Consider the following 56429-nt stretch of genomic DNA (forward strand, 5'->3'; position numbering starts at 1 on the left):
GTACTGCAGGGGGGACCCTGTGGGAGAGTAGGACGCCGCCGAACGATTATTGTGGGGGAGCCCCGTACCGTATGGTACGGGGCTTTCCTGCGTTCGGGCGCAAAAGTGTCGCCCCCCTGTGCGTCCATCACCGGAGGCTGCGGGTAGGGTCAGGGGGCATCAATCGGCACGTTCTTCACAGGAGGCCCCCGGGTGGAGGTCCAGGAGACTCGGGTTCAGACGGACCGGGTCCTCACCATCCCCAACATCCTCAGCATGGCTCGCCTGGTCGGGGTGCCGCTCTTCCTGTGGCTCATTCTCCGCCCCGTGTTCGGCGGGCCCAACAGTGATGGCTGGGCACTGCTGGTGCTGATGCTCAGCGGTATCAGCGACTACCTCGACGGGAAGCTCGCCCGGCGGTGGAACCAGATCAGCAATCTCGGCCGGCTCCTGGACCCGGCGGCCGATCGGCTCTACATCCTCTCCACCCTCGTCGGGCTCACCTGGCGGGAGATCCTGCCGCTCTGGCTCACCGCGGCCCTTCTCGCCCGGGAGCTGATGCTTCTCGTGATGGTGGCCATCCTGCGCCGCCACGGCTATCCGCCGCCCCAGGTCAACTTCCTCGGCAAAGCTGCAACTTTCAACCTGATGTACGCCTTCCCCTTGTTGCTGCTCAGCGACGGGAGTGGTTGGCTGGCCACAGTAGCCGCCGTTTTCGGATGGGCGTTCGCGGGATGGGGTACAACCCTGTATTGGTGGGCAGGAATCCTGTATGTGATCCAGGTCCGCCAGCTCGTCAAGGCGGATGCAGTAGCCGATTGAGCTCGTTGACGCGGTGCCGTGCAGTGTGGCCGGTCCGCGGCAGATGTCTTGGATGATGCCCCGACGGGCGAACTCGGCTGATCGTCGTCTCGTCTAGGAGGACGTTTCCGACATGAAGGCCGTCGTGATGGCTGGTGGCGAAGGCACACGTCTTCGTCCCATGACCTCAAGCATGCCCAAGCCGCTTCTGCCCGTGGCCAACCGGCCGATCATGGAGCATGTATTGCGGCTGCTCAAGCGGCATGGGCTCAGCGAAACAGTGGTGACCGTCCAGTTCCTCGCCTCCCTGGTCAAGAACTACTTCGGGGACGGCGAAGAACTCGGCATGGAGCTCACCTATGCCAACGAGGAGAAGCCACTCGGCACCGCGGGCAGTGTCAAGAACGCCGAAGAGGCGTTGAAGGACGACACCTTCCTGGTCATTTCCGGTGACGCTCTCACCGACTTCGACCTCACCGACCTCATCGCTTTCCACAAGGAAAAAGGCGGACTCGTCACGGTCTGTCTGACCAGGGTTCCCAATCCGCTGGAATTCGGCATCACCATTGTGGACGAGGAAGGGCAGGTCGAGCGGTTCCTGGAGAAGCCGACCTGGGGGCAGGTCTTCTCGGACACCGTGAACACCGGCATTTACGTCATGGAGCCCGAAGTCTTCGACTACGTCGAGGCCGACACCTCCGTCGACTGGTCCGGTGACGTCTTCCCGCAGCTGATGAAGGAAGGCAAGCCCATCTACGGTTACATCGCCGAGGGCTACTGGGAGGACGTCGGGACGCACGAAAGCTATGTGAAGGCGCAGGCCGACGTCCTGGAGCGCAAGGTCGACGTCGAGCTCGACGGCTTCGAGATCTCACCCGGGGTATGGGTGGCCGAAGGTGCGGAAGTGCACCCCGACGCCGTACTGCGCGGACCGCTGTACATCGGCGACTACGCCAAGGTCGAGGCGGACGTCGAGATTCGGGAACACACGGTGGTCGGATCGAACGTCGTCGTCAAGACCGGGGCCTTCCTCCACAAGGCCGTCGTGCACGACAACGTCTACATCGGCCAGCACAGCAATCTCCGCGGCTGCGTGGTCGGGAAGAACACCGACATCATGCGGGCGGCCCGGATCGAGGACGGCGCGGTCATCGGTGACGAATGCCTGGTCGGTGAAGAGTCGATCATCCAGGGCAACGTACGGGTCTATCCGTTCAAGACCATCGAGGCCGGTGCGTTCGTCAACACCTCGGTCATCTGGGAGTCCCGCGGACAGGCGCATCTCTTCGGTGCCCGCGGGGTGTCCGGCATTCTGAACGTCGAGATCACACCGGAGCTGGCGGTGCGGCTGGCGGGCGCTTATGCGACGACCCTCAAGAAGGGGTCGACGGTCACGACCGCCCGTGACCACTCCCGTGGTGCGCGTGCGCTCAAGCGAGCGGTCATCTCGGCCCTCCAGGCCAGCGCCATCGACGTGCGCGACCTGGAGAACGTGCCCCTGCCCGTGGCTCGTCAGCAGACGGCGCGCGGCAGCGCGGGCGGCATCATGATCCGTACGTCGCCCGGTGTGCCCGACTCCGTCGACATCATGTTCATCGACGAGCGGGGCGCCGACCTCTCCCAGGCGCAGCAGCGCAAGCTCGACCGGGTCTACGCACGGCAGGAGTACCGCAGGGCGTTCCCGGGGGAGATCGGGGATCTGCACTTCCCGTCCAGCGTCTTCGACTCGTACACCGGTTCCCTGCTGCGCAACGTCGACATCACCGGTATCGCCGACTCCGGGCTCAAGGTCGTAGTCGACGCCTCGAACGGCAGCGCCGGTCTTGTTCTGCCCAGCCTCCTCGGGCGGCTCGGGGTGGACGCGCTGACCATCAACCCCGGGCTCGACGAGGCACGCCCCACCGAGAGCGCCGACACCCGGAGGGAGGGGCTGGTACGGCTCGGGGAGATCGTCTCCTCGGCCCGGGCGGCCTTCGGCGTGCGGTTCGACCCGGTGGGGGAGCGGCTGTCCCTCGTGGACGAGCTGGGGCGGATCATCGAGGACGACCGGGCGCTGCTGGTCCTCCTCGACCTCGTCGCCGCCGAGCGGCGCAGCGGCCGGGTCGCCCTGCCCGTCACGACCACACGCGTCGCCGAGCAGGTCGCGGCCTACCACGGCACGCAGGTGGAATGGACGACCACCTCGCCCGACGATCTGACCCGGGTCGGCCGTGAAGAGTCGACCATCTTCGGCGGGGACGGGCGAGGCGGGTTCATCGTTCCCGAATTCAGCAGCGTCTTCGACGGGACCGCGGCCTTCGTCCGGCTCATCGGGCTGGTCGCGCGTACCCAGCTCACCCTGAGCCAGATCGACGCCCGCATCCCCCGGGCCCACGTGCTGCGCCGCGATCTGGCGACGCCCTGGGCCGTCAAGGGGCTCGTCATGCGCCGGGTCGTCGAAGCGGCCGGAGACCGCAGCGTGGACACCACGGACGGGGTGCGTGTGGTGGAGGCGGACGGGCGGTGGATCATGGTCCTCCCGGACCGGGCGGAAGCCGTCACCCATCTGTGGGCGGAGGGCCCCGACGACGCCTCCGCGCAGGCGCTGCTCGACGAGTGGTCCGCGGTCGTGGACAGCGCGGGCGACTAGACACAGGGGAGCGGTGTGCCGGAACGCCCTGCCACGGCGTTCCGGCACACCGGTGGGGCCATTCGGCGGCAGCCGTGGTGACGTGCGACGATGTGCGGCATGTCGCAGCCGTCCCCCGATCGGAGCACCGCCCCGTCGTCCGCACGCCCCGACGCCTCCATGTCGCTGCTCAACAACGTGATGGACCACAGCCTCGACGACGGATACGCGGAGGCCGCGGCACGTCGCAGGGCGGACGGGAGCGAGGGGCTGCCCCGGACGCTCAGGTCGAAGCTCTGGCTGGCGGCGGGCCTGGTGGTGGCCGCGCTCGTGGTCACGCTCGGCGCGGCCGAGGCCCGGGTCTCGGCCCCGGTCGTCGCGAAGGAACGCGAGGAGCTGATCGACCGCATCGACGCGGAGACCGAGGCGGCGGACACGCTGGAGGCGGACGTCGACAAGCTCCGTACCGATGTGAGCGAGCGTCAGCGCAAGGCGTTGGAGCGGCACGGCGGGGCCCAGGGGCAGCTCGTGGCCCTGCTGTCCGGGGCGACCCCGGTCGAGGGCTCCGGTGTGAAGCTGGTCGTGGACGACGCGAAGAACACCGACGAGGGCGGCGGGGGACCACGGGAGTCCAGCAGTTTCTCCGACACCGGGCGGGTGCGCGACCGGGACATGCAGCGGGTGGTCAACGGGCTGTGGGAGTCGGGCGCCGAGGCCATCGCCATCAATGGGCAAAGGCTGACCGCGCTGTCGGCCATCCGGGCCGCGGGCGACGCCATACTGGTCGACAACAGGCCGCTCGTACCGCCGTACACGGTTCTCGCGGTGGGGGACGGGAAGAAGCTCGCGACCGCGTTCCGGGACAGCTCCGACGGTCAATATCTGAACGCGCTGAAGGAGAGCTTCGACATCCGCACCAGCATGTCCGAACAGGCGAAGGTGCGGCTTCCGGCCGCGGCCAGCCTGATCGTCCGTACAGCAGAGCCGAAGGCCGCCGGCAGGAGTGCGGCAGACACAGGGAAGGGCACATCGTGATCGCCGTACTGGGCCTCGTCGTGGGAGTCGTGGTCGGACTGTTGGTCCGGCCCGAGGTGCCGGCGGTGGTCGAGCCCTACCTGCCGATCGCGGTGGTCGCCGCGCTCGACGCCGTCTTCGGCGGTCTGCGGGCCATGCTCGACGGCATCTTCGTCGACAAGGTCTTCGTGGTCTCCTTCCTCTCGAACGTCGTGGTGGCCGCTCTGATCGTCTTCCTCGGCGACAAACTGGGAGTCGGCGCCCAGCTCTCCACCGGTGTCGTGGTCGTGCTCGGCATCCGGATCTTCTCCAACGCCGCGGCGATCCGCCGGCACGTCTTCCGGGCCTGAGGCCGATGAACAACGACGACAAGCCCCGCGGCCATCGCGCCCAGGACGGCGCGTCCGTCCCCCCGGTGCCCCAGGCTCCCGTTCCGCCGCCCGCGGCCGAGGAGGTGTCCGGTCGGCAGAGGCTGCTGGCGGGGCTGTGGCCGCCCCGGCTCAGCCGGGCCCAACTCATCGTCGCCGTGCTGCTGTTCGGGCTCGGTCTGGGGCTCGCCATCCAGGTCCGGTCCACCAGCGACGACAGCGCGCTGCGCGGCGCCCGGCAGGAGGACCTGGTCCGCATCCTCGACGAGGTCGACGACCGGACCCAGCGCCTGGAGGACGAGAAGCAGCGCCTGGACGACCAGCGGACGGAGCTGGAGAACAGCTCGGACCAGGCCGAGGAGGCCCGGAAACAGACGCTGGAGAAGGAGCGCCAGCTCGGCATCCTCGCGGGCACCGTGGCCGCTCACGGCCCCGGGATCACGCTGACGATCACCGACCCGGCGCGGGCCGTCGCCCCCGACATGCTGCTCGACGCCTTGCAGGAGCTGCGGGCGGCGGGCGCCGAGGCCATCCAGGTCAACGGCGTCCGGGTGGTGGCCAACACCTACTTCTCGGGGGAGGGCGGGAACGTCCAGGCGGACGGGAAGAGGATCGACGCGCCGTACGAGTTCACGGTGATCGGGAAGCCGCAGGATCTGGAGCCCGCCCTGAACATTCCCGGCGGTGTGGTCCAGACGCTGGAGAAGGAGCAGGCCACGGTGGTCGTGGAGCGGTCCGACGACATCTCCGTCGACGCCTTGCGACCGGCGCAGCGGCCTGACTACGCTCGGTCGTCATCCCCGTGAGTCCGGAGGGGGCGAAAGCCGGTGGACCGGGTCGGGAGCTTGCGGGGGGTCGCCGCACCGGATTGGCGGTGCGTGATGGAAACTGTCGGGTGGATACGGACGTTGTGAAGATGTCCGGGTCGGCAGGTGTGTTCATTCAGGGTTCGTCCTGCCCCACGGGCGGGTCTATGTCGGTCAAGGGGAATCGCCCGTGAAGTTGTTTGCGAAGTTGTTCGGGAAGAGCGCACGCCAGGACAGCAACAGTGCTGCCCGCCACCGCGCTCCGCGCCACGGCCAGTCCGAGGAGCAGGAGACGGAGCGCCCGCTCTTCCGCGACGAGGTGTCCGGAGCCCCCGGGGGGACCGGCGCGCCGTCTGTTGACCCCGCCGGTGCCGGGACCATAGGTTTCGGCGCACCATCAGCCGCCAGTACGGGTGGAGGCTTCACCCCGGAGGGTTCCTCGATGCCGGTCTGTCCGAGGTGCGGCCACCGTAACGCGGAGGCCAGCCGGTTCTGCTCCAACTGCGGTACGCCGCTGCGGGGCGGCGCTCCCGAGCGTCCTTCGGAGACGACGTCGACGATCTCCATCTCGGGTCTGGAGGCGTACGAGGCGGAGGCGACGGGCCAGACCGCGCTGCCCTCGCTCTCCCCGGAGGCCCAGGCGGCCGTGGACGCGCTGCCCGGCGGTTCGGCGCTGCTCGTCGTGCGGCGCGGGCCGAACTCCGGCAGCCGTTTCCTGCTCGACAGCGACCTGACGACGGCGGGCCGTCACCCGCAGAGCGACATCTTCCTCGATGACGTGACCGTGTCGCGGCGTCATGTGGAGTTCCACAGGGGTCCGGACGGTAGCTTCACCGTGGGCGATGTCGGCAGCCTCAACGGCACCTACGTCAACCGTGAGCGCATCGATTCGGTCCAGCTGTCCAACGGCGACGAAGTCCAGATCGGGAAGTACCGCCTGGTCTTCTATGCGAGCCCGCGGGGCGTGTGACCCGTCCCCGGACAGGCCGTCCGGGGGGATCCCCAGGAAGGCCCATGCTGCGAACACCGACAGGCGGTGCCGGTCACGACACCGCCGCCGCGGAAGAGCGCTCGATGAGCATCGGTACGGTGCTCGTCGAGCTGCGCGACGAGTTTCCCGAAGTGACCATCTCCAAGATCCGGTTCCTGGAGGCCGAGGGGCTCATCGAGCCGCAGCGCACTCCTTCCGGATACCGGAAATTCGCCCCGCGCGATGTGGAGCGCCTGGCTCAGGTGCTCCGTATGCAGCGGGACCACTATCTGCCGCTCAAGGTCATCCGGGAACACCTGGACGCCCTGGAACGGGGTGAGCGGCCCGTCCTGCCCGCTCCCGGCCCTCAGCGGGATCTGGCCGACGGCGTCTGGGAGCCGGGTCCGGCAGGACCCACCGCCGCGCGGATCGGGCGGGCGGAGCTGCTCGCGGCGGCTGAGATCGACGAGGAGCGGCTGGAGGAGTGGGAGTCCTACGGACTCATCGTCCCGGCTCCCGGCGGCGGCTACGACACCGAGATGGTCACCGTGGCCAGGCTGGTCGCGGACCTGGGGCGATTCGGACTCGAACCGCGTCATCTTCGGGCCATGCGTGCCTCGGCCGACCGGGAGGCGGGGCTGGTGGAGCAGGTGGTGGCGCCGCTGCGCAGGCACCGCAATCCGCAGACCAGGGCCCATGCGCAGGCCACGGCGAACGAGCTGGCGGAGCTGTCCGTACGGCTGCACGCGGCACTCGTCCAGAGCGCTCTGCGGGGCCGTCCGCACTGACCTCGGCGGATCCCGACTACCCAAACATGCCGAGCACGTCCTAGGGTTGCTGTGTGAACGAGCTCGACGTTGTCGGTGTCCGGGTGGAAATGCCCTCCAACCAACCGATCGTTCTCCTGCGTGAGGTGGGAGGCGACCGGTACCTCCCTATTTGGATCGGTCCCGGTGAGGCGACCGCGATCGCCTTCGCCCAGCAGGGCATGGCCCCGGCCCGGCCGCTGACCCACGACCTGTTCAAGGACGTGCTGGAGGCGGTGGGCCAGGAGCTCACCGAGGTGCGCATCACGGACCTCCGCGAAGGGGTCTTCTACGCGGAGCTCGTCTTCGCGAGCGGGGTCGAGGTGAGCGCCCGGCCCTCCGATGCCATAGCGCTCGCCCTGCGGACCGGCACGCCGATCTACGGCAGTGACGGTGTGCTGGACGACGCGGGCATCGCGATCCCCGACGAGCAGGAGGACGAGGTGGAGAAGTTCCGCGAATTCCTCGACCAGATCTCTCCGGAGGACTTCGGCACGAACAGCCAGTGACCGTCCCTCTCCGGAGGTGCCGTCAGCGCATCCGGCAAGCCTTTCCCCGAAACAGGACACGGCAAACCACCCTCCGGGTGATTATCACTCGGCGTGCCGAGTGTGGCGATCGTTGACGCACCCCGGGTGACTGCCTACCTTCGAGTGGGCAGGTCAAGGACGGAGGTCGGCGTGAGAAGCAGCGGCGACGGTACGGCGTCGGGTGGGCCGTACTCGCACCACGGTGGGGCCGACCACGCCATCAGGCAGCCGGTGCAGCCGGCCGCCGTGGCGAACGGCGTGGCAGCGGCGAGCGATATCGGTTATCGCGGACCGACGGCATGCGCGGCGGCGGGCATCACCTACCGCCAATTGGACTACTGGGCGCGGACGGGACTGGTCGAGCCCAGTGTGCGCCCGGCCTACGGGTCGGGGACCCAGCGGCTCTACAGCTTTCGGGACGTGGTCCTCCTCAAGATCGTCAAGCGGTTCCTGGACACCGGGGTCGCTCTCCAGAACATCCGCACCACGGTCCAGCACCTGCGGGACGGCGGTTTCCAGGATCTGGAGCGCATGACGCTGATGAGCGACGGGGCCACGGTCTACGAGTGCTCCTCGCCCGACGAGGTCGTCAGTCTGCTCCAGGGCGGACAGGGCGTCTTCGGGATCGCCGTGGGTGTCGTCTGGCGGGACGTGGACGCGGCCCTCTCCCAGTTGCACGGGGAGCGGGTCGACACCGGTGAGACGCTCATCGGCCACAACCCGGCGGACGAGCTGGCCAGACGGCGTAACCGCGCCGGATGAGCGGGCTCCGGCCCGCCGGAGCGAACGCGGGACACGGGACGGTGCGGCACCCCGCGGGGCGCCGCACCGTCCCGTTGTCAGTGCGGTAGGGCAGCATCGACGGTGTGAGACCCGCGCCGACCATCCTCCACCTGGACATGGATGCCTTCTACGCCTCGGCGGAGCAGGCATCCAAGCCGAGCCTGCGCGGCAAGGCGGTCGTGGTGGGCGGCCTCGGCCCCCGGGGAGTGGTGGCCACCGCCTCCTACGAGGCCCGGCGCTTCGGGGTCCACTCGGCGATGCCCACCGCTCAGGCCCGGCGGCTCGCGCCGAACGCCGCCTACCTGGTGCCCCGCTTCTCGCTGTACCGCGCGGTCAGCGACCAGGTGATGGGCCTCCTGGGGCAGCTGTCGCCGCTGGTCGAGCCGCTGAGCCTGGACGAGGCCTTCGTCGACCTGGAGGCGGGCGGGGCGGCGGACGACCCGGCCTCGGCGCGGGCGACGGGGCAGCGGCTGCGGGAGGCCATCCGGGCCGTCACCGGACTCAGCGGGTCCGTCGGTCTGGCCGGGTCCAAGATGCTCGCCAAGATCGCCTCCGAGCAGGCCAAGCCCGACGGGCTGGTGCTCATCGAGCCGGGCACCGAGCGCGAACTGCTCGCCCCCCTGTCCGTCCGTATCCTGCCGGGCGTCGGCCCGGCCACCGGCGACCACCTGCGACGCGCGGGGATGACCACCGTCCACGACCTGGCCGAGGCGGGCGAGGCCGAGCTCGTACGGCTGGTCGGCAAGGCCCACGGCCACGGGCTCTACCGGATGGCCCTGGGGCTGGACGACCGGCCGGTGGTCGCCGAGCGGGACGCCAAGTCCGTATCCGTGGAGGACACCTTCGATGTCGACCTGCACGACCGGGTGCGGGTGCGCGCCGAGGTGGAGCGGCTGGCCGTGCGGTGCGTGGAGCGGCTGCGCGGGGCCGACCGGTCGGGGCGCACGGTGGTGCTGAAGGTGCGCCGGTACGACTTCTCCACGCTGACCCGCTCCGAGACGCTCCGCGGTCCGACGGACGATCCGACGGTGGTGCGCGAGGCCGCGGGACGGCTGCTGGAGTCCGTCGACACGACCGGGGGCGTACGGCTGCTGGGGGTCGGGGTGACAGGGCTGGCCGACTTCACCCAGGAGGACCTGTTCGCGCAGGCCGCCGACGCCCGCGAGCTGGAACGGCGCTCCGAGGAGGCGCGGGAGCCGGCCGTGACGGGCAACGGAGAGGAGAGCGCCCCGGCGGAGCCCGAGATCGAAAGCGCCGAGGCGCGGGCCGCCCGGCGCTGGCCCGCCGGACACGACGTGCACCACGAGGAGCACGGGCACGGCTGGGTGCAGGGCAGCGGCATCGGCCGGGTCACCGTCCGGTTCGAGGAGCCGTGGAGCGCGCCCGGCCGGGTGCTGACCTTCCGCGTCGACGATCCGCGGCTGCGGCCCGCCGACCCGCTGCCGCTCGTCCGGGAGCCGCCGGACTACTCCTCCTGGCCCGCCAGCCTGCCGAAGTCCCGGTCGCCGGGGGGCTCCGCCGGGAGCGAGGCGTCCAGCCCGTAGTGCCGGTACAGCTGCAGTTCCTGCTCGGGCGAGAGATGCCTGCCCACACCGAAGTCCGGCGCGTTCTTGATCAGGCCCCGGTCGAAGGGGACGTGCAGCGCGTCCTCGGTGAACTCGCTGGGCTCCAGGGGGACGAAGGCGTCCCGGCTGAACAGGCCGGTGCGTACGGCCGCCCACTCGGGAACCCCCGTCGCGTCGTCGAGATAGACCTCATCCACCGTTCCGATCTTGGCGCCCTTGCGATCGAAGGCCTTGCGGCCGATCAGGCGGCGCGGATCGATATCCGTCTGCACGGTGCCTCCCACTGGTCCCGGACTGCTCAGGGCGGCCCCTGCGGCCCACCAGCACCACACAAGTGCAGATTCGTGGCATCGGCCACTCGAAAGCCCCGGCGCGGAGGCCGCTGGTAGGCTGGCACTGGCTGCTGACCCCGTGCGGGAGAGTCCTTCGGTGCGGAATCCGGAGGCGCCGAAGGAGCAACTCCTCCCCGGAATCTCTCAGGCCCCCGTACCGCACGGACGAGGTCACTCTGGAAAGCAGGGCGGTTCCGTGCGGGCGCAGACCGGACGGGTTCGACCCTCACCGACGGTGAAAGCCTGCACGCCCCCGGGTGCGCCGGTGAAGCTCTCAGGTTGAGATGACAGAGGGGGAGGCCGTCCGGGCACCCGCGCCGCGGTGCCCCTCGCAGGTCGTGTCGGACCAGGAGGCCTCCACCATGACACCCCGTCGCACTCCGCTCTCCCAGCTGGAGCAGGGCATTCCGTTCGAGCAGCGCCACATAGGGCCCGATGCCGGGGCGCAGGCGAAGATGCTCGCCCAGGTCGGCTACGGCTCCCTCGACGAACTGACCGCCGCCGCGGTGCCCGACGTGATCAAGAGCGCGGAGGCTCTGAACCTGCCCTCGGCGCGCACCGAGGCGGAGGTCCTGGCGGAGCTGAGGTCGCTGGCCGACCGCAACCAGGTGCTGGCCCCGATGATCGGCCTCGGCTACTACGGCACCTTCACGCCGCCGGTGATCCTGCGCAACGTCATGGAGAACCCCGCGTGGTACACGGCCTACACGCCGTACCAGCCGGAGATCTCCCAGGGCCGCCTGGAGGCCCTGCTGAACTTCCAGACGATGGTCGCCGAGCTGACCGGGCTGCCCACCTCCGGCGCCTCCCTGCTGGACGAGGGCACCGCGGCCGCCGAGGCGATGGCGCTCGCCCGGCGGGTCGGCAAGGTCAAGAACGGCGTCTTCCTGGTCGACGCCGACACCCTGCCGCAGACCGTCGCGGTCATCGAGACCCGCGCCGAGCCCACCGGCGTCGAGGTCGTCGTCGCCGACCTGAGCGAGGGCATTCCCGCGCGGATCGCCGAGCGCGGCGTCTTCGGCGTGCTGCTCCAGTACCCGGGCGCCTCCGGCGCGGTGCGGGCCATCGAGCCGGTGATCGAGCAGGCCCACGAGCTGGGCGCGATCGTCACCGTCGCCGCCGACCTGCTGGCCCTGACGCTGCTCACCTCGCCCGGAGCGCTCGGCGCCGACATCGCGGTGGGCACCACCCAGCGCTTCGGCGTGCCGATGGGCTTCGGCGGCCCGCACGCCGGGTTCATGGCGGTCCGCGAGAAGTTCGCCCGCTCGCTGCCCGGCCGCCTCGTCGGGGTCTCCGTCGACGCCGACGGCGACAAGGCCTACCGCCTGGCCCTCCAGACCCGCGAGCAGCACATCCGCCGCGAGAAGGCCACCAGCAACATCTGCACCGCGCAGGTGCTCCTCGCCGTGATGGCCGGCATGTACGCCGTGTACCACGGGCCCGACGGCCTGCGGACGATCGCCCGGCGCACCCACCGCTACGCCGCGATCCTCGCCGAGGGGCTGCGTACCGCCGGGGCCGAGGTCGTGCACGGCGCGTTCTTCGACACGATCACCGTGCGGGCCGTCGGCAAGGCCGCGGGAATCGTCGCGGACGCCCGGGAGCGCGGGGTCAACCTGCGCCTCGTCGACGCCGACCACGTCTCCGTCGCCTGCGACGAGACCACCACCCGGTCCCAGGTCGCCGCTGTCTGGGCCGCCTTCGGTGCCGAGGGCGACATCGAGGCCCTGGACGGTACGGTCGCCGACGCACTGCCCGGGAACCTGCTGCGTAACGACGACATCCTCACCCACCCGGTCTTCCACCAGCACCGCTCCGAGACCGCGATGCTGCGCTACCTGCGCAAGCTGGCCGACCGGGACTACGCGCTGGACCGCGGCATGATCCCGCTCGGCTCCTGCACGATGAAGCTGAACGCCACCGCCGAGATGGAGTCCGTCACCTGGCCCGAGTTCGGCGCGCTGCACCCCTTCGCCCCGGCCGATCAGGCGCACGGCTTCCTCACCCTCATCCGTGAGCTGGAGGAGCGCCTGGCGGAGGTCACCGGCTACGACGCGGTCTCCCTCCAGCCCAACGCGGGCTCCCAGGGCGAGTTCGCCGGTCTCCTCGCCGTGCGGGCGTACCACCGGGCCAACGGGGACGACCAGCGCACCGTCTGCCTCATCCCGTCCTCCGCGCACGGCACCAACGCCGCCAGCGCCGTCATGGCCGGCATGAGGGTCGTCGTGGTGAAGACCGCCGACGACGGCGAGGTCGACGTCGCGGACCTGCGGGCCAAGATCGAGCAGCACCGGGACGAGCTGGCCGTCCTCATGATCACCTACCCGTCCACGCACGGGGTGTTCGAGGAGCACGTCGCCGACATCTGCGGCGAGGTGCACGACGCGGGCGGTCAGGTCTACGTCGACGGCGCCAACCTCAACGCACTGGTCGGGCTCGCCAAGCCCGGCAAGTTCGGCGGCGACGTCTCCCACCTCAACCTGCACAAGACTTTCTGCATCCCGCACGGCGGCGGCGGTCCCGGCGTCGGCCCGGTCGGCGTCCGCGCGCACCTCGCCCCGTACCTCCCCAACCACCCGCTCCAGCCCGCCGCGGGCCCGGAGACCGGTGTGGGCCCGATCTCGGCCGCCCCATGGGGCTCCGCGGGCATTCTGCCGATCTCGTGGGCGTACGTCCGTCTCATGGGCGGGGAGGGCCTCAAGCGGGCCACGCAGGTCGCCGTGCTGGCCGCCAACTACATCGCCAAGCGCCTGGAGCCGCACTTCCCGATCCTGTACAACGGTCCGGCCGGGCTGGTCGCGCACGAGTGCATCGTCGACCTGCGGCCCATCTCCAAGGCGACCGGCGTCTCCATCGACGACGTGGCCAAGCGCCTGATCGACTACGGATTCCACTCGCCGACCATGTCGTTCCCGGTCGCCGGCACGCTGATGATCGAGCCGACCGAGAGCGAGGACCTGGCGGAGCTCGACCGGTTCTGCGACACCATGATCGCTATCCGCGCCGAGATCGAGAAGGTCGCCACGGGCGAGTGGCCCAAGGACGACAACCCGCTGGCCAACGCCCCGCACACCGCGGCCGCGCTCGGCGGGGACTGGGAGCACGGCTACAGCCGTGCGGAGGCCGTCTTCCCGGCCGGTGTGTCCGCGGCCGACAAGTACTGGCCGCCGGTGCGCCGCATCGACGGGGCCTTCGGCGACCGGAACCTGGTCTGCTCCTGCCCGCCGCTGGACGAGTACGACAACTGAAACACCCTGTCCGCGGGGGCGTGAGCCGCAAGCGGCGTACGCCCGGACATGCGTCGGGGCCGGTGCGGAGACCTCTCCGGGCCGGCCCCTGTCCGTACAGCCTGAAGTCCTTGGGGCGGCCTCAGGCCGCCCTCACCACCTGGCCCGCCGCCAACGACCGGTGCGGGGCGATGACCTGCCCGTCCGGCAGCAGCTCGCCGGTGTCCTCGAAGAGCAGGACGCCGTTGCACAGAAGGCTCCACCCCTGCTCGGGGTGGTGGGCCGTCAGACGGGCCGCTTCCCGGTCGGGCGAGGCGGCGGTGGGGCAGGGTGGCTTGTGCTGGCACATGGATGGGTTCTTTCGCTGCGTCGAGTCGAATGTCCTGCGGCTGGATGAGGTGTTCATGGCCGCCCCCGTTTCAGTCGGTCCGGTCCCAGTGTTGCCCTACGGCGGTGATTCCGCAGGGATTTCGCCGCGGCTCCCGTACTCCTCCGATGACGCGTCACCCGCGCGGACGGTTCACCGCGACCGCACCGTCCCTTTGGGTGATGAAGGGGGGCCGGATGGGGCTAGCCCGAGTGGGCAGCGGAACGCCCCCGCGGCGCGCGGCCCAGCCGTACGGACGTACGGGACGGAGCCGGGCGCCCCAGGGGCGTGGGTGGGCCGGGGGCGGGGTCAGGCCGAGCTGAGGAGCGGTCCGGGTGCCACCCGCAGCGAGATGACGGGCAGCAGGTCGGCGACCCGGTGCGGTCTGTGGGCGGCGATCCCCGGCGGTGCCGGGGCCAGCGGCACCAGGACGTCCGAAGGCGCGGGCACGCCCACGGCGGGGTCGGCGTCGGTGTCGCCGTGCAGCCAGAGGGTGAGCATGTACAGCTCCGGGATCGACAGCAGCCGCGCCTGATAGGGGGTGGCCGACGCCTCCGCCTGCCGGACGGCGAGTTCGGTCGAAGCGAGGTAGGGCCCCTCGAAGAAGTGCGAGAACGCCCAGCCGTCGGGGGTGAGTACGGTGTCCGCCGCGGCGACCGCACGGCTCTCGCTCCGGATCAGGAAGCGCCAGGCGGCGAGCCTGGTGAGGGGAGCCGTCCGGGCGGGGGTGATCCGGTCCAGCACATGGACGGGAAGCGGCAGCTCAGGGCTCAGCGGTCCCTGGACGGACCGGAGAGCGGACGTTCGGGCCTCACGGACGGCGGTGGGAGAACCGAGGGCCGTGAGGACGCTGCGCAGGGCGGGCGCGGGAGCCGAGGGGACATGCAGCGGCATGGTGGGTCGCCTCTCACTTCGGAGACACGGTGACGCGTGGGCGGGTGCAGACAGCGCTGTCGGCGATCGGGCCGGAAAGCGGCCGATTGACGGGCGACACGTGGTAACTCTCCGCCTCGTCCAGCGGAGTTTATATGACGCGTGTTCACACAGTGTTTCCACTAGCAGCCGGGGATATTTCGCACAAGGCGTCATCCGGACTTCGAATCGCGGTTTTTCCGGCGATGTGCTCCACCGTTTCCGGGCCCGACCTGGGGTCGTTCCGGTGGCGCGGTAGGCCGAAACTCATCGGTGTTTCCACCACGGTCTCCAGCCCGTTCCTGCCGGGAGGAAATGCCCCTGGCTCCGTGCCGAGCGAATGTGCCCGGGGACTCCGTCCACCAGACTATCGGGTATCGGAGGCCCGTGGGGGCGTTACGGATCACTCCGACGGGGCATTATCGATCGTGATGCGAGCGGCCTGGGCCGCGGGCCGCCACTGGAGGAGGGACCCCTCGATGGGGGAGAAGGTCGCCGCGGGCGCGCTGGATCTGTCGGACCGACGGGCGTACCGCGCCAAGCTCGACCAGTGTCTGGAGGGGCTGGGCAGGCTCCTGGCGGAGCGGAGGTTCGACCGTCCGCGCAACCTGATGGGGCTGGAGATAGAGCTGAATCTCGCCGGGCCCGACGGGATGCCCCGGATGATGAATCAGGAAGTGCTCCAGCGCATCGCGAGCCGCGATTTCCAGACCGAACTGGGCATGTTCAATCTCGAAGTGAATGTCGTCCCGCACCGCCTCGGCGGCCGGGTATTCGACCAGCTCTCGGAGGAGTTGCGGACCGGTCTCGCCTATGCGCACCGCAAGGCGGGCGAGGTGGACGCGGGGATCGTGATGATCGGAATCCTGCCCACCCTGGGAGAGGACGACGTGGTCTCCGCGAACCTCTCCGACGTGGACCGCTACACCCTCCTCAACGACCAAATGGCCGCCGCCCGGGGCGAGGATTTCGCCTTGGACATCGAGGGCGTCGAGCGGCTGGTCTGCACCTCGCCGTCCATCGCCCCGGAATCGGCCTGCACCTCCGTCCAGCTGCACCTCCAGGTGACGCCCGACCGGTTCGCCGACGTGTGGAACGCCGCCCAGGCGATCACCGGCGTCCAGATCGCGCTGGGCGCCAACGCCCCCTTCCTGTTCGGCAAGGAGCTGTGGCGCGAGTCCCGGCCCCCGCTGTTCCAGCAGGCCACCGACGTACGCCCGCCGGAGCTGGCGAACCAGGGGGTGCGGCCGCGGACCTGGTTCGGGGAGCGCTGGATCAGCTCCCCCCAGGAGCTGTTCGAGGAGAACCTGCGCTACTTCCCGCCGCTGCTGCCGATCTGCGACGAGGAGGACCCCCTGGCCGTCCTCGACGAGGGCGGGGTCCCCGAGCTGGCCGAACTGGTCCTGCACAACGGCACCGTCTACCGCTGGAACCGCCCGGTGTACGGGATCGCCGACGGCGTCCCGCATCTGCGGGTGGAGAACCGCGTACTGCCCGCCGGGCCGACCGTCACCGACGTGATCGCCAATGCCGCGTTCTACTACGGGCTCGTCCGGGCGCTCGCCGAGGAGCCCCGGCCGGTCTGGAGCAGGCTGCCGTTCGAGGCCGCCGAGGAGAACTTCACCGAGGCCTGCCGGCATGGCATCGAGGCCGAGATGGTCTGGCCGAGCTCGGGCCGCTCCGGTGGGCTGACCAGGATTCCCGCCACCCGGCTGGTGCTGGAGGAGCTGCTTCCGCTGGCCGCCGCCGGACTGGACGCCTGGCACATCGAGCCCGCGGACCGGGACCGCTATCTCGGCGTGATCGAGGAGCGCTGCAAACGGCGCGTCAACGGAGCCTCCTGGCAGGTCGCCACGTACTACCGGGCCCAGCAGGCCGGGCTCGGGCGGGACGCGGCGCTCGCCGCCACCACCCGCCGCTACGCCGAGCTGATGCACGCCGGAGAGCCGGTCCACACCTGGCCGGTGGGGTTCCCGGCGCCCTGACGGCGGCCGGGGCGTCGCGCGGGCCCTCGGAGGTGGTGCGGCGCCTTCCGTGGAGCGCCGCCGCTCCTGGCCCGGAGCGACCGTTCCGGCCCGCTGCCACGGCGGCCTGAAGAGCCATCGCGCGGACCTCTACCGGGCCGCCGTAGGCCCTAAGAGCCGTCGGTCCCGAAGCCGATACCGGTGCGTCGGCCGGTCGCGGTGGCCTCGTCCCGGTCGGCGGCCGGGCCCCACCGCGACGGCGACGATGCCCTTACTCGAAGATGAGACAGGAACATGGGGCCGCTCCGTCAGCGATGGCGAGGGCCGGACGTAAGGCAGGTGGATCGGTGGAGGCGGGCCGCGTGGCTGAATCTTTTCCTCAGGAGACCGTGTCGCGACGGACCCTGCGGTCCGAAACGGTGCTGGTCCTGGCACTCTCGTTGGGCGCCAGTGCCGTCTCCGCCCTCATCAGTTTCATCGGATCACTGACGAAACCGGGTGGTCTGAAGGACCAGGCGGCGACGCTCAACGGTTCGTACGCCCCCGGACGTCCCTGGCTGGATCTGGCCTGGCAGACGTTCAGTATCGCCACGGCTCTGGTGCCCGTCGCCCTGGTGGCGCATCTGCTGATCCGGGAGGACGCGGGACTGCGGAGCATCGGCTTCGACCGGGCCAGGCCCTGGTTCGACCTCGGCCGCGGCACTCTGATCGCGGCCGGGATCGGCAGCGCCGGGCTCGCCTTCTACCTGGGCGCCCGCGCCGCCGGATTCAACCTGACCGTCGTCCCGGAGTCGCTGCCCGACGTCTGGTGGAAGTTCCCCGTACTGATCCTCTCGGCGATGGAGAACTCCATCGTGGAGGAGGTCATCGTCGTCGGGTATCTGCTGCGCAGACTCGACCAGTTGGGCTGGTCGCCGATGCGGTCGCTGGTCGCCAGCTCCCTGCTGCGCGGCTCGTACCACCTCTACCAGGGCATCGGCGGGTTCATCGGGAACGTGGTGATGGGCGTCGTCTTCGTGCTGCTGTACCGGCGTTGGGGGCGGGTGGGGCCGCTGGTCGTCGCGCACACGCTCCTGGACGTCGGGGCGTTCGTCGGATACGCGCTGCTCGCGGGCAAGGTGGGGTGGCTGCCGACGCCGTAGGGCATCGCGCGGAGCGGTGAAGGGGCGGCCCGGTCCCGGGCGCGGGCCGTCCCTTCCCGTTTCGTCAGAGGGAGGTCAGCAGTTCGCCGTCGATGACGGTGACCGCGCTGCCGGTCAGCAGGGTGCGCTCGCCGCGCAGAGAGGTGCGGACCGAACCCGAACGGGCGGAGGCCTGGTGGCCGGTGAGGTCGTCGCGGCCGAGGCGGGCCGACCAGAAGGGGGCCAGCGCGGTGTGGGCGCTGCCGGTGACGGGGTCCTCGTCGATGCCGACGCCCGGGAAGAAGCAGCGTGAGACGTAGTCGTATCCGCCGGCCGGGTCCTCGGCGGCGGCCGTGGCGATGATGCCGCGGCGGGAGTGGGTGACGAGGGCGGCGAGATCCGGGGCGAGCGCGCGGACGGCGGCCTCGTCGCGGAGTTCGACGAGCAGGTCGCCGATGTGCGGTCCGGTGTCGTGGACCGAGACGGCGTCGGCCCCCAGCGCGTCGGCGAGCCCGTGCGGAGCGGGTGTCTCGTGGAGCGGGGCGGTGGGGAAGTCGAGGGTGAGGGAGCCGTCCGGGTGGGCGGTGGCGGTGAGGAGACCGCAGCGCGCCGTGAAGCGTACGGTGCCGGTCGCCCGCCCGGTGGAGTGCAGGACATGGGCGGTGGCGAGCGTCGCGTGGCCGCACATGTCGACCTCGGTGACGGGGGTGAACCAGCGCAGCGCCCAGTCGGCGGCGCCGCCCGGCGGCAGCGGGTGGGCGAAGGCGGTCTCGGAGAGGTTGACCTCGGCGGCGACCTCCTGGAGGCGCGCCGCCTGCGGGAAGCTGTCGGTCTCCAGCAGCAGGACGCCCGCCGGATTGCCGGAGAAGGGGCGGTCGGTGAACGCGTCGACGATACGAATCCTCATGGGCCGACCGTAGGGCGCCCGCACGGCGACGGACCAAGGCCAATCGGCGGTGTCTGGCCTGGGCGCGCCGCGCCGGGCGGCGGCGCGACCACGGGAAGGCGTTCGTCTCTCACAGCTTTCGGGCCTCCTGTCGGTTCCTGGAACCGGTCCCCGGTCCCCTTCGGTGACCCGGCCTGGGACCATGTCAGCCGCCGACCGGCCAAGGCCACCGAGGGGGAACCTGCCGAGGCAGTCGCGGCACTGATGACCCGCGCCCACGCCGGTCCCGGCCGGCAGACCCCGAAGAAGGGCCGCAAGTCCAAGCAGGCCAAGGACGCCCGTCGTGTTGTTGCCCGCACCAAGGCCACGGCACCGCCGACGGAAGCGGCACCATCCCCTGTGGAGCCGAAGAACGAGCCGTCACCGGAGGTACCGGAGGAGGACGAGGAAGCGCTGGCCGAAGTGATTTCCGCTGGGGCTCTTCGACCCGCTTGAAGTTCCCTGCAGACGACCGTGAGCACGCCGCCGGGCGACGATCTCGGCCGCTGCCTGACGACCTCGCCCGGCTGGCGCGGGTTCGTCGCAATGGCGACCGGCGAGGCGATGGTCAGGCTGACGCAGGCCGAATAGGACGTCGACAAGACGGCCCGCCCAAACGAATAGTTGACGGGACGGTCAGCGGCCAGCGGTGCCGTCCCTTCTCGTCAACAATCCTGGGTGGGCTGCTCACCGACTGCCGTCGGAACCCGTGCCTAAGTGCTGTCACCGCACATGGACGAAACCAGTGTTCGGAGGTATTCGCGGCGCACGGCCGATCCGGCCTCGGAAGGTACCCCGGCCGCGGTGCGGCCGGGGCAGTCCTTAGCGGGCGACGGAAACCTGCTGGGTGGCGGTGACTCCGTTGACGGTCACCGTCAGGGCACCCGTGCCGGTTCGCAGAGCGGTCAAGATGCCCGTCTCCGGGTCGTAGGCGGCGATGTCCCGTCGGTCAGCCTGTCGCGCTGGGCCTACGTGGACCGTCTTCGAGCCGGACCAGTCGGCACTGACCGGATAGCCGACGGGCACCTTGATACCTCGTTGCGTCACTGCCGCCGCGACGTCGGTCCGGTCGCCGCGGCGCAGTTCGCCGATCGGGTCGAGGGCGAGCTCGTCGACGTGGGCGCGGAAGTCCACCTGCAGCCAGGGCTTGTCGGCCCGCCGCTCAGGGGCGGCCCGGTGTCGGACGTCCTCCGGGGCCCGGGGGGCGTCGCCGTCGATACCGACCAGCGACCAACCGGTGAACCCACCGTTGGACGTGTCCGTGGAGGGGTTCTTGCCACTGTTGCCATTGACGATGTACGGGACACCGTCCACGCTGGCTGCGGAGAACTGGCCGACGTGGGCACCGATGAAGGCGGCACCCTTGCCTGTCTTCAGGCGGAAGTCGGAAAGCCAGTCCTCGACCAGTTTCGCCTCCACACGGTTGGTCATCTGGCTGTTGGCCAGCGGTGAGGGGTCCCTGGTGGGGTGGTGCCACATCGCGACGACGCCGTTGATACCGCGATCGCGGGCGGCTCGGTCCAGCGCGCCGCGCAACATCTTCCACTGGTCGAAGCCGCCGCCGCTCAGGGTGCCCAGCGAGGAGTCCATCATGACGAACCGGGTGCCGTTGTGGTCGAAGGTGCGGTACGTCTCACCGAACTCGGCGCGGAAGTTCTTCTGGTCGCCGGGACCGTAGATCTCGTGGTTGCCCGGGTTGTAGTACCAGGGCACCTTGTCGCCGATCTCTTCCTCGAGGACGCGCCGGGCCAGCACCATGTCCTCCGGGTAACCGGTGTCCACCCAGTCGCCGTTGATCACGATGAACTCCGGCTTGGCAGCGAGCGCCTCACGCAGCGTGCGGCGGGCAGCCTCCACCAGCGGGCCGTCGGGGTTCTGCGCGGTGAACTGCGCGTCCGAGACGACGGCGAAGCGCCAGCGGTCCCGGTCCTGGGCGACGGAGCCGTCCTGGACGACGACCGGGTCCTCGACACCCGGAGCGGCGGGGACGTCGACCGGGGGTGCCACGCGGACCGTGATGTCGTCGACGAGCACCGAACCGGTGTACTGCCGGCTCGCCGCGGTCTCGATCACGGTGAACCTCGAGAAACTCACCGGGAACGCGACGGTCTGCGGGATCGCCACCTCGACGTAGCGCCAACCCGTGAAGTTCAGGTAGGGGCCGTAGACGGCCTGCGACTTGCCCTCCCCGTCGATGATGGTGAACGCGGTCCACTCGTTCTGGTTCGCCCCGTACACCCACGCGCCGAGCGCGAGCGGCTGGCCGGGAAGCTGAATCGGCGCAGGAGCGGTGCCGTAGGCGGTGCGTGTGGCCGTGGACTGGGTGAAGTCGTACGACAGCTTCATCGCCGTACCGCCGTCGCGGCCGGGAGCAGCCTCGACCTTGCCGGTGCTCCGGGCTCCGCCGAATGGCCACTGGGCGGCGTCGTCCATCTCGCCGACCACGACGTCGTCGAGACCCACGCTGACCGGAAGGTGGGTGACCTTGCCCTGCACGGTCATCTTCACGACCGTGCCGACATCGTTCGCCAACGGCTTCAGCGCGAAGGTGCCCGACTCGGTGCGGGTGATCTCCAGCAACGAGCGGTCGTAGTCGAGGTCGACGTCAGCCGGCTCGATCGGAGCCTCGAAGCCCGTCTTGTCGTAGCCGAGGACTCCGAAGGTGTCACGGTCCTTCGTGTCTTCCAGTGTGAGCTTGTCGGTGTCCGCTTCGACACGATCGAGCGTGTCGAGCACGCTCACCGTCAGAGTGCCCTCAGCCCGGTGCTTGCTGGCGACGACGGTCGTATCGCCCGCCCGCCGAGCCGTGAATGTGCCGTCGCGGTCGACCTTACCGATCGAGCCCTTCTTGGTGTACCACGAGGGCTTGCCGGCATTGACGTGGGCGTACGTCTCGTCGTGGCCGAGGGCGTCGAGTTCCCGGGTCAGTCCCGGGAAGACGCGCTTCAGCTTCTCGTTCTCCTCGTCGGCCTCCGGGACGACGCGCATGCCGGTCAGCCGGCCGCTGCCCTCCTCGGCGAAGAGGGCGAGGCCGTTGGGCACGGGACGCTCAGAGCCGTCGGACGGGTCGTTCTCCACGTCCACGCCCTCCTCGCCGGCCTCCCGGGCGACAAGCGTGGAGGACCCTCCGCCGTCCAGGTTCAGGGCGTCGTCGGCGCCCAGCTCCTTCATGAAGGCACCGAGTTCGGCGTAGGTCATGCCGCGGCTCTGGGCGCTGCGGCCGTCGATCGTGACCATGAACATGGTCTCGCCGTCGGCGGAGAAGCCGACCGAGGTGCGCGGGTGGACCGCCTGGTCCGACTGCTGCTGGACGACGCCGTCGCGGAGCAGCACGGTGTTGCCGCCGACGGCGACGGACATCTCACCGCCCTCGGACCGTGGGCCGTATTCCAGGGAGACCGCGTCACCCACCGAGAGCGGGGCGAGCTTCTCGGCACCCGCACCCTTGGCGAGCAGAACGAAGCCGTCCTTGGGCGCTCTTCCCGAGCCGGCCTCCGTGGAGGTCGCGGTGACTTCGCCGTCGACCACGGTGACCTCACGGACGGCACCGCTTCCCGCCGCCCCGGACCGGGGATAGTCGCCCCACAGGGCTGTGTAGGCCCCGACGCCATCGGCCGGCAGCTGATGCTGGTTCAGGCCGTCGAGGGTGGCGCTGCGACCACCGGGCATGGTGACGACGCCCTCGAGGAACATCCTCGTCATCCGGCCGAGGCCCTTGGTGTCCACGCCCACCGCGTGGTTCCAGCCCGAGACCGGGCCCTTGACCATGCCCTTGTCCTTGGACACGCCGACGCCGAGCGGCGCGTTGGAGTTGTTGATGTCGAAGAAGTCACCGTTGACGGCCGCGACAGCGCCGTCCGCCTCGGCTTGCTTCGACAGCGGCTGGCCCTTGGCCACGTCACCGGGGAACAGATAGTCGGCGGAAAGCCCTTCCCCTTCGAGGTCTGCCTTGAGCACGTCACCACGCATGAAGCCGGCCGCGTCGAGCCATCGGAAGGACCTGAGGTCCAGCCCGGGCGCGACCGGGCGCAGGGTGTCGTCCAGCATGATGCGTTCGTCGCCCGCGTCTCCGAGCACCAGGCTCGGCTCGGCAACGTCGGAGGACGCCGCGGGGGTCTGACCCCTCGCTGCATCACCGCGCCCGAGGACCGGTGCGGAGATGCTGTGTTGCGGCTGCAGTAGGAGTCTGCTGTCGTCGGAATCGGCCGCTGAGGCCGCTGACGGAGAGATGGCCCCGGTCACGAGAGCTGCCATGCAGGCGGCCGTTCCGAGGCGTAGAGTCGATGCTCGCACATACGAACAATCGGCTACGTCTTCTCCCTGAGGACGTCCGGAGCCTGACGAACTCCCCAACTAATCGACTCACTCGTTCTTTGTCTGTTCGTCAACCAGCCTCCGTCACCGCCGAAGCCGGCTCGCTCTCCGGACACGGGTACGCCGTCCTGCCGGGGAGTGTCTGCCGACGACTGCCGCTCTTGCTGGTAGACATCCCGGAGAAGAAGGACCACGCCGCCGGCCGGAAGAAGAAGCATCCGGGGGCGGACACCCCATGACCCACCACGCCGAGCTCTACAAGGACCGCAACACCGTCGACGGTCTGATCAACAAGCTCAAGGCATGGCAGAGCATCACCCGCCGGGACTGGATGACGGAGGACCACGGACTTCCCCTGCCATCAGGAACATGCGCGTTCCGCGGAAGCCCGGTGGCGCGAAAACCACTCGCAGACCCATATCGACGCTGGTGCAGCCGCCGATGCCGCACATGGGCATCCCACGGCCACGACCCAGCCACCTTCTTCCACCCGCTGATCTGCGAACAATGCCAGGAGCCGTTCGGACGCCGCACGGACGGCAGGGACCGGCGTTGGTGCTCTCCCGCACGTGCTACCGGCTGTCCCGAGGGCGGTCTGAGGCATCGAAGGCTCGTGGGTCGTCACAACGATCACAGGCTGCCTGACCGGCCCTGTCAGTCGCTCAACCTTCGCTGAGACAAGTCGTCAGGTCGTCAATCCTCACTGAGGCAGGTCAGCTCGCTCTCACTCGGACGGTCTTGCCATGCGATAGTTTCCGATATATCGTTGACGCATCGCGACAGATCAGCGATAGAAACGGATCGACGAAAGAAGGAGTGCGGTCATGCGTTCACATGGAGAGGGATACGGACACGCGTACGGGCCGGGGCATCACGGGCCCGGTCACCACGGTCGGGGCGAGAGGGACGGGCGCCGTCCCGCGTTCGGGCCGTTCGGGCCGCCGTTCGGCGGTGGTCCCTTCGGGGGCGGGCGCGGTCGGGGCGGCGGACGGGGGAGGGCGCGGCGCGGAGACGTGCGGGCGTCGATCCTGGCGCTGCTCAAGGACCGGCCGATGCACGGTTACGAGATGATTCAGGAGATCGGCGAGCGCAGCGGCGGGGCCTGGCGGCCCAGCCCCGGCTCCGTCTACCCGACGCTCCAGCTGCTGGAGGACGAGGGGCTGATCATCAGCGCCAGCGAGGGCGGCAAGAAGCTGTTCACGCTCACCGAAGCGGGGCGCGAGGAGGCCGGATCCGGCCCCGAGGCTCCGTGGGATGAGGCCGGGCGCGGGGTCGACTGGGAAGGCGTCAACGAGATCCGGCAGGCCGGGTTCGGTCTGATGGAGGCGTTCGGGCAGGTCTGGAAGACCGGCTCGGCCGATCAGCGGCAGAAGGCGCTGACGGTCATCAACGACGCCCGTAAGAAGCTGTACCTCATCCTCGCCGACGAGCACTGAGCCGTGCCCGGCCAGGGGAGTGCGCGTGGCCCCGCGGAACATCCTCCGTGGGGCCGCGCGCGTGTGCGGTGGGTGCTCAGGGTGCTGTCAGGTCACCGAGTCTGCGCAGTGACTCCCGGAGCGCCGCCGTCGCCGAATCCCTGAGCTTGGCGCCCATCATCGACACCGCCGCCCCGGTGAATTCGCCCTCGATGCGCGCCGTCGTCGCGGCCCCGTCCGGCGTCAGGGAGTAGCGCATGGCCAGGTCGACGCCCATCGGGCCCTTTCCGCGCGTCGCCAGCAGGCGGCCCGGCTCCAGTGCGTCGACCGTCCAGGACACCTCGGCGGGGAACCCCATGAGCTTCATGTTCTCCTCGTAGCGGGCCCCTCGCTTCAGCTCGGCCGGCCCGCCCTTCGGGAAACGGGTGTGGGTGGCGTTCCACGCGCCCCACGACGAGAAGTCCGTCAGGCGGTCCCAGACCTTCCCGGCGGGCGCTTCGATGCGTGTCTCGGCGCTGACCTCTGCCATGCGACCACCCCTGGCTCGTCCGGTTACGGTGTCGCGGAACGTAGCGGCGGCTGCCGCGACATTCAATACTGATGAGCCATCAGATTTGCTGGGGCTGGCGGTTCTGCCAGATCACCGCGGCATCGAAGCGGTCCGACGCCCGGGGGTACGGGCCCTCGTCGTGGCAGTGGAACGCGGCCCAGAACAGATCGGCGGGCAGGGCGTCCTCCGGCGCGTACACGCGATAGACGTATTGCAGTCCGTCCTCGGCGAGCAGAGCGACCAACCAGAACACCCGTTCCTCCTCTCCGGTCCCGTAGTGCTGTCCTCGTACTGCCGTTCCCCTCACGTGTTCCCGCAGGGTCGCCCCGTAGTGCCGTCCCGTCGTCGGCCTCGCCTGAGGGACGTGTCCGCGGGGGTCGGCGGTTGCTGTGGGGGCGCGCGGCGCAAGGCGGCGCGCGCCCCCACAGCGGGATGGTTGTGCGCCGTGGGGTTATCTCATCCGCAAGGATGACGGGTCGCTCCGATGTGCCCAACTGGGGTGGGAGGGGTGAATGGCCCGCTCCGGGGATGTTCCCCCGGCCCCGGACTGATGGGGTGGAGAGGTGCAAAACCGGACGCCGCGCAAGCCTGAACAGCCCATACCGAACCAGACCGCATTCGACGCCCGTCTCACCGTCGAACTGGCATCGGTGGTCGCCGTCGCGCGCAGGCGTGCGCTGCGCGACGGGGGCCGCCAGATCGACACCGCCCACCTCCTGCACTCGCTGATCGAGGCGGATCCCGAGGTCCGCGAGGCGTTCGACGGGGGCCCGCGGCTGGCCAAGGTGCTCGGCTATCTCGTCCAGCGCAGCATCGGCTACGGGCTCCGCTGGCAGGGCGCCGTCGAGGACTCCGGAGCCGTTCCGCTGGTACGGGGCGCGGCCGCCGACGGCTGGTCGCCCGCGGCGCTCGCCGCGATGGAGGACGCGCTGAGCCGGGCCGGGCTGCGCGGCGCGCCGCGCGCCACCGGCCTGGACCTGCTCGCCGCCCTGACCGTGGACGCCGAGTGCCGGGCGGTCGAGGTGCTGGCCGGGGCTGGTGTGGACGCCGCGTGGCTGGCGGAGCGCGCGGTGCGGCGTACGGCCGAGGCGCCCCGGGCGGTGTGAGCGGCCGCCCGTGCGGGCCGGGTGAGGCGATGCCGTCTCGACAGGTGTCACCGGGGTGACGGTCCTGTCGACTGCTGTCATGATGTGCCGATGCGCGCATCCTCGGGGTTTCAGGGCAGGGGAGCCGGCCTGGGGCTCGCCCTGACGTCGGCCTTCGCCTTCGGCGGTTCGGGAGTGGCGGCCAAGCCGCTGATCGAAGCGGGGCTCGCCCCGCTCCACGTGGTGTGGCTGCGGGTCGCCGGAGCCGCCCTCATCATGCTGCCTCTCGCCTGGCGCCACCGGAATCTCGTACGGGAACGCCCGGCCCTGCTGGCCGGGTTCGGCCTGTTCGCGGTGGCCGGGGTCCAGGCCTTCTACTTCGCGTCGATCTCCCGCATCCCGGTCGGTGTGGCGCTGCTCGTGGAGTACCTGGCGCCCGCCTTGGTCCTCGGCTGGGTCCGCTTCGTCCAGCGCAGGCCGGTCACCCGGGCCGCCGCGCTGGGGGTGGTCCTGGCGGTCGGCGGCCTCGCCTGTGTCGTCGAGGTGTGGGCCGGGCTGAGCTTCGACCTCGTCGGCCTGCTCCTCGCCCTGGGCGCTGCCTGCTGCCAGGTGGGCTACTTCGTGCTCTCGGACCACGGCGGGCGGGAGGAGACCCCGGAGAGCGGGCGGGACGGCGACGGCGGGCGTGCCGAACCTCCCCACCCCGTCGGCGTCATCGCCTACGGACTGATCGTCGGCACCGTGGTCCTCACCGTCGTCGCGCGCCCCTGGGGCATGGACTGGTCGGTGCTCGGCGGCAGCGCCCGGATGGACGGCGACGCGGTGCCCGCCTGGGTGCTGATCGGCTGGATCGTGCTGGTTGCCACCGTGTTCGCGTACGGCACCGGCGTGGTCTCCGTCCGGCTGCTCTCGCCCCAGGTGGCCGGGGTGGTCGCCTGTCTGGAAGCGGTCATCGCGACCGGGCTCGCCTGGGTGCTGCTCGGCGAGCACCTGTCCGCGCCGCAGCTCATCGGCGGATTCGTAGTGCTGGCCGGTGCGTTCATCGCCCAGTCGTCCGCCCCGAAGCCCGCGTCGGGCGCCGTCGCCGCGGGGGCCGGGGCGGGACCGGTGACCGGCGCCGTGGTGCGGGAACCGGCGGAAGGGGAGCCGGTACCGGGGGAGCCCGTGGAGGAGGAGCCGCCGGGCGGGCGGGGTCAGAGCTTCGTCAGGTAGTCCGGTATCCCGACGGCCGGGTCCAGGTCGTCGGCCGGGACCGGTGCCGCGTACCCCCGGGTGAGCGGCACGATGCCGGTCCAGTGGGGGAGGGCGACGTCCTCGGGCTCGTCGCTGGGGCCGCCGGTGCGCACCTTCGCGGACACCTCGTCGAGGTCCAGCCGGATCACGGCCGTGGCCGCCAGCTCCTTGGCGTCGGCGGGCCGCGAGTCCCGGGAGCGGCCCGGCACGGCCTGGTCCACGATCGCGTCCAGGGCGAGCCGCCGCTCCTCGGGGTCGGTCACCGTCACGGCCGTGCCGTGGACCACCACCGAGCGGTAGTTGACCGAGTGGTGGAACGCGGAGCGGGCCAGCACCAGGGCGTCGACATGGGTGACGGTCAGGCAGACCGGCAGACCCGGATCGGCGGTCTTCGCCGTCCGCAGCGGCCGGGATCCCGTCGAGCCGTGCACGTACAGCCGCTCGCCGATCCGCCCGTAGAGCGTCGGCAGCACGACCGGCGCGCCGTCACGGACGAACCCCAGATGGCAGAGGCAGGCTTCGTCGAGGATGGCGTGCACCAGCTCCCGGTCCCAGGAGGCGCGGTCCTTCGAGCGGGTCGGGACCGTGCGGTCGGTGGGGTGGTAGGAGGCGGCGGTGGTGGGGGCGTCCGTGTGGTCGGACGACGCAGTGTGCTGCATTGCGGAACTCCATTGCACTAGTGCATACTATTGTTTGTGCTAGGAGATTACCGGATCAGTGGGCGGCGTGCAGCCGAGATCGCCGCCAGTGTGGAGCGCGGGGTCGGCTCCGGAGAGCTTTTGCCGGGTCAGACGCTGCCCCCCATGCGGGAGTTGGCGGCCAGCCTCGACGTCAACCCCAACACCGTGGCGGCCGCGTACCGGACGCTGCGTGAGCGCGGGGTGATCGAGACGGCGGGCCGCCGGGGGAGCCGGGTCCGGTCGGCCCCGGCCGGCACCTCGCGCGGTTCGCTGCGCGTCGAGGCACCGCCGGGCGTCCGGGACCTGGGGGAGGGCAACCCTGATCCGGCGCTGCTGCCCGCCCTCGGCCCGGCGCTCGCGTTCGCGGCCGCCGCCGACGCCGATTCCCCCGGGCTGTACGGGCAGGCCCCGGTGGTCCCGGAGTTCGCCGCCCGCGCCCGCGCCGCGCTGGACGCCGACGGAGTCCCCGCCGGGCCGCTCACCGTGACGTCAGGGGCGCTCGACGCGATCGAGCGGGTCCTCGCGGCGCACCTGAGGCCGGGCGACGCGGTGGCGGTGGAGGACCCCGGCTGGGGCGCGGTCCTCGACCTCGTCCCGGCCCTCGGGCTGCGCGCCGTGCCGGTCGGGGTGGACGACTCCGGGCCGCTGGTCGCGGATGTCGAGCGGGTCCTGCGGGCCGGGGCGCGGGCGATCGTCGTCACCGACCGGGCGCAGAACCCGACCGGCGCGTCCCTGGACGCCGGGCGGGCCCGGGAGTTGCGCGCGGTCCTCGGGCGCCACCCGGACGTCCTGGTCGTCGAGGACGACCACGGCCACGCCATCGTCGACCTGCCGCTGCACCCCCTGGGCGGGGTCACGGACCACTGGGCGTTCGTCCGGTCGGCCGCCAAGGCGTACGGCCCGGACCTGCGGGTCGCCGTGCTCACCGGGGACGCCGTCACCCTCGACCGCGTCACCGGGCGGCAGCGGCTGGGCCCCGGCTGGGTCAGCCGGCTGCTGCAACGCGCCGTGCTCCGGCTGTGGACCTCCGAGGCCGTCGACGCCTCTGTCGTCGCCCGGTCCTACGGAGACCGGCGGGAGGCGCTCGTGCGCGCGCTGGCCGAGCGCGGCGTGAGCGCCGGCGGCCGCAGCGGGATGAACGTCTGGGTCCCGGTCGACGACGAGACCGGCGCGGTGACCCGGCTGCTCCACGCGGGCTGGGCCGTGGCCCCCGGCGCCCGCTTCCGGATCGCCACGCCCCCGGCCGTGCGGATCACCGTGTCCCCGCTGACCGCCGCGGACATCGGGCCGCTCGCGGACGCGGTGGCGGCCGCGGCGGGTCCGGCGCGGCCGGTCACCTACGGCTGACCGGCCCCGGCCGCGGGGGTGCCGCGCCCGCGCGGGCGCCTTCGGCCGCGCGGTCCGTCATGGCCGGACCTTCACGGCAGGGTTCCTCCCTCGCCGTCGGGCGAAGGGCCTGCCGGGCCGCGGGCGGCTCTGGGTGAGGGCCGCGCCGAGGAGGACGATCAGCGCCCCCACCGGCGCGTTCCAGCTCAGCCGCTCACCGAGCACGGCGACGCCCGCCGCCGTGGCGATCACCGGGATGAAGTAGGTGACCATCTGGGCCGTCGTCGGCCCGACCTCCTGCACCAGGCCGTACTGGAGGAGGAACGCGAGCCCCGTGCCCAGGGCGCCCAGCGCGAGCACGGAAAGCGTCGGGATCAGCGGGAATGCGGTCGGGGCGGACGTGAACAACGGTGTCACCACGGCCAGTTGCAGCGTGCCGAGGAAAAGCTGACTGCCGGTCAGGCTGAGGGTGGAGGAGCCGTTCCCCGCCAGCGTGCGGCGGACGTAGATCCAGCCCACCGGGTAGCTGAACGAGGCGAGCAGCGCCATGCCCGTCCCCGGCAGGTCCAGGCCCGAGAAACCCTGCCAGGCCCCCAGCACGGTCAGGACGCCGAGGAAGCCGAGGCCGAGCCCCGCGACGCGACGCCGGGTCGGACGGTCCTCGGACAGCGCGACCATCGACAGAACCATGCCCCACAGGGGTGAGGTCGCGTTGCAGATGCCGGCCAGGGAGGAGGGGATCGTCAGCTCGGCGTAGGAGAACAGCGAGAACGGCAGTGCGTTGAGGAAGAACGCCGCGACCGCGAGGTGCCCCCAGGTGCGGGCCGAACGCGGCAGCCGCTCGCGGCGCAGCACCATGGCCGCCGCCAGCACCGCCGTACCGGCGAGCAGCCGGCCGAAGGTCACCTGGAACGGGGCGTACCCCTCGGTCCCCACCTTGATCAGCAGGAAGCTGAACCCCCAGATCAGGGAGAGCGTCGCGAACCGGATCCGCCAGTCGATGGCGGGACGGCGCGCGGGTGGCGCGGACGGCGGCCGTGCGGACGCGGGCGGCGCCGAGAGGATCGCTGGGGACGGGGGCGACGGGGGCGGAGCCGTCGTGGCGACGGTGGCCTTCGGCTCGCAGGGGGCGCTCATGGGTCCACCCTGGCGAAGGCGACATCGTAGAACAAGTGAAAGTTGCTCCAGCTGTCCCCGTAGTATCTCTTACATGTTGAACCTGGAGCGGCTACGGACGCTGGACGCCCTCGCCCGGCATGGATCGGTGAGCCGGGCGGCGGAGGGGCTGCATGTGACCACCTCGGCGGTCTCGCAGCAACTGGCCAAACTGGAGCGCGAGGTGGGTCAGCAGCTACTGGCCAGGAACGGCCGGGGGGTCCGCCTCACCGACGCGGGCAGTCTGCTGGCCGATCACGCCGCGCGCATCCTGTCGCAGGTGGAGCTGGCCCAGTCCGATATCGAGGCCCAGCGGGGCGAGGTCGTCGGCGAGGTCAGGATCTCCGCCTTCCCCACCGCGGCCCGCGGGCTGTTCCCCGCGACGCTCACCACCCTGCGGGCGGACCACCCCGAACTGACCGTCCGTACGCGGGAGCTGGAGCCCGCGCAGAGCGTCCTCGCGGTGCTCCGGGGCGACGTCGACCTGGCCGTCGTCCTCGACTGGAGCAACAAGCGGCTGCCCGTACCGGGGGAGCTGACGCGGGCCGAACTCCTCGACGACGCGACGGACATCGCCGTGCCCGCCGGTCACCGGCTGGCCGACCGGGCGGAGGTGGATCTGGAGGACTTCGCGGACGACGCGTGGGTCTCCTGGCCCGAGGGTGAATTCTGCTACGAGTGGCTGATGTTCACCCTGCGCTCCCGGGGCGTCGAACCGCGCATCGCCCACCTGGCCGGTGAGCACCACACCCAACTCGCCCTGATCGCGGCAGGGGCCGGGGTCTGCGTGGCCCCCCGGCTGGGGCGTGGGCCGGTCCCCGACGGGGTGCGCCTGGTGCCGGTGCGGCAGACCATGCGGCGGCACGTCCACGCGGTGTGGCGCGCCGACGCCGACCGCCGCCCGTCGATCCGCGCCGCGGTGGCGGCGCTGCGGTCTGCGGCGGGCGCCCCCTGACGGGGCGTCGCCCGGCCACGGTTCGCCGCCCGGCCAGCCGGCCGGCCGGGCGGTCTGCCGGTGCGGCACCCCGGCCGGGTGTGTGGGGGGCGCGGCGGCCCGGCCCGGAGTCCCGGGCCGCGCGGCCGGGCGGGTCACCCGAGACCGGCGAGCTTGCGGAAGTCCCAGGAGGTCACCTTCGACGGGGTCAGCCGCAGCCAGGCGTGCCGTCCGTCGTGCGGCATCTCCGTCAGGCCGAAGTACTTCGCGGGGAACAGCCGCTCCGGGACGTCCAGTTCGGGGCAGGGCTCTCCCGTGCGCGGGGCCTCGCCCACGAACTGCGCCCGGCCGGTCAGCTCCACGCCGCGCAACTCCTCGTACCCCTCGCCGTCGTCGACGACCACGGCGAGCCGGGGGTCCTGGCGCAGCTGGGACCAGCGCAGGCTGCGGGTGATGGAGTACAGCCAGAGCGAGGCGCCGTCCCACACGAACCACAGCGCACCGACGTGCGGGGCGCCGTCGGGACCGAGCGTGGCGACCCGGCAGGTGCGCTGCTCGGCGAGGTACGCGTCCCGCTCCCCGGGCGTCATCATGATCCGGCGGCCTCGTCGCTGGGTGTCGCTCATGGTCACTCTTCCCTGGTCGTCAAGCTGCTGACTGGACGTCAGAAATGATGACCGCTCTTCCACCGCGAGGCAATGCCCGCTAATCTCACGCGCCCGCCCCGTCCGCAGAGGTCCCCGCCCCGCGAGGGAACGTCCGCCCCGGCGGGCGGCAGACACAGGAGGAGTGCCGTGGAGCCGAGGGAACCGTCCAGGCAGTCGCGGGAACGGCTCGCCGGCCTGCTCGACCCGGCCACCACCGTCCTGCTGACCGTCGAATGCCAGCGGGGCGTCGTGGGACCGGACAGCGCGCTGCCCGAACTCGCCGCGGCAGCCCGCTCCTCGGGGGCCCTCGCGAACATCGCCAGGCTCGTCGAGGCCGCCCACGGCAGCGGGGTCCAAGTGATGCACGCCGTCGCCGAGAGCCGTCCCGATGGACGAGGCGCCAACCGCAACGCCCGGCTCTTCCGCGCCGCCGCCCGACTGCCGGTCCAGCAGCACTCCGGCACCATGGCCGTCCGTGTCGCGCCTCCCGTCGAGGTGGCCGACGAGGACCTCGTCGTCCGCAGGCTGCACGGCCTCTCGCCGCTCGCCGGGACCGACGTCGACCCGCTGCTGCGCAACCTCGGCTGCCGCACCCTGATCATCACCGGGGTCTCGGCCAACGTGGCCGTCCCCAACGCCGTCTTCGACGCGGTCAACCTCGGCTACACGGCCGTCGTCCCGGCCGACGCCATCGCGGGGGTGCCCCTCGAGTACACCCCCGCCATGGTCCGCAACACCCTGGCCCTGGTCGCGACCATCACCAGCACCGACGTGATCCTGGCCGGCTGGCGGCGACCGCGCGGGCGGGGGGCCCGGTCCGCTACGCCAGCCTGATCGAGTCGCCGTCCACGGTGATCCGGCGCTCCGGCAGCGGCTGCGTGGCCGGACCGCCGGTCGGGCTGCCGGTGGCCGCGTCGAACGTGGAGTTGTGGCAGGGGCAGGTGATCGTACCGTCGGAGACGTCCTTGACCGCGCAGCCCTGGTGGGTGCACGTGGAGGAGAACGCCTTGAACTCGCCCGGCTGCGGCTGGGTCACCACGACCTTCTGCTCCGCGAAGACCACCCCGCCGCCCTCCGGAATCTCGGAGGCGGCGGCGAGCACTTCACCGCCCGCACCCTGGCCGTTCCTGCTGTCGCTCCCGGACTCCTCGACCCTGCCCGCGTCCCCGGGGGTGCCGGAGTCCTCCGAACTCTTCGATCCGCCGCACGCGGTGACGGCGGCGGCCACCCCGGCCACTCCCACCGCAGCGAAGACGGTGCGGCGTTCCAGGAGGGTCCGGCGCTCGGGGGCTGTGCTCATCGCGGCAGTCCTTTCGTCGGGGCTTCCGAGCCCGCCTGCCGCGGCCTCGGGGTGTCACCGGGAGTACGTGGGGCGGGGCGGCGGCGTTCGGCGCCGGGCGCCTCGGCTTGCCGGTGGCCCGGCGTCACCGCTCCGGCGGGAAGGGGATCGACGCCGGGAGGGAGTATCCGGCCTCGTCGTGACCGGGGCACAGACGGCTGTCGGCAAAGCGCCGTCGGCCCACCGGTCCGGTCGACGTCATCCGGGGCAGCCAGCACCGCCCGGGGTGCCGGAAACGCAGGTGGGACATGGCCTGACGCAGCACGCGTCGCTTCGGCAGCGGGGAGAGCATCAGCTGGGTGGTCATCTGACCGGCGGGGCAGACGCCGCACAGCCGGTAGGAGATCTCACCGACCACCCTGCGGTGCCGGACCAGGAGCAGGTGGTGCTCGGCGGATCCGTCCGACGCCGCGCAGTCCGTCCAGTGCGCCCCGCCCAGGGTGCGTGCTCCGCGCCGCCACCGGGCCCATTGCCGGCGGAGGGCGCCGAACCGCGGGGCCGGGGCGTCCGCTCTCCGGGGGCCGCGGTGCGCGGCGGCACCCGGAGAGCGGACGCCCACCGTGCGAGGTCGGTGGAGGGACGGGGCCAGGCCGAGATTACCCATGCCTCCTCTGGTGCCCCGCCACTCCTGCCTCATGTCACGGGGAGGTCATCGCCTGCGCGACGAACGGGTGCTCAGCGCGGAGCCGATCCCCGCCACGTGCAGCGCCAGCAGCATGAGGCCGATGAGCATGATGTTCGTCGAGGAGAAGACATCGTTGGTCGTGATGTCCGCCGCGTTGATCAGGAAGGCGATGAAGAACAGCACTGCCGCAGCGATACCGAGCATGGGGACGGTTCCTTTCGAACGTGTGAGTGAAGTGAATGGCGTGTGCCCGTCAATCGCCGAGTTAGACAGCACGGTTCCGCGCGTGCGGTGCGGGAGGTGTGCCGGGGGAGAGGGGGGCTGTTCTCCGGCGGAAACCGGGAGCGGTTCCCGCGGCGCCGCTCCGGTTCAGGTCTTCCGCGCGGGCGTCTCGCCGTCGACGTGGCGCAGTGAGTCGATCATGCTCCGCAGGATGCGGAACGCCTCCGCCTGATCGGTGCCGGACATTCCGGCCAGCATGCCGATCTCGATGGACCGGACCGCCGCTGTCGCCCTCTCCAGGCTCTCCCGGCCGCGCGGGGTGAGGTGGGCGGGGAGGGCCTTCCCGGTCGGGGCCACGGGTGGCCGGGTCACGTGACCTTCGCGCTCCAGGGCCTGGAGGAGCACGTTCATCGTCTGCCGGGTCACGAACGCGCCCCGGGCCAGTTCGGAGTTGGACAGGCCCGGCCGCTGCGCCAGCAGTTCGAGGCAGGAGTAGTGCGTCACGCTCATCCCGAGCGGCCGCAGCGCCTCCTCCATGGCCGTACGCAGGGCGCTCGACGCCTCCTTGAGCAGGTAGCCCAGTGAGGTGTCCAGGTCGATGCCGGTGCCGTCTTGCGTCATGTCAGAATTCTGACACACTAGTTCATGTCAGTTTCCTGACACGAACCAGAAGGAGCACCCCCATGCCCGTCACCGGCCCCGACTTCCTCTCGCTCCAGGTGCGCGACCTCGACGCGTCCCAGGCGTTCTACGAGCGTTACCTGGGCCTCGTCCGCGCTCCCGGCGGCCCCTCGCACGCCGTCGTCTTCGGGACGAAGCCCATCGCCTTCGCCCTGCGGGACATCGTCCCCGGAACCGATCTCGCGTCGGCCGCCCGGCCGGGTATCGGTACCGCGGTCTGGCTGCACGCCACCGATGTCCAGGCCATCCACGACGCGCTCGCGGCCGACGGCCACACCATCGCCTCCGCCCCGGTCGACGGCCCCTTCGGGCGGACGTTCACCTTCGCCGACCCGGACGGCTACCACGTGACGCTCCACGACCGCGCCTGAGCCGGTCCTCCGGCACCGGACGGGGGAGGGTCCGGCGCCGGGCGCGGGAGGGGCCGCGTGACGGCGGACCGGGCCCCGACCGCTCGCCCGGCGCGGTTCAGAACGCGTATCTGATCCGCAGCCACGGCGCGTGGGCCGCGATCAGTTCGCGCAGCCGCACGATGGCCCGGTGCTTGACCTCGCGGTCGTAGCGGACGTTGACCGCGCCGTTCTGCGAGCGCTTGGTCTCCTGCGCGGCGGGCTGCCACAGCAGCTCCTCGGCCCGGGGGTGCCAGCCGAGGTTCACCTCGTGCAGCTGCTCGTTGTGGGTCAGCAGGATGACCTCGGCGGCGGCCTGCTCCTTCACCCGGGCGGGCACCACGTCGTCGAGCTGGACGAGCAGCTCCGCCCAGTCCCGCTGCCAGCCGGACCGCAGCACCACCGGCGAGAGGTTGAAGTGCACCTCGTAGCCCGCGTCCAGGAAGTCGGCCGCGGCCGCGATGCGCCGGGCCACCGGGCTGGTGCGGATGTCCAGCAGGCGGGAGTCGTCGTGCGGCATCAGGGAGAACCGCACCCGGGTACGGCCCCGCGGGTCCAGGTCCAGCAGGTCGGGGTTGACGAACTTGGTGGCGAACGACGCCTTCGCGGTGGGCAGCGCGCGGAACGCCGCGATCAGGTCCGCGGTGTTGTCGCAGATCAGGGCGTCCACCGAGCAGTCGCCGTTCTCCCCGATGTCGTACACCCAGGCGTGCGGATCGCACTGGTTGGGCTCCGGTTTGGGCCCCTGGGCCCGTACGTGCCGCTGGAGGTGGGCGACGATCGCCTCGATGTTGGTGAACAGGGTGACCGGGTTGGCGTACCCCTTGCGGCGGGGCACGTAGCAGTACGCGCACGCCATGGCGCAGCCGTTGGACGCTCCGGGGGCGATCCAGTCGGCGGACCTCCCGTTCGGGCGGGTGGTCAGGCTCTGCCGGACGCCCAGGACCAGCGTCTCGCGCTTGATCCTGGTCCAGCGGGAGACGCTGCCCGCGTTCCCGTGGAGCGAGGGGATGCGCCAGTGCCCGGCCACCTCGGTGACGGGCACGCCCGGCAGCCGCGCCAGGATCTGCTGCCCGCGCGGGGAGGCGAGGGCGGCCGGTTCCCCGTACACCTCCCGGATGTCCAGCATGCGCCGGGCCTCCGCGCTGCCGCGGAAGGAGTTCTCGTCCTGCGGGGGCGGGGCGGGGGCGGTGTCGGCCCAGCCGAAGAGGGCCTGCTGGCCCGGTTCCTCGTCCGGCTCGGACCCGCCTGGATTCGGCTGCACGGCACTGCTCCTGATCCGGTGTCCTCGGGGCTGCTGGTCCTGGGTTCTCTCGTCGCACTGCCGCCTGCCGCGCGGCCACTCTCCGGGCGACGACGGCAGCCTGACCACGGGCCCTGGGCGGACCCGACCCTACGCCGGCTCCCGCGGCCGGGCCGTCACGACGCGGCCGTACGGCGCGGCCCGGCGACGGGCGAGCGTGTACCGCCGCGTCCCGCGCCACCGCCGGGCGCGGGTCCGCACCGCGCGATCGCCGGGCCGGTGAACCGCGCTTTGCATCCTGCGCAACCGGGGGTTGACCGATGCGGAATGTGTCTCTACGTTTCTCGCAACCCGCTGGTGTATCGATTAACCAGCGTCGTCGCCCCCTGGTTGGAGACATCTCGCTGTGCGCTCACCCCTGAGTCGGCGCGGCTTCCTCGGTGCAGGCTCCGGTCTCGCCGCCGCCACCGCGTTCCCCGCCCTGTCCGGTTGCTCCGCTCTCGCCTCGGCCGATTCCGACCCCGGAACCCTGGTCGTCCACACCCAGCTCGGCACCACCGCCCCCGGGTCGCCCACCTACCGCGCGCTGGTCAAGGAGTTCCACGCGGAACACCCCGGCCTGCGCATCAAGAACCTGGTCAACGGCGACGACCTGCCCCAGGTGTACGAGACCTCCCGGCTGGCACGCAAGGAGCCGGACGTCGTCATGGTCAACCTGTACGACAAGACGCTGGCCTGGACCGATGTGGGGGCGACCGTCGACGTCCGGGAGTACCTGGACGACTGGGGGCTGCGGGGGCGGGTGCTACCCGCCGCGCTCAAGGAGTGGACCGACGACGAGGGGCGGCTGCGCGCCTTCCCCTACTTCGCCGCCAACTGGCCCGTCGCCTTCAACACCACCCTGCTGGAGAGGGCCGGGATCGGTTCCGTCCCCACCACCGGGGACCAGCTCATCGGCGCGGCCCGCAAGCTGCGCGCGAAGGGCGTCGCCCCCGTCACCGTCGGGGGCAACGACTGGACCGGGCAGAAGCTGCTCGCCCAGATCATCCAGACCTTCCTCACCCCCGAGGAGGCGCGGGAGGTCTACACGAGCGGCGACTTCGGCGGCCGGGGCGTGCGCCAGGGCATCGACTACTTCGTCGAACTGCGGGACGCGGGCGTCTTCGCCGACAAGGCGCAGGGGCTCACCTCGGACAGCATGACCACCCAGTACAACACCGAGGCCGCCGCGATCCAGTCGGCGATGTCCTCCGCGCTGGCCAAGGTCCCGGCGAGGACCGCCGCGCACAGCGAGGTCGGCGGCTGGCCGATCACCCCGGGGGCGGCCCACACCAGGCCCACCATCATGCGCTCGTACACCCTCATCGGCTTCTGGATCAGCCCCAACGGGGTCAGGAAGATCCCGGCCGTCGAGAAGTTCCTGCGGTTCATGTACCGGCCCGAGACCGTCTCGCGCTTCATCACCGAGAGCGGGCGGGACATGGCCCTGGTGACGGACACCGTCAGCAAGGACTTCCCGCTGGTCGCGGCCGCCCAGCGGCTCGGCGACCGGGTGGACCAGGTGCTCCTGCCCGACCTGTACGTCCCGCCGACGGCGACCCAGCCGCTGATCACGGCGACCAGCACGGCCTTCACCCGCGGCACGGACGCGGCCACCGTGCGCTCCGTCCTCGAATCCGCCTACCGCACGGGCTGAACCCCCGCGCCCGAGTCCCCAGGGGGATTCCCATGACGTTGCTGTCGTCCGCCCCCGGCGGCGCTAAGGCCGCCCTGAGCGCTCCGCGGACTCCCGCACCCGCCGGACGTCGCCGGCAGGGCGGAGTGATCCTCGCCGTCCCGGCTCTCGTCTGGTACCTGCTCTTCATGGTCGGCCCGCTGGTCGCCATCTTCGTCATCGCCGCCCTGCACTGGCCCGGCATGCTCCAGCCGGTGTCCTTCGCCGGGCTCGGCAACGTCCGCACCGTGCTGGCCGACCCGGTGTTCGCCGACGCGGTGGCCAACACCGCCGTTCAGCTCGTCGTCGCCCTGCCGCTGATGATCGTCGGCGCGTACATGCTGGGCTACTACGTGGCGCAACGGCCGCCGGGCCACCGGTTCCTGCGCTATCTCCTCTTCATCCCGGGCCTGATCTCCACCCCGGCCAAGGCGATGGTCTTCTACGCGGTCCTCTCGCCGGACGGGCTCTTCAACGGGTTCCTGGACACGGTCGGCCTCTCCTCGCTGACCGACGCCTGGCTCGCCTCGCCCTCGACCGCGCTGGCCTGTCTCATCGTCCTGGACGTGTGGAGCGGCATCGGCTTCACCGCCGTCCTCTTCGCCGCCCGGCTGGGCAGTGTGCCGGACGAGATCGGGGAGGCCGCCCAGCTCGACGGGGCCGGACACTGGCGGGCGATGTGGCGCATCCACTTCCCCGTGATCCGGGACTTCGTGGGCGTCGTGACGATGCTCCAGTTCCTGTGGACGCTGTTCGGGTCGGCGCAGAACGTGCTGCTGCTCACCCAGGGCGGGCCGGGCTCGTCCTCGACGACGCTCTCCTTCCTCGTCTACCAGAAGGCGTTCATCGCGGCCGACCTCGGCTACAGCCAGACCGTGGGCGTGTTCCTGTTCCTGGTCGGCCTGGCCGGGCTGCTGACCATCCGTCGCGTCTTCCGCCAGAACTACTGATCGGAGCGGTCCCATGAAGTTCGGAAGGTCCTGGCTGCCCGCCCACCTCCTCGCCTGGCTGTACGCGGCCCTGCTCCTGGTCCCCCTCTACTACCTGCTGGTGTCGGCGTTCAAGACGAACGACCAGATCTTCGGCTCCCCCTTCGCCCTGCCCACCTCGCTCTCCCCGGACAATGTCACCGAGGCCTTCACCTCGGCCGGCCTCGGGTCGGCCGTCCTCAACTCCGGCCTGGTCACGGCCCTGGCGCTGGCGCTCACGCTGGCCCTGGCGATCCCGGCGGCGTTCGCCATCGCCCGTACGGAGGGAAGGCTCGGGGCGTTCGTGGAGCGGGTGTTCTCCCTCGGCTTCCTGGTGCCGACGTTCGCCGCGCTCTTCCCCACCTTCCTGCTCGCCGCCGCGACCGGCCTGTTCCACACCCGGGCCTTCATGGTGCTGTTCCTGCCCGCGACGGCGATGCCGCTGTCGGTGGTGATCCTGGTGCAGTTCATGCGGACGATCCCGCGCGAGATGGAGGAGGCCGCCCGCATCGACGGGGCGTCCACCTTCGCCGTACTGCGCCACGTGTACACCCCGATGTGCATGCCGGGCATCGCGACGATCCTGCTGCTGAACTTCCTGACCTTCTGGAACGAGTACCTCTACTCGCTCGTCATCATCGGCCCCGACCCCGAACTGCGGACCGTGCAGGTGGCGTTGCCGACCCTCAAGTCCCTCACCGGCACCGACTACGGCATCCTGACCGCGGGCACGGTGCTCACCCTCGTCCCGGTCTGGGCGGTGTACACCGTGCTGCAGAAACGCATGCAGCAGGCACTCGTCAGCGGGGCGGTGAAGATGTGAGGGAACGTTTTGAGGGGCGGCCGGGGACACGCGTCCGCCGCCCGGCGGGAACAGACGCGGGCACCGCGGCCCGGCCGACCATCAAGGCGGTGGCGGCCGCGGCGGGCGTCTCCACCGCCACGGTCTCCCAGGCGGTCAACGGGACCGGCCGGATCTCGGAGGCGACCCGCCGCCGGGTCCTGGCGGCGGCGGCCGACCTCGGCTGGTCGCCCAGCGCGTCGGCGACCGCGCTGCGCCGGGCCAGGACCCGGACGATCGCGCTCGTGGTGCGCCGCCCCACCGACGTCCTGGGCGCCGACCCCCACTTCAGCGAGCTGATCACCGGCCTGGAGGGCGAACTGGCCCCCCGCGGCTACGGTCTGCTGCTGCACCTGGTCCCGGACATGGCCGAGGAGGGCGCGCTGTACGAACGCCTCGTCGCCGAGGGCAGGATCGACGGGGCGGTGCTGACCGACGCCCGCGCCGACGACCCGCGCCCCGGCCTCCTCCAGGGCCTCGGGCTGCCCGCCGTCCTGCTCGGCGCCCCCGACCCCGCCGCACCGGTGCCCGGGGTGGGCCTCGGGCAGCAGGGCGCGGGCGTCCGGGAGGCCGTCGCCCACCTGCTGGAGCGGGGCCACCGGCGTATCGCCTACATCGCGGGTCCCGCCGACCTGGTGCACTCCGGAGTGCGGCGGGCGGCGTTCGAGGAGGCGCTGGCCGAGGCGGGGTTGCGACCCGCGGCCGTCCGGCACACCGACTTCACCGAGCGGGCCGCCGTCACCGTCACCGCCGAACTCCTCGCGCTCCCGGACCGGCCGACCGCCCTGGTCTTCCCCAACGACTCCATGGCCGTCTGCGGGATGGGCGCGGCCCAGCGCGCCGGACTGCGGGTGCCCGACGACGTCTCCGTCGTCGGCTACGACAACCTGCCGCTCGGCCGCTGGCTCCACCCCCGCCTCACCACGGTGGACCAGCAGGTCCAGCGGGTCGGCGCGGCCGCCGCCCGCACCCTGCTCGCCCGGTGCGGCGAGAGGGTCCCCGCCCCCCTCCTGGACGGGCGGCCCCGCCTGGTCGCCCGGGAGTCGACCGGCCCGGCCCCCGCAGGGCCGCGCTCATGACCGCCGCCCCGCGCACCGCACGCGGGCCGCCCGGCCCGCCCCGTACCACCGTCGGCCGCACCCTTGCCGCGACCGGCACCCCGACCCCGTACCGCCGAGAGCATCCGAGAAGGATCATGCGACGCCACAGCGCCCAGCTCACCCATGACCACGCCGTGCTGCCCTGGCTCGGCGCCAACTTCTGGTCCCGCACCGGCGGGCCCCTTATGTGGCGGAACTACGACCCGGGCACGGTGCGCGAGGAGCTGGCCGTGCTGCGGGAGCACGGCCTGACCATGACCCGCTCCTTCTTCTACTGGCCGGACTTCCACCCCGAGCCCGGCCGGATCGACGAGGAACTCTGCGACCGCTTCCGGGACTTCCTCGACGCCCACACCGAGGCGGGCCTGGGGACCGTCCCGACGTTCATCGTCGGCCACATGTCGGGGGAGAACTGGGACCCGGTCTGGCGCGGCGGTCGGGACCTCTACGAGGACGTGTGGCTGGTCGGGCGGCAGGCCTGGTTCGTCTCGCAGATGACCCGGCGGTTCAAGGACCACCCCGCCGTCACCGGCTGGCTGATCACCAACGAGATGCCCGGCTACGGGCGGATCTACCAGGAGAACCCGCCCGCCGGGGACGTCGTGACGGCCTGGGCGCAGTTCATGTGCGACGCCGTCCGCGCCGCGGGCGGCACCCAGCCGGTGTCGCTGGGCGACGGGGCGTGGGGCATCGAGGTCACCGGCCGCGACAACGGGTTCTCGCTGCGCGACACCGCCGAGTACGTCGACTTCGTCGGCCCGCACGTCTACCGCTCGGACACCGACCGCCCCCGGCAGCACTACCGGGCCGCCTTCGAGTGCGAACTCGCCGCCGTCACCGGGCAGCCGGTGGTGCTGGAGGAGTTCGGCCTCTCCACCGACACCGTCTCCGGGGCCAACGCGGGCGTCTTCTACCGGCAGACCCTGCACAACTCGCTGCTCGGCGGCGCGACCGGCTGGATCGCCTGGAACAACACGGACTACGACGGCCTGTGGGACCAGTCCCCCTACGACCACCACCCCTTCGAGATGCACTTCGGCATCACCGACAGCTCCGGCCGCCCCAAGGAGCCGCTGCGTGAACTGGGCGCATTCGCGCGGGTGTTGAAGCAGGTCGACTTCCCCCGCTGCCGACGCGCCGACGCGGACGCCGCGCTCGTGGTGCCCGCCTTCCTGGAGCGCGGCTACCCCTACAGCCGCCCCGCGGACCGGCCGCTGATCTTCACCTCCCTGCACCAGGGGTACGTCGCGGCGCGCGCCGCCGACCTGCCGGTCGCGTTGGCCCGGGAGGCCGACGGACTGCCCGAGGACGCGGCGCTCTACCTCCTGCCGTCGACCCGGCAGTTCACCACCCGCACCCGCCGGACGCTGGAGCGCCGGGCCCGGGAGGGCGCCACGGTCTATCTGTCGTTCTGCTCGGGCGAACACCCGGGCACCCGCGGACCGTGGTTCGACGACCTCGACGGACTGTTCGGCGTGGAGCTCCAGCTGTCGTACGGCGTAGCGGAGCCGATCGAGGACGACGTCCTGACGATGACGTTCACCGAGGACTTCGGGACCATCGCCCAGGGGGAGACCCTGACCTTCCCGGTCGCCGGGAACGAGGACAGCCGCGCCTACCTCCCGGTCGTCCCCCGGGGCGCCCGCGTCGTCGCCACCGACGCGCACGGCCGCCCCGCGCTGCTGTGCCACGACCTCGGGGAGGGCCGCGCGGTCCTGGCCACCTACCCGCTGGAACACATGGCGGCCCGCACCGCCCGCGTCAACCCGGAGCGGACGCACCGCCTGTACGCCGCGCTCGCCCAGGTCGCCGGAGCGGCCCGGCCGGTCACGGTGGACAGTCCGTACGTCGCCGCCGACACCCTCGTGCACGAGGACGGCAGGCGCTTCGTCTGGCTGGTCAGCCAGTCCGAGACCGAGCTGACCGTGCGCCCGGCGGCCGACGGCGTACTGCACGGCCTGGACGACGGGGAACCGCTGCACGAGGTGACGCTGCCGCCGTACGGGGTGCGCGTCCTGGAACAGCGCTGAACCCCTCCACCCCGAGCGACCCGCGACCGCCTCCACCGTCAGCCCAGGAGCCCCCGTCATGGCCGAACCCCGCTACCGCGACCCCGCCGCCCCCGTCGCCACCCGGGTGCGCGACCTGCTCGGGCGGATGACCCTCACCGAGAAGGTGGGGCAGGTCAACCAGCGGATGTACGGCTGGCACGCCTACGAGGCGACGCCCGCCGGACACCGGCTGACCGACGCCTTCCGCGCCGAGGTCGCCGCCTTCGACGGGATGGGCGCGCTGTACGGCCTGCAACGCGCCGACCCCTGGTCGGGGGTGACGGCCGGGACCGGCATCGGCGCGGGGGACGGTGCGCGGGTCTCCGACGCCGTGCAGCGCCACGTCGTGGAGAACACCCGCCTGGGCATCCCGGTCCTGATGGTGGAGGAGATGCCGCACGGCCACCAGGCGCTGGACGGCACCCTGCTGCCGGTGAACCTGGCGGTCGGGGCCACCTGGAACCCGGAGCTGTACGAGGCTGCGGTAGCCTCGGCCGCCGCACAACTGCGCGCCCGGGGCGGACATGTGGCCCTGGTCTCCGCGCTGGACCTGGTGCGCGACCCGCGCTGGGGCAGGTCGGAGGAGTGCTTCGGCGAAGACCCCTACCTGGCGGCCCGCTTCACCGAGGCGCTGGTGCGCGGGGCCCAGGGGCCGCCCGGGGAGCGGATCGCGCCCGACCGGGCGGCCGTCGTGCTCAAGCACTTGGCGGGCCAGGGGGCGACCGTCGGCGGGCGCAACAGCGCGGCCACCGAGCTGGGCGCCCGGGAACTCCACGAGATCCACCTGGAGGCGGCGCTCGCCGGGGTCCGGGCCGGGGCGGCCGGAGTGATGGCCGCGTACAACGAGTTCGACGGGCTGCCCTGCGCCGCCAACCGGGAGCTGCTGACCGGCATCCTGCGGGAGAAGTGGGGGTTCGACGGGGTGGTCATGGCCGACGGGCTGGCCCTGGACCGGCTGGTGCGGCTCGCCGGGGACCCGGCGGCCGCCGGGGCGATGGCGCTCGCCGCCGGTACCGACCTGAGCCTGTGGGACGACTGCTTCCCCCGCCTGGCGGAGGCGGTCGACCGGGGGCTCGTCGATCGGACGGCCCTCGACGCGGCGGTGGGCCGGGTCCTGGCGCTGAAGTTCCGGCTGGGCCTCTTCGAGCAGCCGTACACCGGGCAGCGCCCGCCGGTCGCCGGACCGCGTGAGCTGAGCGAGCGCCTCGCCCGGGAGTCGGTCACCCTCCTCGCGCACGACGGGGTGACGCTGCCCTTCACCGCCCGGACCCGGATCGCGGTCCTCGGCCCGAACGCCGACTCCGTACCGCAGCAGCTCGGCGACTACACCGCCCCCCAGCGCCCCGGCACCGGCGTCAGCCTCCTCGACGGGCTGCGGGCGGCCGCACCGGCGGACACCGAGATCGTCCACGCCCGGGGCTGCGACCTCGTCGGGGCGGACCGGTCCGGGATCCCGGAGGCGGTGGCGGCGGCGTCCGGGGCGGACGCCGCCGTGCTGGCGCTCGGCGGGTCCAGTGCCCGCGCCGCCGAGACGCACTTCGACGCCAACGGCGCGGCCCGGGTCACCGGCGACCCCGGCGCAATGACCTGCGGCGAAGGGGTGGACCTGGCCGAACTCGCCCTCCCCGCCGGGCAGTCGGCGCTCCTCGACGCGGTCGCGGCGACGGGCGTGCCGGTGGTGGTCGTGCTGGTCCAGGGGCGGCCGCACGCGCTGTCGGACCTGACCGGACGGGCGGCTGCGGTGCTCAGCGCCTGGTACCCGGGCCCCTGGGGCGGGCGCGCGGTGGCCGACGTGCTGCTCGGCGCGGCGGAGCCCCTCGGTCGGCTCCCGGTCTCCGTACCCCGCTCGGCCGCCCACCTGCCGGTCTACTACAACGTTAAGGACCACGGCTACCGGGGCTACGTCGACCAGCCCGCCACCGCCCGGTACACCTTCGGACACGGCCTCTCCTACACCACGGTGGAGTACGGCGCCCCGCGCCTCACCCGGCCGGAGGCCGCCGTGACCGCGTTCGGCGCGGGCCGCGACGGGGCGCCGGTGAGCTGCGTGGTGGAGGTGCGCAACACGGGGGAGAGGCCGGTGCGGGAGACGGTCCAGCTCTACGTACGCCGTGTGCTCGGCGGAACGTCCTGGCCCCGGGTGCGGGAACTGCGCGGCTTCCGGCGCGTCGACCTCGCGCCCGGGGAGGCCGCCGAGGTCACCTTCCCGGTCGACGCCCAGGTACTGGCCTCGGTCTCCCGGTCGGGGGACCGGGTGGTGGAGGCCGGTGAGTTCGCCATCGGGACCGGCCCCTCCTCGGCCGGCACGCGGGAGGCCCGGCTCACCGTGCACCCGGCCGCCCCGCCGCGCGGACGGCGTTAGGCGCGGCGATCGTGGGGTACCCCTGTGCGGACAAAACCGGTCAGGACGTACGCGGAACGAGGAACACATGCAGGTGGGATACAAGCTGGCCGCAGAGGCCTTCGGCCCGGCGGAGCTGGTCAGGCAGGCCGTACGCGCCGAGGAGGCGGGCTTCGACTTCGTCGAGATCAGCGACCACTTCCACCCCTGGCTCGACAACCAGGGCCATTCGCCGTTCGCCTGGACGGTGCTGGGAAGCATCGCCGCGAAGACCACCCGGATCGGCCTGGCGACCGGGGTGACCTGCCCGACCGTGCGCTACCACCCCGCCGTCATCGCCCAGGCCGCCGCCACCCTCGCCCTGCTCTCGGAGGGCCGCTTCGTCCTGGGAGTCGGCTCCGGCGAGCGGCTGAACGAGCACGTCGTCGGCCCCGGCTACCCCGACGCGGTCAGCACCCGCCACGAGATGCTCATCGAGGCCCTGGAGATCATCCGGCTGCTGTGGAGCGGCGGCTACCGGTCCTACGAGGGCAAGCACCTGCGTCTCCAGGACGCCCGGGTCTTCGACCTCCCCGACGAACTGCCCCTGATCGCCGTGGCCGCCAGCGGCAAGGAGTCGGTCCGGCTCGCCGCCGGACTGGGGGACGCCCTGTTCGCCACCGAGGACAAGCCCGGCATCGTCCGGGGTTACCGCGAGGCCGGCGGCACCGGGCCCTGCTACGCGGAGGTCCCGGTGGCCTGGGCGCCCGACGCTCACGCCGCCGCCCGCGCCGCCCACGAGACGTCACGGTGGGCGGTGACGGGCTGGAAGGTGATGAGTGAGCTGCCCAACCCGGTCAACTTCGAGGCCGCGACGACCACCGTGCGCGAGGAGGACATGCTGGAGAAGTTCGCCTGCGGAGCGGACCCCGACCGGTACGTGGAGGTGGCCCAGCCGTTCGTCGACGCGGGCTACGACCGGCTGGTCATGCAGAACGCGGGCCCCGACCCCGACGGCTTCATCGACTTCTACCGGAGCGAACTCGACAGCCGCATCCGGCAGTTGACCCCGAACACCCCGTGAGCCCGCGAACCACGGGAGGCGGCCGCCGGGCGGGCCGCGACGACCCGCCGACGGAGCGCTCAGGCCCGGACCGCACCGACGACGGCCGGTACGTCCTGATCGACGGGCGCCGCTGGCGGGCCACCGACCCGGACATCCCCGAGGCCGAGGCGGCCGCCCTGCGCTCCCACCTCATGGCGGCACGCCGGGCCGTGAAGGAGGCCGGCCGGGCCGACGACGACACCGCGCTGCGCCGGGCGCGGGAGAGGGTGCAGCGGTCCAAGGTCGCGCTGGGGGAGCGCGGTGACCCCTGGTGGGAGCAGTCCGCCGCCGAACGCGAGCGGCGCTGGAGCGAGGGCCTGCGCTGGCTGGAGGAGCACACCGGCCGCGGGTAGCGGACCGGAGCAGACGGACGCCGGACGGCGAGCGGAGCGTCCTGAGCGGCATCACCCGATCGAGTGAGCACGGATCGCGCGGTCGAGGGCACGAGAGGAACAACTGAAGGCGCGGCGGCAGTGACAGCCCGTCCGCTGCCGTCAGCCGGCGGGCGGCGAGGCCACGGGTAAGGGGAGTCCCGGAGCCGAGCGGCCCGCACCACCGCGAGCGCGCACCCGGGTTGAGTGATTCCGGCTCCCCCGCCGGCCCGGGGCGCGCTCGTCGGCGTGGAGCGCCGGGAGCCCTTACCCGCGCAGCACGGACAGGACCGCCTGCTCGGCGGCGCCCTGGGTCGCCGGAACACCCCAGGTCCCCTCGTCGCCGAGGTGCGGCAGCGCGGCGGCGATCGTGACGCCCTTCTCGTACAGCTCGACGATGCGCGGGTTGATGTAGGACGCGCGGCACACCGCCGGAGTGTTGCCCAGGTAGTGGGAGACCTCCCGGGCGGCGCGGGCGATGGCCTGGCGGCGCGCCGTCTCGCTGTGCGAGCTGCCCTGCGAGACGGCCAGCGCGATCGCCGCCATCACCGTGGCGTGCCAGGTCCGGAAGTCCTTCGCCGTGATCTCCAGACCGGCGACCTCCCGGAGATAGGCGTTGACGTCCTCACCGTTCACGTTGTGCCACGTGGGCCGCTCCCAGAAGGCGAGCAGCCGGTCGCCGCCGCCCCTCCTGCGGTTCATGGCGGTCAGACTGCGGCAGGCCAGCGGGTCCACGATGGCCTGCACCTGGTCCTTGCCGTGCTTACCGGTGTACGTGAGCGTCACCTTGCCCGCCTGGCACCGGGTGTGCGCGCGGGTGAGGGTGGTGAGTCCGTAGCTGTTGTTCAGCTCGGTGTAACGCTCGCTGCCGATACGGAAGAAGCCCAGGTCCAGCATGCGTACGGCGGTGGCCAGCACCCGCTGCCGGGTCAGCCCGCGATCGGCGAGATGGCCCTCGACGGTCTCCCGCAACGTCGGCAGCACCTCGGCGACGTCCAGGACGTGCTCGTGCTTGGCCATCTCCTGCTCGGCCCGGAACTGCGGGTGGTAGAGATACTGCCGCCGTCCCGCGGCGTCCGTGCCGACGGCCTGGAGATGCCCGTTGGCCTTCGTGCAGATCCACACCTCCCGCCAGGCGGGCGGAATGACCAGGGCGAGAATGCGCCGCCGTTGATCCTTGTCACGCAGTGACAGACCGGTCGGAGTCAGATACCGGAACCCCTTGCCGTGGTGCCGCCGCAGATATCCCGGGTCGGTGGGGCGGCTGTGGTACAAACGCAACGGTTTCTCCTTGTGGCACGCCCGCGGACGACGTGGTCCGACGGCGTCGTGCCGCCGCCGGAGCGGCAGGGGCCGTTTCCGCCGCGCTTATCCGGATACCCCCGAGAATGCCCTTTAACGTGACCGCGTGCGCGACCGGAGCCCCCGCTCCGCCGAGCGGCCCGGCCCGCGCGGGCGCTCGGCGGAGGAGGGGCCCGCGAGAAGGGTCACCCGATAGGGCTCCTCCGCCGCCGAAGGGGCTGCTTGGGTGGCCACGGGGCATACGGGGGACATGCGCGTCCACTGAGGTTCCCGGCAGTGACGCGAGGTGATGAGGAGGGGCGATGTCCTACGTTCGGTCGACACTGACGCAGATCCTGAACGCCGCGGAGGCCGAGGCCCCCGCGCGCTCGCTGGACGTCGTGGCTGCCTACCTGAGGGAGAGCATCGGCGCCCACCGGGTCTCCTTCCTCTTCCTGGACGTGGTGGGACAGGCCGTGGTCCGGGTCGGCGAGGACGCCAAGCCCGGCCCCGGGCGGGACGAGGACGTGATCGACCTCCAGGACACGGTCTACGAGGAGGTGCTGCGCACGCAGAAGCTGCTCCACCACGTGGGCACGGAACAGGGCGAGGAGAGGGTGGTCGCGCCGGTCTCCAACCGCGGCGACCCGATCGGCGTGCTGGAGCTCTTCCTGCGGGACGCCGACGAGGAGACGCTCGACCGGGTGGCGGACGCCGCGCACGCGCTGGCGTACGTCGTGGTCACCGACCGCCGGTTCACCGACCTGTACCACGGGCGCCGCCGGACGACCCCGTTCAGCCTGGCCGCCGAGATCCAGCACCAGCTGCTGCCCTCGGCCCCCTCGTGCGAGGCCCCCGAGTTCGCGCTGGCCGGTGCCCTGCTGCCGGCCGACGACATCGGCGGCGACACCTTCGACTACAGCCTGGACCGCGACACCCTGCACCTGTCCGTCACCGACGCGATGGGGCACGACACCCACTCCGCGCTTCTGGCGACGCTGCTGGTCAACGCCGCCCGAGCCGCCCGCAGAGAAGGACTCGGCCTCGCCGAGCAGGGCGAGCGCGTCCACGAGGCGCTGCGCGAACACCTGCCGGGCCTGCACGCCACCGGTCAGTTGCTGTGCGTGGGCCTGGACGGCAGCGGGGCCCAGATCCTCAACGCCGGACATCCGTGGCCGCTGAGGATGCGCGGGGGGCAGGTGTCGGAGGTCAGGCTCTGCGTCGACCTCCCCTTCGGGGTCCTCGCCCACCCGAGGAGCTTCACCGTGCAGGAGCTGGACCTGCGCCCCGGCGACCGGCTGCTGTTGCACACCGACGGAGCCCAGGACCGCGCCGCCCAGTCCGTCGACCTGCGCGAGGCGCTGCGGGACACGGCGGGGGAGCACCCCCGTGAGGTCGTGAGGCATGTGGCCTCCCTCATCCTGCGCGCCTCGGGCGGGCGGCTCCAGGACGACGCGACGGTGCTGTGCCTCGACTGGCACGGCCCGGCCGCGCCCCGGCACATGCCGTAGCCCCCTCACGCCCCCTCAGGGATGTCGTCGACGCGCACGGCGAGCAACGCCAGGTCGTCCGCCCGCTCCCGTCCGCCCAGGCTGTCGGCGAGGACGTCGAGCAGCCGCGGCAGCGGAGTGTGCTCGGCGACCGCCCGGGTCAGATGCCCGGCTGCCTCCTTGACGAGGACGTCGGAGTCGCGGCCGCGGTGCTCGACCAGGCCGTCGGTGTAGAGCAGCAGCACCGCACCGGGCTCCAGCACCCGCTCGTGGACGGGGCGTTCCCTGTTCGGCACCAACCCCGGATACAGCAGCCACGAGTGCTGGCTGAGTTGCTCCGTGCCGTGGTGCGGGTGGGCCAGCAGGGGCAGCGGGTGGCCCGCGTTGGTCCAGCGCAGCAGCCACCGGCCCCCGGGGCGGGGGATGAGATGGGCGTGGACGAGGGTGCCGCTGATCCCGGTGCCCAGAAGGTCGTTGGCGCGTTCGATGGAGGCGAGCGCCGAGGCCGGGCTGTCCGCCCGTTCCACATCGGCCTGACGCAGCATGCTGCGGGCCTGCCCCATCAGTGTGGCGGCCCGCGTGTTGTGCCCGGTCACATCACCGATGGTGATGGCCAGCGGTCCTCGTACCTCGTCCGCCGTCGCCCCGGGGAGCGGATAGGCGTCGTACCAGTCGCCCCCGACCATCTCCTGGTCGTCGGCCGGCCGGTACAGGGCGGCCAGTTCGAGTCCCGGAACTCTCGGCAGGTCGGTGAGCATGGCCTGTTGCAACTGCCGGGCGACGCTGATCCGTTCGTCCAGATGCAGGGCGCGTTCCACCGCCAGCGCGGTGTACCCGGCGATGGCCGTCAGCACGGCCCGCTCGTGCACCCCGATCGCATGAGGCTCGTCCCAGGCGGCTACCAGCGCTCCCGAGGTGGGCCGCCGGCTGGACGGCAGCGGTACGCACACCGCCGAGCACAGACCCATCGCGTCGAACACCGCCACCGTGCGCGGGTCGTACTCCTGGATCAGGGTCCGGCGGTCGGGAACGCTCACGATGAGGTTCTCGCGGGCGGCCTGCGCCGAGGGCCAGTCGTCCGACACGCTGTAGAGCGGCATCTCCCGCTCCAGCGGCGTCGGCGTGCTCGCGGCGTCCACCGCCCGGCGCAGCACCCCGTCCCTCTCCCGCAGCACCAGGCCCACGTAAGCGGGCTTCAGATCGCCGCTGACCAGCTCGCTCACCGTGCGCCGCACATCGTCCAGGCCGGAGGTGTCCGCGAGTTGCTCCGCCGCGCGGAGCAGCAGTTCCGACCGCACCAGTCGGCTCTCCAGCTCCCGCGCCCCGACGTGAGCCCGTCCGGTCTCCTCCTCCGCCTCGTGCCGCGCCCGCTCGGCCCCGAGCCGGGCGTCGTGAGCGCGCGCCTCGCTGGCCCGCAGCCGCAGCTCCGCCGCGCACGCACCCGCCAGGTCCTCGAGGTCCCGTGCGTCCTGCGCGCTCCACGTGCGCGGAGCGGCGTCGACGGCGGCGAGGACTCCCAGCAGCTCCCCACGCTCACCCTGAAGAGGGACCCCGAGGAACGCCGGGTGGTTGACCTCGGGGTCGGCGGCCACGGCCGCGGGGCCGGTGTCCTCCGCGATCAGGCATTCCTCCCGGGCCACCCGCCGCAACTGCCGCACCAGCCTCGGAGGGGGTTCCGGCGCCCCGGGCGGCTGGCTCTCGGCGACCTCAAGACGCTGCTCACGGCCAGGCAATGACGTGGTCAGCGCGACCACCGCGTTGGACGCCCCCAGCACACTGACTGTCAGACGGGCAAAGCGCTCCACAGGTCCTCTCATCGCCGGATCGTCCCTGCGCCGCCCGCTCGTGACGGCGTCGGGGCAGTTGGCAGACTCTACCGAACAGGCTAGAGGTGCCTGCCCCCCCGGAGTTCCGCGGAGGCCGCCCAAAGCGCCGTCGCACCCGGTCCGGCCCGAGCGGATCCGGCCGCGTCCCGGACGCCGGACGGTGGCGTCGGCGTCAGCCGTGCTCGCTGCGGGGCGCCCCCGCGGTGAGGTGATCGTAGGTGCCGGTGAGCTCCAGGAGCCGCCGCAGCCGAGGGCCGATCCGGACGAGCCGGACGGCGATGCCCCGGGCGGCGCCGTCCTGACGGATCTGCAGGAGGCTGGAGAGGCCGACGGAGTCGATGAACGCCAGCCGGTGGCAGTCGACGGCCAGGCCGTGTGCTCCGTCGGCGGCGGCCAGCGCGTGGGCGGCGCGCGTCAGAAGGTCTCCGCTGGTCGCGTAGTCCAGGTCCCCGATCAGGGCCAGGGTGCTCCCGGACGTCCCGCCGTGGTTCTCAGCGGCGGGACGGCGGGGATCAGAGGGGGTCGTCACTACGTGTCCAGCGGGTCGGGGTCAGATGGCGGAGGGCAGATTCCTTTTTCCGGCATCGAGCATAACGAGCGCGCGGGGAAAATCGCGGAGGTCCTCGGCCAGCAGGTCCAGCGCCGGTGCCAGGGAGCGGGCCGGGACGTGACGCGCTTCGAGGATCTCGGCCGTCCACAGCAGGAAGCCGCTGAAGATGTCCGGCTCGTCCATGTAGAGGGCGGCGGCGAGGAAGTCGATGATCTGCGCCAGGTCCTCCTCCGTACGGTCCCGCTGGTGGACGCTGTACTCCCGCATCGCGGGGAAACGCTCCTCCAGGCCGTCGAGGACGTACGCCAGCAGCCGCGAGGCGGAGAAGGAGACGTAGGTGTACTCCTGATCCTCCAGATGCGGCAGATCGTGCACCGTCAGCCGCGGTGCGGCCGGGCGCGCCGGGATGCCCGCGGCGAGCTGGTCCGCGGCCGCCCGAGCCTGCGGTGCCCAGCCGTCGGCGCCCAGCGACCGGGCGTAGCGGCCGTCGTGACCGAAGGCCGCTCCGCCGACCATGACCGGAACACCGGTGGCCTGGCAGGCGGTGATGGCTCCGTGGGCCACGGGCAGCCGGGTGGGCAGCGAACTGGACAGGCACACCACGTCGGGACGGCTGCGGTGCAGACGGCCGACCAGATGACCGGTGGGGACCTGGGCGCCGAGGTAGTCGACCCGCCAGCCGCGGAGTTTGAGGGTCTCGGCCAGTAGCCGCGCGGGCAGGCCGTGCCACTCCTGATCGACGCAGGCGACGACGATCCGGCCGCGTTCGTTCTCGGGCCGGGGGATCGGCAGGGCCGCCACGGCCCGTTCGTTGATGGCGGTGGCGGTGTGCTCGTCCGCCACGCTCATCCGGTCGGCGGCCCACTCGATACCCACGTGGTGCTGGGCGGCGCCGATCACGTCGAGCAGAACCGATTCGACGTCCAGGCCGGAGTCCAGCGCGGACTCCACGACGTCGAGCGCCCCGTACTCGTCCCAGGAGCGCAGCGCGCTCCACAGCTTCTCCGCCCACGGCCAGGCGCGCGCGGCATCCTCGGATGCCTGCGCCCTGGCACCGATACGGTGCGCCGGAGTGTCGGGGGACGTGCTCACGCGGTGTACCTGCCTGGAGTGGTGCCGTCGACGGCGGTGAGGTGATGGGACCGGGGCGCGGTGATCGACATGACCGCGATGTCGTCGTGGACCCGCTCGCCGATCCACTGGGCGAGGGTCATCCGGATCCGCTCGACCACGGCCTGCGCGGGCATTCCGGCGCAGCCGCGCAGCAGGTGCCGCAGCCGCTCGTCGCCGAACATGGCCGTGCCCCGGGGGCCGCCGCGCGCCTCGGTCACGCCGTCGGTGTAGAGCACGCAGCTCTCCCCGGGGGCGAGGCGCACCGTAGCGGTGCGGGAGGTGATCCGGGGCAGCGCGCCGATCAGGCTTCCGGAGGTGGGCACCTCCTCGACACGCCCCTGACGTCGGACGATCAGGGGCACGGGGTGCCCGGCCGACGTCAGCCGGAGGACGACGTCGCGGTGCTCGCGCCGCACGGACGCCAGCACCAGGGTGGCGAACCTCATGGGCCCGCCGCCGCTGAGGAGGGTGTCGTTGAGCAGGCCGAGGACCCGCTGGTGGTCGTCGGACAAGGTGCGCAGCGCGTGCAGGGTGTTGCGGATCTTGCCGGTCAGGACGGCCGCTTCCAGGCCCTTGCCGGAGACGTCGCCCAGCAGGGCGAGCGTCTCCCCGTCCTCGTCCCCGGCGGGGTGGACGTCGTAGAAGTCGCCGCCGATCTGCTCGGTGTCCTCACTGGCCCGGTAGCCACCGGCGAACTCCACCCCCCGCACCCGGTCCAGTGCGGGCGGCAGCAACTCGCGCATCAGCACCCGGGAGATCGCCTCCTGCTCCGCGTAGAGCCGGGCCGCCGACATAGCGGCCCCGGCGCGCGCCGCGAACAGGCGCGCCAGCTCCTCCTCGAAGCCCAGGAAGGAGTCCTTCCCGCTCCGGCGCAGCAGGACCAGGGCGCCCGCCCCCACACCGTGTCCCGGCAGCGGCGCCACGGCCACGGCGCCCACGGGGCCGAAACGCTCGGGCACCAGCCAGCCGGGGACCGCTTCCGGGCGAATCCAGCGCGCGGGCAGCGGAGGGAAGCCCTCCAGTGCCTCGGCGAGCCCCGGCACCAGGGACGGCGGCTGGGTGAGCCGTCCACGGCTCAGCTCCCCCTGGTCGCCGCAGGTGACCATCGGTAGTCGCCGGGAGCGGCCCGGCGCTATCACCACGGCCGCGTCCGCGAGGTGTTCGGCGGCGAGCCTGGCCGTGGTCTCCATGCACCGCTCCAGGTTGAGCGAGGCGAGCAGCGCGCTGGAGGCCTCCACCAGGAAGGCGGTGTGCCGCCGGTGCGCGAGGAGTTCCCCGGACGTCACCCGGTGACCGGTCTCCTCGACCAGCCACCATGCTGTGGTCGCCGGGTCGAGCACCGTCGGGTGGGCCGAGAAGAACCGGTCGCTGATCATGCCGGAGGCGGCATGGGCCTGCTCGGACGACGAGACGTCGGCCAGCCAGTCCGGCAGAGCGAGGGCTTCTCCGGAGGGGGCCGTCAGCACCTGTCGAGCCGCTTCGTTGGCGTCCAGGGCCCGTCCGTCGCTGTCCACCAGCACGACGGGGTACGGGGCCGAGGCGGCCGACACCATGCTCAGCGCACGGGTGCGTGCGCCGGTCGGAGGAGAGGACATGAGGGGTACCACTTCCTGAGGGCTCTATCCACCTCTCGTGAATTTCAGACGCTTCTGCTCAGGGAACCATCCTCCTCGCAGGTCGATTTGTCCAGCGCCTTAACGGAGTTGACCGGCGGTGACCGATGTGATCCCGCGAGCGGAACGGAATACGACCGAGGTCGGCCGACGTGGTACGCGGTCTCTTGCTTTTCGGGCCCTTGGGCGGTGAAGGGTGACGCGAAGCGTCACTGGCTCTGCTTTCGCAGGGCTTCGCCGAGATTCTCCGCGATGCGGAATATTCTCATCAGGCCGGTGGTCTCCAGAGGAGCCCACACCAGCCGGTCGTCGGGAAGGACGAGCGTCAGGCGGCCGCCTGTTTTCTCGTGCGCCTGCTGAAGCATGAGCAGACTGTTGAGGAAGTCGGAACTCATGAAGGTGACGTCGCTCAAGTCCACGACGACGGAATGGCCGGGGAGACGCATCGAGTCCCGAAAAGCGTCGCGCACCACGTCGTCGGAATCGATGTCGAACGAACCGGATGCCGTGACCACGACGACCCCGTCGACGGGATCGCTCACCGAGCAGGACGATACTCCCTCAGTCACGCCGGACCTTCCTTCCATCGTGCGATAAAGCGTTGACAGCCGTCGTGCCATTGCGGCGCCCGCTGTGAGGTGACGCGCTTCCGGGACGACGGGCCGACGGGTCGCGCCTGGTCGCAAGGGCCGGGGGCCAACCGCTTCTACCCTCCGACGCGCGGATCATTCGTCGCTCACCTGCCAGGTGCGCGGGCGGTGCGGAGATCCGCGAGGTGCCGCCGGACCGCGGACCGGGCGGGCGGCCAGGCGGGTTCATCACGCCCCACCGCGCGGGATCACGCCCGGCCGGGTGCTCGTGGAAGACCCGGGTGCTCGTGGAAGACGCGGTGTCCGAAGTGTCATCACCTGATCGAGTGAGCACGGATCCCGGCGGCGGGGGCACCAGAAGGACAACTGGAGGCGCGGCGGCAGCAAGGAGCCGGTCCGCTGCCGTCAGCCGACGGGTGGCACGACAACGGGAAAGGGGAATCCCGGAGTTCCGCCGCCCGGCTCTTGTGCGAGTGCGCCCCCGGGTTGAACCATCCTGGCTCCCCCGCCGGCCCGGGGCGCACTCGTCTCCGCGCTCCCGCGCTCCTCCTCGGAGGCCGTCCCGAACGCTCCGCGGTCC

At 71.8% G+C, this 56429-nt stretch carries 51 protein-coding genes, 1 pseudogene and 1 riboswitch; of the genes and pseudogenes, 31 read left to right on the forward strand and 21 right to left on the reverse strand.

Annotation, left to right across the window (positions count from 1 at the left end; translation table 11 throughout):
* Positions 1–192: 192 nt before the first annotated feature.
* From ACIRRU_RS13995 to ACIRRU_RS14040, 10 genes are all read left to right on the forward strand, one after another.
* Positions 193–801, forward strand: a complete 609-nt coding sequence (locus tag ACIRRU_RS13995) for a CDP-alcohol phosphatidyltransferase family protein (RefSeq protein ID WP_403679654.1) — start codon at positions 193–195, stop codon at positions 799–801.
* Positions 802–913: 112 nt separating this feature from the next.
* Entirely contained in the window at positions 914–3409 is a 2496-nt protein-coding gene (locus tag ACIRRU_RS14000; protein ID WP_363202105.1) for a mannose-1-phosphate guanyltransferase, read from the forward strand.
* Between the two features lie 99 nt (positions 3410–3508).
* Positions 3509–4423, forward strand: a complete 915-nt coding sequence (locus ACIRRU_RS14005; protein WP_403679656.1) for a DUF881 domain-containing protein — start codon at positions 3509–3511, stop codon at positions 4421–4423.
* Positions 4420–4752 carry a small basic family protein gene (locus ACIRRU_RS14010; protein WP_003970459.1) on the forward strand — a complete coding sequence of 111 codons (333 nt, stop codon included), beginning with the start codon at positions 4420–4422 and terminating at the stop codon, positions 4750–4752. The genes ACIRRU_RS14005 and ACIRRU_RS14010 overlap by 4 nt, the downstream gene beginning before the upstream one ends.
* Positions 4753–4757: 5 nt before the next feature.
* Positions 4758–5576: a DUF881 domain-containing protein gene (locus ACIRRU_RS14015; RefSeq protein WP_403679659.1), complete on the forward strand. Its 819-nt coding sequence runs from the start codon at positions 4758–4760 to the stop codon at positions 5574–5576.
* Between the two features lie 190 nt (positions 5577–5766).
* Positions 5767–6546 (forward strand): FHA domain-containing protein, encoded by a 780-nt coding sequence (locus tag ACIRRU_RS14020; RefSeq protein ID WP_403679662.1) that lies wholly within the window; start codon positions 5767–5769, stop codon positions 6544–6546.
* A gap of 44 nt (positions 6547–6590) precedes the next feature.
* The gene (locus ACIRRU_RS14025) at positions 6591–7334 is read left to right on the forward strand and encodes a MerR family transcriptional regulator (protein WP_403679665.1); all 744 of its coding nucleotides are present in this window, start codon (positions 6591–6593) and stop codon (positions 7332–7334) included.
* Between the two features lie 53 nt (positions 7335–7387).
* The gene (locus ACIRRU_RS14030) at positions 7388–7861 is read left to right on the forward strand and encodes a bifunctional nuclease family protein (protein WP_006123076.1); all 474 of its coding nucleotides are present in this window, start codon (positions 7388–7390) and stop codon (positions 7859–7861) included.
* 171 nt (positions 7862–8032) lie between these two features.
* Positions 8033–8644 (forward strand): MerR family transcriptional regulator, encoded by a 612-nt coding sequence (locus tag ACIRRU_RS14035; protein ID WP_363202110.1) that lies wholly within the window; start codon positions 8033–8035, stop codon positions 8642–8644.
* Positions 8645–8748: 104 nt separating this feature from the next.
* Positions 8749–10209: a DNA polymerase IV gene (locus tag ACIRRU_RS14040; RefSeq protein ID WP_403679668.1), complete on the forward strand. Its 1461-nt coding sequence runs from the start codon at positions 8749–8751 to the stop codon at positions 10207–10209.
* Here ACIRRU_RS14040 and ACIRRU_RS14045 read toward each other — a convergent pair.
* Positions 10131–10502: a PRC-barrel domain-containing protein gene (locus ACIRRU_RS14045; protein ID WP_363202112.1), complete on the reverse strand. Its 372-nt coding sequence runs from the start codon at positions 10500–10502 to the stop codon at positions 10131–10133. The genes ACIRRU_RS14040 and ACIRRU_RS14045 overlap by 79 nt on opposite strands.
* 132 nt (positions 10503–10634) lie before the next feature.
* Positions 10635–10732: riboswitch (glycine riboswitch) on the forward strand.
* Positions 10733–10924: 192 nt separating this feature from the next.
* On the opposite strand from ACIRRU_RS14045, the gene gcvP reads away from it, so the two are divergent.
* The gene (gene gcvP / locus ACIRRU_RS14050) at positions 10925–13810 is read left to right on the forward strand and encodes an aminomethyl-transferring glycine dehydrogenase (protein WP_403679670.1); all 2886 of its coding nucleotides are present in this window, start codon (positions 10925–10927) and stop codon (positions 13808–13810) included.
* Positions 13811–13931: 121 nt separating this feature from the next.
* Here gcvP and ACIRRU_RS14055 read toward each other — a convergent pair whose 3' ends face one another.
* Both ACIRRU_RS14055 and ACIRRU_RS14060 read right to left on the reverse strand, forming a co-directional pair.
* Positions 13932–14138 (reverse strand): DUF5999 family protein, encoded by a 207-nt coding sequence (locus ACIRRU_RS14055; RefSeq protein WP_403679673.1) that lies wholly within the window; start codon positions 14136–14138, stop codon positions 13932–13934.
* Positions 14139–14465: 327 nt separating this feature from the next.
* On the reverse strand, positions 14466–15050 hold the full coding sequence (locus ACIRRU_RS14060) for a hypothetical protein (protein ID WP_403679675.1): 585 nt from the start codon (positions 15048–15050) through the stop codon (positions 14466–14468).
* Positions 15051–15547: 497 nt separating this feature from the next.
* On the opposite strand from ACIRRU_RS14060, the gene ACIRRU_RS14065 reads away from it, so the two are divergent.
* On the forward strand, positions 15548–17053 hold the full coding sequence (locus ACIRRU_RS14065) for a glutamate--cysteine ligase (RefSeq protein WP_403679678.1): 1506 nt from the start codon (positions 15548–15550) through the stop codon (positions 17051–17053).
* A 293-nt stretch (positions 17054–17346) separates the two neighbouring features.
* Complete coding sequence (locus ACIRRU_RS14070; RefSeq protein WP_403679681.1) at positions 17347–18174, forward strand: CPBP family intramembrane glutamic endopeptidase; 828 nt, start codon at positions 17347–17349, stop codon at positions 18172–18174.
* Between the two features lie 64 nt (positions 18175–18238).
* Here ACIRRU_RS14070 and ACIRRU_RS14075 read toward each other — a convergent pair whose 3' ends face one another.
* Positions 18239–19060 (reverse strand): PhzF family phenazine biosynthesis protein, encoded by an 822-nt coding sequence (locus tag ACIRRU_RS14075; protein WP_403679684.1) that lies wholly within the window; start codon positions 19058–19060, stop codon positions 18239–18241.
* Positions 19061–19303: 243 nt separating this feature from the next.
* On the opposite strand from ACIRRU_RS14075, the gene ACIRRU_RS14080 reads away from it, so the two are divergent.
* Entirely contained in the window at positions 19304–19534 is a 231-nt protein-coding gene (locus ACIRRU_RS14080) for a hypothetical protein (protein ID WP_403679686.1), read from the forward strand.
* 366 nt (positions 19535–19900) lie between these two features.
* On the opposite strand, the gene ACIRRU_RS14085 is transcribed toward ACIRRU_RS14080, so the two are convergent.
* The gene (locus tag ACIRRU_RS14085) at positions 19901–23125 is read right to left on the reverse strand and encodes a phosphodiester glycosidase family protein (RefSeq protein WP_403679688.1); all 3225 of its coding nucleotides are present in this window, start codon (positions 23123–23125) and stop codon (positions 19901–19903) included.
* A 440-nt stretch (positions 23126–23565) separates the two neighbouring features.
* Here ACIRRU_RS14085 and ACIRRU_RS14090 point away from each other — a divergent pair.
* Together ACIRRU_RS14090 and ACIRRU_RS14095 are read left to right on the forward strand one after the other, a co-directional pair.
* A pseudogene (locus tag ACIRRU_RS14090) lies at positions 23566–23717 on the forward strand (IS5/IS1182 family transposase); the annotation flags it as partial.
* A gap of 499 nt (positions 23718–24216) precedes the next feature.
* A complete protein-coding gene (locus tag ACIRRU_RS14095; protein WP_403679691.1) occupies positions 24217–24828 on the forward strand; it encodes a PadR family transcriptional regulator in 612 nt (203 codons plus the stop codon).
* Between the two features lie 76 nt (positions 24829–24904).
* Here the strand turns inward: ACIRRU_RS14095 and ACIRRU_RS14100 are convergent, their stop codons facing one another.
* Positions 24905–25336 carry an SRPBCC family protein gene (locus ACIRRU_RS14100; RefSeq protein WP_403679694.1) on the reverse strand — a complete coding sequence of 144 codons (432 nt, stop codon included), beginning with the start codon at positions 25334–25336 and terminating at the stop codon, positions 24905–24907.
* Between the two features lie 79 nt (positions 25337–25415).
* Complete coding sequence (locus tag ACIRRU_RS14105) at positions 25416–25610, reverse strand: hypothetical protein (RefSeq protein WP_363202120.1); 195 nt, start codon at positions 25608–25610, stop codon at positions 25416–25418.
* Between the two features lie 310 nt (positions 25611–25920).
* Here ACIRRU_RS14105 and ACIRRU_RS14110 point away from each other — a divergent pair, with 310 nt between their 5' ends.
* Positions 25921–26463 (forward strand): peptidase, encoded by a 543-nt coding sequence (locus ACIRRU_RS14110; RefSeq protein WP_403679697.1) that lies wholly within the window; start codon positions 25921–25923, stop codon positions 26461–26463.
* Between the two features lie 90 nt (positions 26464–26553).
* On the forward strand, positions 26554–27654 hold the full coding sequence (locus ACIRRU_RS14115; protein WP_403679700.1) for an EamA family transporter: 1101 nt from the start codon (positions 26554–26556) through the stop codon (positions 27652–27654).
* Here the strand turns inward: ACIRRU_RS14115 and ACIRRU_RS14120 are convergent.
* Entirely contained in the window at positions 27636–28334 is a 699-nt protein-coding gene (locus tag ACIRRU_RS14120) for a pyridoxamine 5'-phosphate oxidase family protein (protein WP_403679703.1), read from the reverse strand. The genes ACIRRU_RS14115 and ACIRRU_RS14120 overlap by 19 nt on opposite strands.
* A 36-nt stretch (positions 28335–28370) precedes the next feature.
* Between ACIRRU_RS14120 and ACIRRU_RS14125 the strand changes: the two genes are divergently transcribed.
* Positions 28371–29702: an aminotransferase class I/II-fold pyridoxal phosphate-dependent enzyme gene (locus ACIRRU_RS14125; protein ID WP_403679706.1), complete on the forward strand. Its 1332-nt coding sequence runs from the start codon at positions 28371–28373 to the stop codon at positions 29700–29702.
* Between the two features lie 57 nt (positions 29703–29759).
* On the opposite strand, the gene ACIRRU_RS14130 is transcribed toward ACIRRU_RS14125, so the two are convergent.
* Positions 29760–30818 (reverse strand): DMT family transporter, encoded by a 1059-nt coding sequence (locus ACIRRU_RS14130; protein ID WP_403679709.1) that lies wholly within the window; start codon positions 30816–30818, stop codon positions 29760–29762.
* A gap of 73 nt (positions 30819–30891) precedes the next feature.
* On the opposite strand from ACIRRU_RS14130, the gene ACIRRU_RS14135 reads away from it, so the two are divergent.
* Positions 30892–31791: a LysR family transcriptional regulator gene (locus tag ACIRRU_RS14135; RefSeq protein WP_403679712.1), complete on the forward strand. Its 900-nt coding sequence runs from the start codon at positions 30892–30894 to the stop codon at positions 31789–31791.
* Between the two features lie 134 nt (positions 31792–31925).
* Here the strand turns inward: ACIRRU_RS14135 and ACIRRU_RS14140 are convergent, their stop codons facing one another.
* Positions 31926–32396 (reverse strand): pyridoxamine 5'-phosphate oxidase family protein, encoded by a 471-nt coding sequence (locus ACIRRU_RS14140; protein WP_403679715.1) that lies wholly within the window; start codon positions 32394–32396, stop codon positions 31926–31928.
* 168 nt (positions 32397–32564) lie between these two features.
* Between ACIRRU_RS14140 and ACIRRU_RS14145 the strand changes: the two genes are divergently transcribed.
* On the forward strand, positions 32565–33251 hold the full coding sequence (locus ACIRRU_RS14145; RefSeq protein WP_403679718.1) for a cysteine hydrolase: 687 nt from the start codon (positions 32565–32567) through the stop codon (positions 33249–33251).
* Here the strand turns inward: ACIRRU_RS14145 and ACIRRU_RS14150 are convergent.
* The 4 genes from ACIRRU_RS14150 to ACIRRU_RS14165 form a co-directional block, all read right to left on the reverse strand.
* Entirely contained in the window at positions 33238–33717 is a 480-nt protein-coding gene (locus ACIRRU_RS14150; protein WP_403679720.1) for a Rieske (2Fe-2S) protein, read from the reverse strand. The two genes, ACIRRU_RS14145 and ACIRRU_RS14150, sit on opposite strands and share 14 nt — an antisense overlap.
* Positions 33718–33841: 124 nt before the next feature.
* A complete protein-coding gene (locus ACIRRU_RS14155; RefSeq protein WP_403679722.1) occupies positions 33842–34360 on the reverse strand; it encodes a hypothetical protein in 519 nt (172 codons plus the stop codon).
* A 45-nt stretch (positions 34361–34405) separates the two neighbouring features.
* Entirely contained in the window at positions 34406–34585 is a 180-nt protein-coding gene (locus ACIRRU_RS14160) for a hypothetical protein (RefSeq protein WP_363202131.1), read from the reverse strand.
* Between the two features lie 165 nt (positions 34586–34750).
* Positions 34751–35224, reverse strand: coding sequence for a MarR family winged helix-turn-helix transcriptional regulator (locus ACIRRU_RS14165; RefSeq protein WP_403679725.1), 474 nt, complete (start codon positions 35222–35224; stop codon positions 34751–34753).
* 62 nt (positions 35225–35286) lie between these two features.
* Between ACIRRU_RS14165 and ACIRRU_RS14170 the strand changes: the two genes are divergently transcribed.
* Complete coding sequence (locus ACIRRU_RS14170; protein WP_403679727.1) at positions 35287–35655, forward strand: VOC family protein; 369 nt, start codon at positions 35287–35289, stop codon at positions 35653–35655.
* Between the two features lie 97 nt (positions 35656–35752).
* Here the strand turns inward: ACIRRU_RS14170 and ACIRRU_RS14175 are convergent, their stop codons facing one another.
* Positions 35753–36937: a spore photoproduct lyase family protein gene (locus ACIRRU_RS14175; protein WP_403679730.1), complete on the reverse strand. Its 1185-nt coding sequence runs from the start codon at positions 36935–36937 to the stop codon at positions 35753–35755.
* A gap of 385 nt (positions 36938–37322) precedes the next feature.
* Here ACIRRU_RS14175 and ACIRRU_RS14180 point away from each other — a divergent pair, with 385 nt between their 5' ends.
* The 8 genes from ACIRRU_RS14180 to ACIRRU_RS14215 all read left to right on the forward strand — a co-directional run bounded on the left by ACIRRU_RS14180 (position 37323) and on the right by ACIRRU_RS14215 (position 47368).
* Complete coding sequence (locus ACIRRU_RS14180) at positions 37323–38612, forward strand: ABC transporter substrate-binding protein (RefSeq protein WP_403679732.1); 1290 nt, start codon at positions 37323–37325, stop codon at positions 38610–38612.
* A 32-nt stretch (positions 38613–38644) separates the two neighbouring features.
* Positions 38645–39580: a carbohydrate ABC transporter permease gene (locus ACIRRU_RS14185; RefSeq protein WP_403679735.1), complete on the forward strand. Its 936-nt coding sequence runs from the start codon at positions 38645–38647 to the stop codon at positions 39578–39580.
* Between the two features lie 13 nt (positions 39581–39593).
* Positions 39594–40421, forward strand: coding sequence for a carbohydrate ABC transporter permease (locus ACIRRU_RS14190; RefSeq protein ID WP_363202137.1), 828 nt, complete (start codon positions 39594–39596; stop codon positions 40419–40421).
* A gap of 89 nt (positions 40422–40510) precedes the next feature.
* A complete protein-coding gene (locus ACIRRU_RS14195) occupies positions 40511–41518 on the forward strand; it encodes a LacI family DNA-binding transcriptional regulator (RefSeq protein ID WP_403680229.1) in 1008 nt (335 codons plus the stop codon).
* 116 nt (positions 41519–41634) lie between these two features.
* Entirely contained in the window at positions 41635–43569 is a 1935-nt protein-coding gene (locus ACIRRU_RS14200; RefSeq protein ID WP_403679739.1) for a cellulase family glycosylhydrolase, read from the forward strand.
* Positions 43570–43627: 58 nt separating this feature from the next.
* Positions 43628–45952 carry a glycoside hydrolase family 3 N-terminal domain-containing protein gene (locus ACIRRU_RS14205; RefSeq protein ID WP_403679741.1) on the forward strand — a complete coding sequence of 775 codons (2325 nt, stop codon included), beginning with the start codon at positions 43628–43630 and terminating at the stop codon, positions 45950–45952.
* A gap of 67 nt (positions 45953–46019) precedes the next feature.
* A complete protein-coding gene (locus ACIRRU_RS14210) occupies positions 46020–46994 on the forward strand; it encodes a TIGR03557 family F420-dependent LLM class oxidoreductase (RefSeq protein ID WP_403679744.1) in 975 nt (324 codons plus the stop codon).
* Positions 46991–47368: a hypothetical protein gene (locus ACIRRU_RS14215; protein WP_403679746.1), complete on the forward strand. Its 378-nt coding sequence runs from the start codon at positions 46991–46993 to the stop codon at positions 47366–47368. Before ACIRRU_RS14210 ends, ACIRRU_RS14215 begins: the two co-directional genes overlap by 4 nt.
* Before the next feature lie 285 nt (positions 47369–47653).
* Here ACIRRU_RS14215 and ACIRRU_RS14220 read toward each other — a convergent pair whose 3' ends face one another.
* Positions 47654–48667, reverse strand: a complete 1014-nt coding sequence (locus tag ACIRRU_RS14220; RefSeq protein ID WP_403679749.1) for a DNA topoisomerase IB — start codon at positions 48665–48667, stop codon at positions 47654–47656.
* Positions 48668–48990: 323 nt separating this feature from the next.
* On the opposite strand from ACIRRU_RS14220, the gene ACIRRU_RS14225 reads away from it, so the two are divergent.
* Positions 48991–50178: a PP2C family protein-serine/threonine phosphatase gene (locus tag ACIRRU_RS14225; RefSeq protein ID WP_403679751.1), complete on the forward strand. Its 1188-nt coding sequence runs from the start codon at positions 48991–48993 to the stop codon at positions 50176–50178.
* Positions 50179–50183: 5 nt separating this feature from the next.
* Here ACIRRU_RS14225 and ACIRRU_RS14230 read toward each other — a convergent pair whose 3' ends face one another.
* The 5 genes from ACIRRU_RS14230 to ACIRRU_RS14250 form a co-directional block, all read right to left on the reverse strand.
* A complete protein-coding gene (locus ACIRRU_RS14230; protein ID WP_403679753.1) occupies positions 50184–51974 on the reverse strand; it encodes a PP2C family protein-serine/threonine phosphatase in 1791 nt (596 codons plus the stop codon).
* A gap of 181 nt (positions 51975–52155) precedes the next feature.
* Complete coding sequence (locus ACIRRU_RS14235) at positions 52156–52512, reverse strand: STAS domain-containing protein (protein ID WP_403679756.1); 357 nt, start codon at positions 52510–52512, stop codon at positions 52156–52158.
* Between the two features lie 21 nt (positions 52513–52533).
* Entirely contained in the window at positions 52534–53625 is a 1092-nt protein-coding gene (locus ACIRRU_RS14240) for a B12-binding domain-containing protein (protein ID WP_403679757.1), read from the reverse strand.
* Positions 53622–55241 carry a PP2C family protein-serine/threonine phosphatase gene (locus ACIRRU_RS14245; RefSeq protein ID WP_403679760.1) on the reverse strand — a complete coding sequence of 540 codons (1620 nt, stop codon included), beginning with the start codon at positions 55239–55241 and terminating at the stop codon, positions 53622–53624. Before ACIRRU_RS14245 ends, ACIRRU_RS14240 begins: the two co-directional genes overlap by 4 nt.
* A gap of 227 nt (positions 55242–55468) precedes the next feature.
* Positions 55469–55801, reverse strand: a complete 333-nt coding sequence (locus tag ACIRRU_RS14250; RefSeq protein ID WP_403679762.1) for an STAS domain-containing protein — start codon at positions 55799–55801, stop codon at positions 55469–55471.
* Positions 55802–56429: the final 628 nt, after the last annotated feature.

Origin of the sequence: Streptomyces sp. NPDC101181 (assembly GCF_044767975.1) — a bacterium.
Classification (GTDB): Bacteria; Actinomycetota; Actinomycetes; order Streptomycetales; family Streptomycetaceae; genus Streptomyces.

Excerpts from the sequence above, each read along its gene's own strand:
- ACIRRU_RS14000 (WP_363202105.1), top strand. The coding sequence starts at position 914 with ATGAAGGCCGTCGTGATGGCTGGTGGCGAAGGCACACGTCTTCGTCCC.
- ACIRRU_RS14005 (WP_403679656.1), top strand. The coding sequence starts at position 3,509 with ATGTCGCAGCCGTCCCCCGATCGGAGCACCGCCCCGTCGTCCGCACGC.
- ACIRRU_RS14015 (WP_403679659.1), top strand. The coding sequence starts at position 4,758 with ATGAACAACGACGACAAGCCCCGCGGCCATCGCGCCCAGGACGGCGCG.
- ACIRRU_RS14025 (WP_403679665.1), top strand. The coding sequence starts at position 6,591 with ATGCTGCGAACACCGACAGGCGGTGCCGGTCACGACACCGCCGCCGCG.
- gcvP (WP_403679670.1), top strand. The coding sequence starts at position 10,925 with ATGACACCCCGTCGCACTCCGCTCTCCCAGCTGGAGCAGGGCATTCCG.
- ACIRRU_RS14055 (WP_403679673.1), bottom strand. The coding sequence starts at position 14,138 with ATGTGCCAGCACAAGCCACCCTGCCCCACCGCCGCCTCGCCCGACCGG.
- ACIRRU_RS14060 (WP_403679675.1), bottom strand. The coding sequence starts at position 15,050 with ATGCCGCTGCATGTCCCCTCGGCTCCCGCGCCCGCCCTGCGCAGCGTC.
- ACIRRU_RS14065 (WP_403679678.1), top strand. The coding sequence starts at position 15,548 with ATGGGGGAGAAGGTCGCCGCGGGCGCGCTGGATCTGTCGGACCGACGG.
- ACIRRU_RS14070 (WP_403679681.1), top strand. The coding sequence starts at position 17,347 with ATGGCGAGGGCCGGACGTAAGGCAGGTGGATCGGTGGAGGCGGGCCGC.
- ACIRRU_RS14075 (WP_403679684.1), bottom strand. The coding sequence starts at position 19,060 with ATGAGGATTCGTATCGTCGACGCGTTCACCGACCGCCCCTTCTCCGGC.
- ACIRRU_RS14080 (WP_403679686.1), top strand. The coding sequence starts at position 19,304 with ATGACCCGCGCCCACGCCGGTCCCGGCCGGCAGACCCCGAAGAAGGGC.
- ACIRRU_RS14085 (WP_403679688.1), bottom strand. The coding sequence starts at position 23,125 with ATGCTGGACGACACCCTGCGCCCGGTCGCGCCCGGGCTGGACCTCAGG.
- ACIRRU_RS14095 (WP_403679691.1), top strand. The coding sequence starts at position 24,217 with ATGCGTTCACATGGAGAGGGATACGGACACGCGTACGGGCCGGGGCAT.
- ACIRRU_RS14100 (WP_403679694.1), bottom strand. The coding sequence starts at position 25,336 with ATGGCAGAGGTCAGCGCCGAGACACGCATCGAAGCGCCCGCCGGGAAG.
- ACIRRU_RS14115 (WP_403679700.1), top strand. The coding sequence starts at position 26,554 with ATGCGCGCATCCTCGGGGTTTCAGGGCAGGGGAGCCGGCCTGGGGCTC.
- ACIRRU_RS14120 (WP_403679703.1), bottom strand. The coding sequence starts at position 28,334 with ATGCAGCACACTGCGTCGTCCGACCACACGGACGCCCCCACCACCGCC.
- ACIRRU_RS14130 (WP_403679709.1), bottom strand. The coding sequence starts at position 30,818 with ATGAGCGCCCCCTGCGAGCCGAAGGCCACCGTCGCCACGACGGCTCCG.
- ACIRRU_RS14135 (WP_403679712.1), top strand. The coding sequence starts at position 30,892 with ATGTTGAACCTGGAGCGGCTACGGACGCTGGACGCCCTCGCCCGGCAT.
- ACIRRU_RS14140 (WP_403679715.1), bottom strand. The coding sequence starts at position 32,396 with ATGAGCGACACCCAGCGACGAGGCCGCCGGATCATGATGACGCCCGGG.
- ACIRRU_RS14150 (WP_403679720.1), bottom strand. The coding sequence starts at position 33,717 with ATGAGCACAGCCCCCGAGCGCCGGACCCTCCTGGAACGCCGCACCGTC.
- ACIRRU_RS14155 (WP_403679722.1), bottom strand. The coding sequence starts at position 34,360 with ATGGGTAATCTCGGCCTGGCCCCGTCCCTCCACCGACCTCGCACGGTG.
- ACIRRU_RS14160 (WP_363202131.1), bottom strand. The coding sequence starts at position 34,585 with ATGCTCGGTATCGCTGCGGCAGTGCTGTTCTTCATCGCCTTCCTGATC.
- ACIRRU_RS14165 (WP_403679725.1), bottom strand. The coding sequence starts at position 35,224 with ATGACGCAAGACGGCACCGGCATCGACCTGGACACCTCACTGGGCTAC.
- ACIRRU_RS14170 (WP_403679727.1), top strand. The coding sequence starts at position 35,287 with ATGCCCGTCACCGGCCCCGACTTCCTCTCGCTCCAGGTGCGCGACCTC.
- ACIRRU_RS14185 (WP_403679735.1), top strand. The coding sequence starts at position 38,645 with ATGACGTTGCTGTCGTCCGCCCCCGGCGGCGCTAAGGCCGCCCTGAGC.
- ACIRRU_RS14190 (WP_363202137.1), top strand. The coding sequence starts at position 39,594 with ATGAAGTTCGGAAGGTCCTGGCTGCCCGCCCACCTCCTCGCCTGGCTG.
- ACIRRU_RS14200 (WP_403679739.1), top strand. The coding sequence starts at position 41,635 with ATGCGACGCCACAGCGCCCAGCTCACCCATGACCACGCCGTGCTGCCC.
- ACIRRU_RS14205 (WP_403679741.1), top strand. The coding sequence starts at position 43,628 with ATGGCCGAACCCCGCTACCGCGACCCCGCCGCCCCCGTCGCCACCCGG.
- ACIRRU_RS14210 (WP_403679744.1), top strand. The coding sequence starts at position 46,020 with ATGCAGGTGGGATACAAGCTGGCCGCAGAGGCCTTCGGCCCGGCGGAG.
- ACIRRU_RS14225 (WP_403679751.1), top strand. The coding sequence starts at position 48,991 with ATGTCCTACGTTCGGTCGACACTGACGCAGATCCTGAACGCCGCGGAG.
- ACIRRU_RS14230 (WP_403679753.1), bottom strand. The coding sequence starts at position 51,974 with ATGAGAGGACCTGTGGAGCGCTTTGCCCGTCTGACAGTCAGTGTGCTG.
- ACIRRU_RS14245 (WP_403679760.1), bottom strand. The coding sequence starts at position 55,241 with ATGTCCTCTCCTCCGACCGGCGCACGCACCCGTGCGCTGAGCATGGTG.